60 protein-coding genes, 5 tRNA genes and 4 pseudogenes (1 of these 69 only partly in view) are annotated in these 56254 nt (G+C 44.3%); 52 read left to right on the forward strand and 17 right to left on the reverse strand.

Translation table 11 applies throughout. The features are described from left to right. The 12 genes from N4597_RS01890 to N4597_RS01945 all read left to right on the forward strand — a co-directional run. Positions 1–49, forward strand: a tRNA-Glu gene (locus tag N4597_RS01890) (it extends 23 nt beyond the left edge of the window). Positions 50–53: 4 nt separating this feature from the next. Continuing rightward, positions 54–126 (forward strand) — tRNA-Thr (locus tag N4597_RS01895). A 152-nt stretch (positions 127–278) separates the two neighbouring features. Continuing rightward, positions 279–1139, forward strand: coding sequence for an aldo/keto reductase (locus N4597_RS01900; protein WP_260904320.1), 861 nt, complete (start codon positions 279–281; stop codon positions 1137–1139). Positions 1140–1227: 88 nt separating this feature from the next. Further along, positions 1228–1440 (forward strand): MerR family transcriptional regulator, encoded by a 213-nt coding sequence (locus tag N4597_RS01905; RefSeq protein WP_260905186.1) that lies wholly within the window; start codon positions 1228–1230, stop codon positions 1438–1440. Positions 1441–1473: 33 nt separating this feature from the next. Next, positions 1474–1599, forward strand: a complete 126-nt coding sequence (locus N4597_RS01910; RefSeq protein WP_260904322.1) for a hypothetical protein — start codon at positions 1474–1476, stop codon at positions 1597–1599. A gap of 4 nt (positions 1600–1603) precedes the next feature. Next, the gene (locus tag N4597_RS01915) at positions 1604–2560 is read left to right on the forward strand and encodes an aldo/keto reductase (RefSeq protein WP_260904324.1); all 957 of its coding nucleotides are present in this window, start codon (positions 1604–1606) and stop codon (positions 2558–2560) included. Between the two features lie 472 nt (positions 2561–3032). Then, on the forward strand, positions 3033–4502 hold the full coding sequence (locus N4597_RS01920; protein WP_050611796.1) for a peptide MFS transporter: 1470 nt from the start codon (positions 3033–3035) through the stop codon (positions 4500–4502). A 145-nt stretch (positions 4503–4647) separates the two neighbouring features. Beyond that, positions 4648–4733 (forward strand) — tRNA-Tyr (locus N4597_RS01925). A 1-nt stretch (position 4734) separates the two neighbouring features. After that, positions 4735–4806: transfer RNA gene (locus tag N4597_RS01930), tRNA-Gln, on the forward strand. Between the two features lie 77 nt (positions 4807–4883). Continuing rightward, positions 4884–5678 carry a pyrroline-5-carboxylate reductase gene (gene proC, locus N4597_RS01935; RefSeq protein ID WP_260904327.1) on the forward strand — a complete coding sequence of 265 codons (795 nt, stop codon included), beginning with the start codon at positions 4884–4886 and terminating at the stop codon, positions 5676–5678. A 64-nt stretch (positions 5679–5742) separates the two neighbouring features. Beyond that, positions 5743–6876: an N-acetylglucosamine-6-phosphate deacetylase gene (nagA, locus tag N4597_RS01940; protein ID WP_167589289.1), complete on the forward strand. Its 1134-nt coding sequence runs from the start codon at positions 5743–5745 to the stop codon at positions 6874–6876. A 20-nt stretch (positions 6877–6896) separates the two neighbouring features. After that, entirely contained in the window at positions 6897–7598 is a 702-nt protein-coding gene (locus N4597_RS01945; RefSeq protein WP_056976354.1) for a GntR family transcriptional regulator, read from the forward strand. 43 nt (positions 7599–7641) lie between these two features. On the opposite strand, the gene N4597_RS01950 is transcribed toward N4597_RS01945, so the two are convergent. After that, complete coding sequence (locus N4597_RS01950) at positions 7642–8373, reverse strand: WecB/TagA/CpsF family glycosyltransferase (RefSeq protein WP_260904332.1); 732 nt, start codon at positions 8371–8373, stop codon at positions 7642–7644. A 112-nt stretch (positions 8374–8485) separates the two neighbouring features. On the opposite strand from N4597_RS01950, the gene nadE reads away from it, so the two are divergent. After that, a complete protein-coding gene (gene nadE, locus N4597_RS01955; protein ID WP_167589288.1) occupies positions 8486–9313 on the forward strand; it encodes an ammonia-dependent NAD(+) synthetase in 828 nt (275 codons plus the stop codon). A gap of 56 nt (positions 9314–9369) precedes the next feature. Here nadE and recQ read toward each other — a convergent pair whose 3' ends face one another. Continuing rightward, positions 9370–11142, reverse strand: a complete 1773-nt coding sequence (gene recQ, locus N4597_RS01960; RefSeq protein ID WP_260904334.1) for a DNA helicase RecQ — start codon at positions 11140–11142, stop codon at positions 9370–9372. A gap of 97 nt (positions 11143–11239) precedes the next feature. Here recQ and N4597_RS01965 point away from each other — a divergent pair, with 97 nt between their 5' ends. The 7 genes from N4597_RS01965 to N4597_RS01995 all read left to right on the forward strand — a co-directional run bounded on the left by N4597_RS01965 (position 11240) and on the right by N4597_RS01995 (position 18079). Continuing rightward, positions 11240–13423: a Tex family protein gene (locus tag N4597_RS01965; protein ID WP_260904336.1), complete on the forward strand. Its 2184-nt coding sequence runs from the start codon at positions 11240–11242 to the stop codon at positions 13421–13423. Beyond that, positions 13416–13865 carry a SprT family protein gene (locus N4597_RS01970; protein WP_260904338.1) on the forward strand — a complete coding sequence of 150 codons (450 nt, stop codon included), beginning with the start codon at positions 13416–13418 and terminating at the stop codon, positions 13863–13865. The genes N4597_RS01965 and N4597_RS01970 overlap by 8 nt, the downstream gene beginning before the upstream one ends. Before the next feature lie 50 nt (positions 13866–13915). Then, a tRNA-Leu gene (locus tag N4597_RS01975) sits at positions 13916–14000 on the forward strand. A gap of 71 nt (positions 14001–14071) precedes the next feature. After that, positions 14072–15040 carry a beta-ketoacyl-ACP synthase III gene (locus N4597_RS01980; protein WP_260904339.1) on the forward strand — a complete coding sequence of 323 codons (969 nt, stop codon included), beginning with the start codon at positions 14072–14074 and terminating at the stop codon, positions 15038–15040. 148 nt (positions 15041–15188) lie between these two features. Further along, positions 15189–15794, forward strand: a complete 606-nt coding sequence (locus N4597_RS01985) for a DUF3841 domain-containing protein (protein WP_260904341.1) — start codon at positions 15189–15191, stop codon at positions 15792–15794. A gap of 37 nt (positions 15795–15831) precedes the next feature. Then, positions 15832–16734, forward strand: coding sequence for an abortive infection family protein (locus N4597_RS01990; RefSeq protein ID WP_260904342.1), 903 nt, complete (start codon positions 15832–15834; stop codon positions 16732–16734). 55 nt (positions 16735–16789) lie between these two features. Next, positions 16790–18079 carry a bacteriophage abortive infection AbiH family protein gene (locus N4597_RS01995; protein ID WP_260904343.1) on the forward strand — a complete coding sequence of 430 codons (1290 nt, stop codon included), beginning with the start codon at positions 16790–16792 and terminating at the stop codon, positions 18077–18079. A gap of 249 nt (positions 18080–18328) precedes the next feature. Here the strand turns inward: N4597_RS01995 and N4597_RS02000 are convergent, their stop codons facing one another. The 4 genes from N4597_RS02000 to N4597_RS02015 all read right to left on the reverse strand — a co-directional run bounded on the left by N4597_RS02000 (position 18329) and on the right by N4597_RS02015 (position 22026). Beyond that, a complete protein-coding gene (locus N4597_RS02000; protein WP_260904344.1) occupies positions 18329–18529 on the reverse strand; it encodes a hypothetical protein in 201 nt (66 codons plus the stop codon). 246 nt (positions 18530–18775) lie between these two features. Continuing rightward, a complete protein-coding gene (locus N4597_RS02005; protein ID WP_225439506.1) occupies positions 18776–19366 on the reverse strand; it encodes a hypothetical protein in 591 nt (196 codons plus the stop codon). Between the two features lie 167 nt (positions 19367–19533). Beyond that, the gene (locus N4597_RS02010) at positions 19534–19881 is read right to left on the reverse strand and encodes a hypothetical protein (RefSeq protein WP_101811437.1); all 348 of its coding nucleotides are present in this window, start codon (positions 19879–19881) and stop codon (positions 19534–19536) included. Between the two features lie 165 nt (positions 19882–20046). Continuing rightward, positions 20047–22026 (reverse strand): AAA family ATPase, encoded by a 1980-nt coding sequence (locus tag N4597_RS02015; RefSeq protein ID WP_260904349.1) that lies wholly within the window; start codon positions 22024–22026, stop codon positions 20047–20049. 851 nt (positions 22027–22877) lie between these two features. Between N4597_RS02015 and N4597_RS02020 the strand changes: the two genes are divergently transcribed. Then, positions 22878–23402 carry a YgjV family protein gene (locus tag N4597_RS02020; protein WP_211097636.1) on the forward strand — a complete coding sequence of 175 codons (525 nt, stop codon included), beginning with the start codon at positions 22878–22880 and terminating at the stop codon, positions 23400–23402. A gap of 72 nt (positions 23403–23474) precedes the next feature. On the opposite strand, the gene pnuC is transcribed toward N4597_RS02020, so the two are convergent. After that, a complete protein-coding gene (gene pnuC / locus N4597_RS02025) occupies positions 23475–24191 on the reverse strand; it encodes a nicotinamide riboside transporter PnuC (RefSeq protein ID WP_089144301.1) in 717 nt (238 codons plus the stop codon). A 317-nt stretch (positions 24192–24508) separates the two neighbouring features. Here pnuC and N4597_RS02030 point away from each other — a divergent pair, with 317 nt between their 5' ends. Both N4597_RS02030 and N4597_RS02035 read left to right on the forward strand, forming a co-directional pair. Then, entirely contained in the window at positions 24509–25660 is a 1152-nt protein-coding gene (locus N4597_RS02030; RefSeq protein ID WP_260904352.1) for an RNA-guided endonuclease InsQ/TnpB family protein, read from the forward strand. A 231-nt stretch (positions 25661–25891) separates the two neighbouring features. Next, a complete protein-coding gene (locus tag N4597_RS02035) occupies positions 25892–26419 on the forward strand; it encodes a hypothetical protein (protein WP_260904355.1) in 528 nt (175 codons plus the stop codon). Between the two features lie 39 nt (positions 26420–26458). Here N4597_RS02035 and N4597_RS02040 read toward each other — a convergent pair whose 3' ends face one another. Together N4597_RS02040 and N4597_RS02045 are read right to left on the reverse strand one after the other, a co-directional pair. Beyond that, a complete protein-coding gene (locus tag N4597_RS02040) occupies positions 26459–27184 on the reverse strand; it encodes an alpha/beta hydrolase (protein ID WP_260904358.1) in 726 nt (241 codons plus the stop codon). A 73-nt stretch (positions 27185–27257) separates the two neighbouring features. Further along, positions 27258–28082, reverse strand: a pseudogene (locus tag N4597_RS02045) (DASS family sodium-coupled anion symporter); the annotation flags it as partial. Positions 28083–28091: 9 nt separating this feature from the next. Between N4597_RS02045 and N4597_RS02050 the strand changes: the two are divergent. The 7 genes and pseudogenes from N4597_RS02050 (at position 28092) to N4597_RS02080 (ending at position 32913) form a co-directional block, all read left to right on the forward strand. Then, positions 28092–28424, forward strand: coding sequence for a DegV family protein (locus N4597_RS02050; protein ID WP_260904360.1), 333 nt, complete (start codon positions 28092–28094; stop codon positions 28422–28424). Between the two features lie 277 nt (positions 28425–28701). Beyond that, positions 28702–28995: a hypothetical protein gene (locus N4597_RS02055; protein WP_167589276.1), complete on the forward strand. Its 294-nt coding sequence runs from the start codon at positions 28702–28704 to the stop codon at positions 28993–28995. Positions 28996–29124: 129 nt separating this feature from the next. Next, positions 29125–29355, forward strand: coding sequence for a helix-turn-helix domain-containing protein (locus N4597_RS02060; RefSeq protein WP_167589275.1), 231 nt, complete (start codon positions 29125–29127; stop codon positions 29353–29355). A 7-nt stretch (positions 29356–29362) separates the two neighbouring features. Beyond that, positions 29363–29628 (forward strand): annotated as a pseudogene (locus tag N4597_RS02065) (nitroreductase family protein); the annotation flags it as partial. 129 nt (positions 29629–29757) lie between these two features. Continuing rightward, a complete protein-coding gene (locus N4597_RS02070) occupies positions 29758–30675 on the forward strand; it encodes an ABC transporter ATP-binding protein (RefSeq protein WP_003570727.1) in 918 nt (305 codons plus the stop codon). Then, entirely contained in the window at positions 30662–32278 is a 1617-nt protein-coding gene (locus N4597_RS02075; RefSeq protein ID WP_013085964.1) for an ABC transporter permease, read from the forward strand. The genes N4597_RS02070 and N4597_RS02075 overlap by 14 nt, the downstream gene beginning before the upstream one ends. After that, positions 32275–32913, forward strand: coding sequence for a TetR/AcrR family transcriptional regulator (locus N4597_RS02080; protein ID WP_003708736.1), 639 nt, complete (start codon positions 32275–32277; stop codon positions 32911–32913). The genes N4597_RS02075 and N4597_RS02080 overlap by 4 nt, the downstream gene beginning before the upstream one ends. A 75-nt stretch (positions 32914–32988) precedes the next feature. Here the strand turns inward: N4597_RS02080 and N4597_RS02085 are convergent, their stop codons facing one another. Together N4597_RS02085 and N4597_RS02090 are read right to left on the reverse strand one after the other, a co-directional pair. Next, positions 32989–33825 (reverse strand): nucleotidyltransferase domain-containing protein, encoded by an 837-nt coding sequence (locus N4597_RS02085; RefSeq protein ID WP_089144293.1) that lies wholly within the window; start codon positions 33823–33825, stop codon positions 32989–32991. A gap of 205 nt (positions 33826–34030) precedes the next feature. Beyond that, positions 34031–34381: pseudogene (locus tag N4597_RS02090) on the reverse strand (replication initiator protein A); the annotation flags it as partial. Between the two features lie 436 nt (positions 34382–34817). Here N4597_RS02090 and N4597_RS02095 point away from each other — a divergent pair. Beyond that, entirely contained in the window at positions 34818–35006 is a 189-nt protein-coding gene (locus tag N4597_RS02095) for a hypothetical protein (RefSeq protein ID WP_089144292.1), read from the forward strand. Between the two features lie 90 nt (positions 35007–35096). On the opposite strand, the gene N4597_RS02100 is transcribed toward N4597_RS02095, so the two are convergent. Next, positions 35097–35615 (reverse strand): DUF1836 domain-containing protein, encoded by a 519-nt coding sequence (locus N4597_RS02100; RefSeq protein WP_260904383.1) that lies wholly within the window; start codon positions 35613–35615, stop codon positions 35097–35099. A 149-nt stretch (positions 35616–35764) separates the two neighbouring features. Here N4597_RS02100 and N4597_RS02105 point away from each other — a divergent pair, with 149 nt between their 5' ends. The 9 genes and pseudogenes from N4597_RS02105 (at position 35765) to N4597_RS02145 (ending at position 42692) form a co-directional block, all read left to right on the forward strand. Continuing rightward, the gene (locus N4597_RS02105; protein ID WP_260904385.1) at positions 35765–36604 is read left to right on the forward strand and encodes a DegV family protein; all 840 of its coding nucleotides are present in this window, start codon (positions 35765–35767) and stop codon (positions 36602–36604) included. A gap of 195 nt (positions 36605–36799) precedes the next feature. Then, positions 36800–37105 (forward strand): hypothetical protein, encoded by a 306-nt coding sequence (locus tag N4597_RS02110; RefSeq protein WP_172586397.1) that lies wholly within the window; start codon positions 36800–36802, stop codon positions 37103–37105. A 122-nt stretch (positions 37106–37227) separates the two neighbouring features. Further along, positions 37228–37650 carry an 8-oxo-dGTP diphosphatase gene (locus N4597_RS02115; RefSeq protein ID WP_050611820.1) on the forward strand — a complete coding sequence of 141 codons (423 nt, stop codon included), beginning with the start codon at positions 37228–37230 and terminating at the stop codon, positions 37648–37650. Positions 37651–38398: 748 nt separating this feature from the next. Then, a pseudogene (locus N4597_RS02120) lies at positions 38399–38770 on the forward strand (tetratricopeptide repeat protein); the annotation flags it as partial. A 243-nt stretch (positions 38771–39013) separates the two neighbouring features. Further along, positions 39014–39553 carry an O-acetyl-ADP-ribose deacetylase gene (locus tag N4597_RS02125; RefSeq protein ID WP_225427512.1) on the forward strand — a complete coding sequence of 180 codons (540 nt, stop codon included), beginning with the start codon at positions 39014–39016 and terminating at the stop codon, positions 39551–39553. Positions 39554–39671: 118 nt separating this feature from the next. After that, on the forward strand, positions 39672–40403 hold the full coding sequence (locus tag N4597_RS02130) for an ABC transporter ATP-binding protein (protein WP_167589271.1): 732 nt from the start codon (positions 39672–39674) through the stop codon (positions 40401–40403). Then, positions 40400–41482 (forward strand): ABC transporter permease, encoded by a 1083-nt coding sequence (locus N4597_RS02135; protein ID WP_260904390.1) that lies wholly within the window; start codon positions 40400–40402, stop codon positions 41480–41482. The genes N4597_RS02130 and N4597_RS02135 overlap by 4 nt, the downstream gene beginning before the upstream one ends. A 14-nt stretch (positions 41483–41496) precedes the next feature. Then, complete coding sequence (locus N4597_RS02140) at positions 41497–42144, forward strand: TetR/AcrR family transcriptional regulator (RefSeq protein ID WP_056976796.1); 648 nt, start codon at positions 41497–41499, stop codon at positions 42142–42144. Between the two features lie 20 nt (positions 42145–42164). Beyond that, positions 42165–42692: a YkgJ family cysteine cluster protein gene (locus N4597_RS02145; RefSeq protein ID WP_172579634.1), complete on the forward strand. Its 528-nt coding sequence runs from the start codon at positions 42165–42167 to the stop codon at positions 42690–42692. Positions 42693–42725: 33 nt separating this feature from the next. Here the strand turns inward: N4597_RS02145 and N4597_RS02150 are convergent, their stop codons facing one another. After that, on the reverse strand, positions 42726–43424 hold the full coding sequence (locus tag N4597_RS02150; RefSeq protein ID WP_260904395.1) for an N-acetylmannosamine-6-phosphate 2-epimerase: 699 nt from the start codon (positions 43422–43424) through the stop codon (positions 42726–42728). A 182-nt stretch (positions 43425–43606) separates the two neighbouring features. Between N4597_RS02150 and N4597_RS02155 the strand changes: the two genes are divergently transcribed. The 8 genes from N4597_RS02155 (at position 43607) to N4597_RS02190 (ending at position 49882) form a co-directional block, all read left to right on the forward strand. Continuing rightward, positions 43607–44104, forward strand: a complete 498-nt coding sequence (locus N4597_RS02155) for a GNAT family N-acetyltransferase (RefSeq protein ID WP_260904397.1) — start codon at positions 43607–43609, stop codon at positions 44102–44104. A gap of 365 nt (positions 44105–44469) precedes the next feature. After that, positions 44470–45588, forward strand: coding sequence for a 5-methyltetrahydropteroyltriglutamate--homocysteine S-methyltransferase (locus tag N4597_RS02160; RefSeq protein ID WP_260904399.1), 1119 nt, complete (start codon positions 44470–44472; stop codon positions 45586–45588). Between the two features lies 1 nt (position 45589). Beyond that, positions 45590–46702, forward strand: coding sequence for a 5-methyltetrahydropteroyltriglutamate--homocysteine S-methyltransferase (locus N4597_RS02165; protein ID WP_260904401.1), 1113 nt, complete (start codon positions 45590–45592; stop codon positions 46700–46702). Positions 46703–46728: 26 nt separating this feature from the next. Beyond that, a complete protein-coding gene (locus tag N4597_RS02170; RefSeq protein WP_260904403.1) occupies positions 46729–47577 on the forward strand; it encodes a homoserine O-succinyltransferase in 849 nt (282 codons plus the stop codon). Positions 47578–47592: 15 nt separating this feature from the next. After that, on the forward strand, positions 47593–48891 hold the full coding sequence (locus N4597_RS02175; protein ID WP_260904404.1) for an O-acetylhomoserine aminocarboxypropyltransferase/cysteine synthase family protein: 1299 nt from the start codon (positions 47593–47595) through the stop codon (positions 48889–48891). A gap of 118 nt (positions 48892–49009) precedes the next feature. Next, complete coding sequence (locus N4597_RS02180; RefSeq protein WP_167589263.1) at positions 49010–49363, forward strand: MmcQ/YjbR family DNA-binding protein; 354 nt, start codon at positions 49010–49012, stop codon at positions 49361–49363. Between the two features lie 45 nt (positions 49364–49408). Then, positions 49409–49600: an AbrB/MazE/SpoVT family DNA-binding domain-containing protein gene (locus N4597_RS02185; RefSeq protein WP_172579625.1), complete on the forward strand. Its 192-nt coding sequence runs from the start codon at positions 49409–49411 to the stop codon at positions 49598–49600. A 114-nt stretch (positions 49601–49714) separates the two neighbouring features. Continuing rightward, positions 49715–49882 carry a hypothetical protein gene (locus tag N4597_RS02190; protein ID WP_167589260.1) on the forward strand — a complete coding sequence of 56 codons (168 nt, stop codon included), beginning with the start codon at positions 49715–49717 and terminating at the stop codon, positions 49880–49882. An 86-nt stretch (positions 49883–49968) separates the two neighbouring features. Here the strand turns inward: N4597_RS02190 and N4597_RS02195 are convergent, their stop codons facing one another. Beyond that, complete coding sequence (locus tag N4597_RS02195) at positions 49969–50472, reverse strand: hypothetical protein (RefSeq protein ID WP_260904408.1); 504 nt, start codon at positions 50470–50472, stop codon at positions 49969–49971. 393 nt (positions 50473–50865) lie between these two features. Between N4597_RS02195 and trpB the strand changes: the two genes are divergently transcribed. Then, positions 50866–52053: a tryptophan synthase subunit beta gene (gene trpB / locus N4597_RS02200; protein ID WP_172584699.1), complete on the forward strand. Its 1188-nt coding sequence runs from the start codon at positions 50866–50868 to the stop codon at positions 52051–52053. Between the two features lie 70 nt (positions 52054–52123). Here the strand turns inward: trpB and N4597_RS02205 are convergent, their stop codons facing one another. From N4597_RS02205 to N4597_RS02215, 3 genes are all read right to left on the reverse strand, one after another. Beyond that, the gene (locus N4597_RS02205) at positions 52124–52810 is read right to left on the reverse strand and encodes a DUF554 domain-containing protein (protein WP_260904409.1); all 687 of its coding nucleotides are present in this window, start codon (positions 52808–52810) and stop codon (positions 52124–52126) included. A 74-nt stretch (positions 52811–52884) separates the two neighbouring features. Continuing rightward, on the reverse strand, positions 52885–53322 hold the full coding sequence (locus tag N4597_RS02210) for a MerR family transcriptional regulator (protein ID WP_101811987.1): 438 nt from the start codon (positions 53320–53322) through the stop codon (positions 52885–52887). 23 nt (positions 53323–53345) lie between these two features. Beyond that, the gene (locus tag N4597_RS02215) at positions 53346–53666 is read right to left on the reverse strand and encodes a DMT family transporter (RefSeq protein ID WP_089144275.1); all 321 of its coding nucleotides are present in this window, start codon (positions 53664–53666) and stop codon (positions 53346–53348) included. 147 nt (positions 53667–53813) lie between these two features. On the opposite strand from N4597_RS02215, the gene N4597_RS02220 reads away from it, so the two are divergent. The 3 genes from N4597_RS02220 (at position 53814) to abc-f (ending at position 56068) form a co-directional block, all read left to right on the forward strand. After that, a complete protein-coding gene (locus N4597_RS02220; protein WP_101811985.1) occupies positions 53814–54308 on the forward strand; it encodes a hypothetical protein in 495 nt (164 codons plus the stop codon). Then, positions 54308–54505, forward strand: a complete 198-nt coding sequence (locus N4597_RS02225) for a helix-turn-helix transcriptional regulator (protein ID WP_172578996.1) — start codon at positions 54308–54310, stop codon at positions 54503–54505. Before N4597_RS02220 ends, N4597_RS02225 begins: the two co-directional genes overlap by 1 nt. 84 nt (positions 54506–54589) lie before the next feature. Beyond that, positions 54590–56068 carry a ribosomal protection-like ABC-F family protein gene (gene abc-f / locus N4597_RS02230; protein WP_260904411.1) on the forward strand — a complete coding sequence of 493 codons (1479 nt, stop codon included), beginning with the start codon at positions 54590–54592 and terminating at the stop codon, positions 56066–56068. Positions 56069–56254 lie beyond the last annotated feature (186 nt).

The raw sequence follows: 56254 nt of genomic DNA on the forward strand, positions 1-56254 counted from the left end.
ACACCGCCCTTTCACGGCGGTAACATGGGTTCAAATCCCGTACGGGTCATTAGGCCGGCTTAGCTCAGCTGGTAGAGCATCGGTATCGTAAACCGAGGGTCACAGGTTCGAATCCTGCAGCCGGCATCCTTATATGTTGGCTATGCCTTGGTTAAAAGTGGAGTTACATTACGTAACTCCACTTTTTTTGTTTTTGACTAGTGCTTTTTACTTGACTTCAAGTTAACTTTAAGTTTTATCATTAAGTAGTAAATTAATGATGAAAGGAAGCGCTAATGATGCAAAAATTGACAAGTTTAACTTCAGACTTAAAACTAAGTAACGGAGTTACCATTCCTGGTTTAGGCTATGGGACCTACCAAACTCCCCCTGAAGATGCCTACCGTGCGGTTACTGATGCGTTAGCAGTTGGTTATCGGCACATCGATACAGCGGCTCGTTACGGAAATGAAAGTGGTGTTGGTCAAGCTGTTAAAGATAGTGGGTTAAAGCGTGAAGAAGTCTTTATCACCAGCAAATTGTGGAACACAGAACGTGGTTATGATAAGACTATGGCTGCCTTTGAGAAGACTTTAGCAGAATTAGGGACCGATTACCTTGATCTTTACCTAATTCACTGGCCAGCTAATGAAAAGCAATTTGGCCAAGAGGCTGCTGCTTTGAATTTAGATACTTGGCGGGCATTTGAAGACCTCTATAAAGCAGGTAAGATTAAGGCTATCGGGGTATCTAACTTTATGCCTAACCACTTGGAAGCTTTATTAGCACAGGCAAAAATTAAGCCAATGGTAAACCAAATTGAAGTTCACCCAGGTTGGCCTCAAACAGAGGCAATTCGTTATTGCCAACGTAATGATATCTTAGTGGAAGCCTGGGCGCCATTGGGAGAAGCGGCCGCTTTAAGTAACCCGGTTTTGGCTAAAATTGCTGCCAAATACGACCATACTCCAGCTCAAGTTTGCTTACGTTGGGAAATTCAACAAGGAATCTTACCATTGCCTAAGTCAGTTCATAAGGAAAGGATGGCAGAAAACACCAAGTTATTTGACTTTGAACTAACGGAAGATGAAATGGATATTATCGGTGCCTTACGTAACTTAGGGGGGCAATGCAAGGTGCCAGATCAGGTAGATTTTTAAGATGATTGCCGAGGAAAAATACTATCGGATTGGTGAGGTGGCCGAGTTATACAACCTAACTACCCCTACAATTTGATTTTACGAAGAAATTGGCCTCTTTCCCAACTTAAAGCGTTCAGCCGGTGGCTTACGGATGTTTTCTGCAGAAGAGTTGGCCTGTATCGAAGACGTGGAGTGTTTGAAGAAAACGGGCATGCCCCTAAAAGATATTGCTGATTATATTAAGTGGAAGCAAGCAGGCGACAGTAGTCTGTTGCAGCGATTAGAATTGATTAAGAGGCAAAAGCAAAGTCTAGAGTAAAATATTTTCGATTTGCAAAGAGAGTTAGAGAAATTGAAATATAAAGAATGGTACTATCAAGCGGCGGTTGCGGCCGGGACGGAAGCTATCTTTAGTGCCGATTGTGATAGCGAGTATTACCACCGGGCCCACCCCGATGAAGTAGTAAGTGAGGGATGATATTATGCGTGAAATTTCTTTAGGAAATGGTGAAATTAAAGCATCGCAGGTTGCATTAGGAATTATGCGGATGGGTGCTAAATCAGTTACAGAAGCTCAAAATATTTTAGAAACAGTGGCTGACCAGGGATTAAACTTCATTGATTCAGCTGATATTTATCATGACGGGCACTCTGAAGAAGTCTTTGGGCAGGCTTTAAAGCAATCAAGCCTTAAGCGCGAAGACTTAATTATCCAGTCAAAGGCGGGCATTGTCTTAGAACACTCTAGAACCACCGCTGATGGCCTGGTTTTTGGCAAGCGCTATGACTTTTCCAAGGAGCACTTGCTAACGGCGGTCGACGGTATTTTGAGCCGCATGGGGCTCGATTACTTGGATAGTTTCTTGCTTCACCGGCCGGATCCTTTGATGGAAGTTGATGAGGTAGCGGAGGCCTTTAACCAACTACAAGCTAGTGGCAAGGTCCGGGCCTTTGGGGTTTCTAATTTTAACTCCCGGCAAATTGACTTACTGCAAAGTGCGGTGGATCAGAAATTGATTATCAACCAAGTGCAGTTGGGTTTGAAGCACACCCCGTTGATTGATCAAGGAATTTTTGTTAACCGCTTTGAAGACGAAGCAAGCGACCGGACCGGGGGTATGCTTGAGTATGCTCAGCAAAATAAGATTACCCTGCAGGCTTGGTCACCTTACCAATATGGGATGTTTAAGGGGGTCTTCATCGACAACCCTAAGTTCCCAGAGTTAAATCAGGTCTTACAAACGGTAGCTGCTAAGTACGGAGTAACTAAAAATGCGATTGCTACGGCTTGGATTACCCGCTTGCCCCAAGATATTCAAGTTATCTTGGGTTCGATGAATCCAGTGCACTTAAAAGAAAGTCTGGCCGGAGCTGACATTAGGCTAACAAGACAAGAGTGGTATGACCTCTACTTGGCGGCTGGACACCAACTTCCTTAATTAAGAACTAGATTAAGGGTCCTTAAAAATTAGCTCCAAGAGCAAGTAAATAAATAAGGATTTATTTTTAAATTTAAGGAACTAGGGCGTAAAAAACGTTTTTTAGCGACGTTTTCGCGCTTTAGTTCCTTTTTATTATGGGTTAACGATGAGTTTAAACTAAAAAAATGAAAGAGTTTTCTAATTGATTGTTTGCAATTCTATCTGTGATAACTTAGATAAGATGGGGCTCGGATGAAAAATTTTAATTTTTACTGAGAAAGTCACAGTTAATTAAATTGTTTTAGCGAGATTTACATGAGTTACTAATTAGGAAAAAGCCCTGTTTATTGACGCTATCCTTATAAAAAACTATAATTATTAATGTTGCTTATAATTTTAATATGATTGACCCATCATTTTAATATTTAAGTTAGATATAACGGATTTAGTAATTAAACATGACTAAATCAAGATTTGGAGGAATTTTTCCATGAATGATAACACTAAGGAAGCAACCTTTTTAGGTCATCCGCGTGGTTTATCAACCCTCTTTTTCACAGAAATGTGGGAAAGGTTTTCATACTATGGAATGCGGGCCATCTTACTTTACTACATGTATTATGAAGTATCGAAGGGTGGACTTGGTATTCCACAGGCAACAGCTGCTTCAATTATGTCGATTTACGGTTCATTAGTTTACCTATCAAGTACGATTGGTGGTTTTATTAGTGACCGCATCTTAGGGAGTCGCCGGACCGTCTTTATCGGGGGCGTACTTATTATGTTTGGGCACATTGCCTTGGCAACACCATTTGGTAAGACGGCCTTATTCATCTCAATTGCTTTAATCGTGATTGGGACCGGGTTATTAAAGCCAAACGTTTCTGAAATGGTCGGGGGGCTTTACTCCGAAGAAGATCCTAAGCGGGATGCTGGCTTTAGTATTTTTGTGTTTGGGATTAACTTAGGGGCCTTTATCTCCCCAATCATCGTTGGTTATTTAGGTCAAAATGTCAACTTCCACCTCGGTTTTTCTTTAGCCGCAATTGGGATGTTCTTTGGCTTAATCCAATACACATTGGATGGAAAGAAGTACCTTTCCAAGGATAGCCTTTATCCAACCGACCCATTGGAACCCCATGAATTTAAGAGCTTAGCTAAGAAAGTAACTATCGGGGTAGTAGCCATTGCTTTGATTTTATTCATCATGTCACTCTTTGGTATGTTGACTATCTTAAATGTAATCAACCTCATTACCATTCTAGCGGTCTTAATTCCAATCTACTACTTTGTAGCGATGTTAAGTAGCCGCAAGATTACTAAGAAGGAACGCTCTCGGGTGCTAGCCTACATTCCGCTCTTCATCGCCTCAATTCTCTTTTGGTCGATTGAAGAACAAGGTTCAGTCGTATTAGCCTTGTTTGCGGAACAACAAACGAGACTGCACATCTTGTCTTGGTCATTTCCAGCAAGTATTTTCCAAAGCATGAACCCACTCTTTATCATGCTGTACGTTCCATTCTTCGCCTTTCTATGGACTAAGTTAGGTAGTAAGCAACCATCATCTGCGGCTAAGTTTGCTTACGGGCTCTTCTTTGCCGGCATCTCATTTTTGTGGATGATGTTACCAGGAATGTTATTTGGAACCGGTGCTAAGGTAAGTCCATTCTGGTTGATTATCAGCTGGGCCTTAGTAATCGTTGGGGAAATGTTAATCTCACCAATTGGTTTATCAGTAACGACCAAATTAGCCCCTAAGGCCTTCCAATCACAGATGATGAGTATGTGGTTCATCAGTGACGCGGTTGCGCAAGCTTTCAACGCCCAATTAGTAAGGTACTACTCTACTAAAACTGAGGTAGCTTACTTTGGGTCCGTGGGGGTAGCAACCATCGTCTTTGGTTTAATTCTCTTAGCCTTTGTGCCTAAGATCAAAAAATTAATGGAAGGTGTCAACTAGCCTTGCATAAGTCGTCCTCCTAGTGAGGGCGACTTTTTTGGGCTAAATAACTTTTTTTGAATTTTTTTAGAAAAAAGCTTGCAACTTTTGGTTAAAGCGTGTATGATAATTGAGTCGGGTAATTAAGCCGATAACTTAACAAGATGGAAGGGTAGCGAAGTCTGGCTAAACGCGGCGGACTGTAAATCCGCTCCTTCGGGTTCGGTGGTTCGAATCCACTCCCTTCCACCATTGGGGTATAGCCAAGCGGTAAGGCAACGGTTTTTGGTACCGTCATGCGCTGGTTCGAATCCAGCTACCCCAGTCACTAAGGTCGTAGTTTTAACTGTTTAGTTGGAACTGCGGCTTTTTTTAATATCAATAAGTTAGGTGGTATGGCTAATGGAATTAGGTTTTATCGGCTTAGGAAATATGGCCAAGGCAATTATTGCTGGTTGGCTGGCTTCGGATGCAGGGCTAGCAACTAAGATTAAGGTGCACAGTGCACATAAGAGTAACTATGAAACTTACGCTAAAAAATGGGGGCTAACAGCTTGTGCTAGCAATAAAGAGGTGGTCACTAACAGTGACTTCATCTTCTTAGCGGTCAAACCCTTCTTGTTAGCGGAGGTCTTAAAGGAAATCAAACCGGCTTTAACTGAAAATAAGGTGCTGGTGTCGATGGCAGCCGGGGTCTCACTTGCAGACATCGCTGCTGTGGTTGGACCTAGCGTCAAGTTGATTCGAATTATGCCCAACGTTAACGCGGAAATTTCCATGGGCATGACCGCGCTAGTGGCTAATGAAAAGGTTAGTCAAGCTGAGTACCAAAAGGTGGAAGCATTAATGGCAAGTGAAGGGGAAGCCTTGGCGGTAGCGGAAAAAGACTTTAGCATCTTCTCAGCTTTGGCCGGGTGCGCGCCAGCTTACGTTTACTACTTCATTGACGCCTTATCACGGGCGGGGGTAAAGCACGGCCTAAAGAAGAGCGAGGCAACCAAGATTGCGGCCCAAACGGTCCTGGGGAGTGCCCAAAAGGTCCTAAGTGGTAGCTTAAGCCCAATGGATATGGTCGACCAGGTTTGCTCACCAGGTGGAACCACGGTTGCGGGGCTACTGGCAATGGAAGAGGCTGGCTTTATGACGGCGGTTGTTAAGGGGATTGATGCCGCTGTGGCCAAGGATCAAGGAAAGTAACTTGCAATTTTGGTCTAGACCTTTTAAGATAGAAGAGTAAACTTACTATAAGGTGGCGGTTAAAATGGCAACGGTTTTAAAGCATGCTAAGATTTATACAGGTACGGAGGTAATCGCGGATGGTTACATTCGCTTTGACAAGGAGATTCAAGCCCTTGGTCCGGTTAGCGACTACCAGGTAGCTAGCGGTGACCAGGTGGTTGATTTGGCGGGCAAGGTGATTGTTCCTGGCTTTATCGACGTTCACTGCCATGGGGGCTATAGCTTTGATACCATGGATGGGGATGCAGCTGGTTTGGATGAAATGGTAAACGATATGGTCAAAGATGGGGTGACCACCATTTTTCCAACGACGATGACCCAATCTCCGCAAAATATTAAGCAGGCCTTAGAGGCGGTAGCTAAGGTGGCTAAGCAAAATCCGGTTATTCAAGGGATTCACCTTGAAGGTCCGTATATTTCACCGGTATTTAAGGGGGCACAACCAGAAGAGTATATCAAGGCCCCTGACGTTAAGCAGATGGCAGAATGGAACCAGGCAGCTAACCATTTGATTCGCTTGGTAACGTATGCGCCAGAGCACGAAACGGCCCGTGAATTTGAAGAGTACTGCCTGGCTAATAAGATTGTCCCCTCAGTCGGACACAGTAACGCGACTAGGGAGCAAATGCACGCCTCCAAGGCTAGCCACGTGACCCACTTGTATAATGCCCAACGGGAATTTAAGCACAGGGAACCGGGGGTAACGGGCCATGCCATGTTAGAAAATGACATGTACTGCGAATTAATTGCCGATGGCTTCCACGTTTGTCCGGATATGATTAAGTTGGCCTATGAATTAAAGGGAGCCGATAAGTTGGAACTGATTACGGACTCGATGCGGGCTAAGGGGATGCCTGAAGGAATTTCTGAATTAGGCGGTCAAAAGGTAATCGTCAAGGATAAACAAGCCCGCCTGGAAAGTGGAAACTTAGCCGGTTCCGTTTTGACCTACGATGACGCCTTCGTTAACATCATGAAGTTCACGGGTTGTAGCGTCCAAGAGGCAATTAAGATGTCATCACTTAACCAGGCCAAGGAATTTGGGCTTAGCCAAAAGGGTAGCCTAGAAGTTGGCAAGGATGCGGACTTAAACGTCTTTGACTTCGATTGGAACTTAAAGGCGACCTACTCATACGGGCGTTTGTTTCAGAAATAAGCTTTAAGAAAGGACGAGCAATGGGATCACCACGGTATATTAAGATTCATAATGAGATAAAACAGATGATTGAAGCAGGTAAGTGGCGGGTAGGTGATCGCATCCCGTCCGAACGGGTTTTGGCCCTAGAGTTTGACGTCAGCCGGATGACCTTACGCCAAGCGGTTCAAACCTTGGTTGACGAAGGGATTTTGGAACGGCACGTGGGCTCTGGCACTTACGTCAGCCGCCAACGGGTGCAAGAAAAAATGTCTTCGGGGGTTACAAGCTTTACGGAGTTAACCGAGGCCCAGGGCAAGGTGCCGTCTAGCAAGACGGTGACTTATAAGGTGGCGACGCCTTCTTTGAGCGAGCTTGAAAAACTCCACCTAAAGGAAGGAGCAAAGGTCTTGCGGATGGAGCGGATTCGCTATGCCGATGGGCGGCCAATCTGCTTTGAGGTGGCTACCGTTCCTTACGATTTGGTTGCAAACTATGGGCGCGAAGAAATCACCGCCTCGCTTTACCGGACCTTAGAGGCTAACGACTTACAGATTGGTAAAGCTCAGCAGACGATTTCGGCCATGCTTGCCTCGGAGCGAATTGCAGAGTACTTAGAGTTAAAGCGGGGGGCAGCCATCTTAAGGTTGCGGCAGGTAACCTTTTTAACCGACGGGCGTCCGTTTGAATACGTTCGGACCCAGTATGCCGCTAACCGCTTCGAATTTTACTTAGAAAAATAAGCTAACTAAGCGCCTTAACCAGAACTTGGCTAAGGCGCTTAGTTTATTTTTTAATTAGGGCGTAACGATAAACCAACAGTAGGTACTTGGGCAAGGCGAGCATCCTAACAAAGCGGCTAGGTTCCTTTAGGAGGCGGTAGAGCCACTCGATATGGTGGTTAACCCAAAAGGCTGGGGCCCGCTTGACGTGGCCGGCTACGACGTCAAATGAGCCGCCCACCCCCATCCAAATGGCATCCGCAACCTGCCGGTGGTTAGCAATAAAAAGTTCTTGCTTGGGAAAGCCTAAAGCCACAAAGACAAAGTCGGGCTTAGCTTGCTTGATGTCGTTAACGATTGGGCCTTCGTCTTGAAAGTAACCATCGTGGCTTCCGGCAATGACTAGGTCGGGGTAATTTTGGGCCAGCTTCTTTTTAAGGTCGGCTAAGACGCTAGGTTTAGCCCCTAAAAAGTAGACCCGCTTTTGGTTGGCGTTAGCCCAGTCAAGTAAGGCACACATGGTGTCGTAGCCGGTGATTCTTTCTGGTAGGGGGGTTTTTAAAATCTTAGCCCCCTTGATAATGCCAATTCCGTCCGCGGTGGTGTAGTCGCTACTCTTAATTGCGGCCGCTAACTGTGGATTTTGCTTAGCCGCCAGTACGATTTCAGGGTTGGCGGTAACAACGAAGCGATTCTTGTTTGCTTGACTGTCAGTTTTGAGCTGGGTTAAAAAGTCATGATTGGTGGTATTAATAAAGTCAACGCCTAAAACATTGACCGTTTGAAATTTAGCCATGGTAAACCTGCCTTTTAAAAATTTTCTCTGCATCCATTATACACTATCTTTTTTCAAGAAAAGAGCGTAAAATTGGGGATGATATAAAAGATGACATTAAGGGGTTTTTAGAATGCGACCTTTACAAGCAGAAATTATCAAGACCTTGCGTGTGCAAGCAGAAATTGACCCGCAAGCGGAAATTAGAAGATCAGTTGACTTTATGAAGGCCTACTTGAAGAAACATTCCTTTTTAAAGGCCTTAGTGCTAGGGATTTCTGGTGGCCAAGACTCTACCTTGGCGGGCAAGTTGAGCCAAATGGCCATCAGCGAGTTGCGCCAAGAAACCGGGGATTCGGATTATAAATTTATCGCCGTCCGCCTACCTTACGGGCAACAGGCAGACGAACAAGATGCCTTAGACGCCATCGAATTTATGCAAGCTGACCTGACGGTTAGGGTTAACATTAAGGAAGCGGCTGACCAAATGGTGGCGGCCCTAGAAGCAAACGGCTTAACCATCAGTGATTTTAACAAAGGTAATATCAAGGCCCGGCAACGAATGATTGCCCAATATGGGATTGCCGGCGCTTACCAAGGAGCCGTGGTTGGGACTGACCACGCTGCTGAAGCCATCACGGGCTTTTACACTAAGTTTGGGGATGGTGGCGCTGATATTACCCCGCTGTGGCGCTTAGATAAACGGCAGGGCCGGGCGATGTTAGAACTACTAGGCGCCCCAACTCACCTCTACCAAAAGGTTCCAACCGCCGATTTAGAAGAAGACCGGCCAGCCTTACCTGATGAAGTGGCCTTAGGGGTAACTTACGCTGACATTGACGACTACCTTGAAGGTAAGGACGTGGCTGTAGATGCGGCTGAAAAGATTGAAGCTTGGTATCAAAAGACAGAACACAAGCGCCACTTACCAATTACGGTTTACGATGAATTTTGGAAATAATTATGGATAAGTGCTAAAAACGGCTCAAGCTCCTGTTTAGGGGCTTGAGCCGTTTTTTAGGCTTGGTTTTGATAGGCGCGGATTTCAGCTAAGAAAAGTTGCCCGTACTTTGCCAGCTTAGCCTGGCCAATTCCTGAGATTGCCAGGAGGTCGTTGAGTCGCTTAGGTTTTAGCAAGCAAAGCTCCTCCAAGGTTTTGTCGGGGAAGATAACGTAAGGGGGAACTTCTTGTTTGAGGGCCAAGTCCAACCGGAGGTTGCGGAGCCGTTCGAATAAGGTCCGGTCAACGGCCTGGTTAGACTTAATGACCTTAGCCTTGGTAACCTTACGCTTGACGCCTTGTTTGCCCTTTAAAACTTGCACCCCTAAGGCGGTGATGGTAACGGTCGGATACTTACCGGCCGCAGTTTTTAGGTAGCCACTGGCCAGGAGGTAGTCGATTAAAGCTTCAATTTCTTTGAGACGTAAATCGTGCATGATGCCAAAGGTTGACAGGGCTTGGAGGTTAAACTGGGTAATCTTGCTAGCCGTGGAGCCAAAGAGGACCTGGGCGACGATTTTCTTACCGAAATTGCCACGCATGCGAACGACGCAGGAAAGAATCTTTTGGCTAGCCAGGGTGATGTCTTCTGATGCACGTTCGTCCGTACAGTTGCCACACTTCTGACAGGGCTCAGTTTCCTCGCCAAAATAGCGGACGATGAAGCGTTGGAGACACTCCTCGGTGTTAGCATAGTGGCTGACCGCTTGGAGCTTGTGGTACTGGATAGTTTGATAGTCGGCTTGGGCGTCGGAGTTATCAATAAAGAAGCGCTGGGTCATCATGTCTTGTTCGTGAAAGAGTAAGATGGCCTCACTAAGCAGGCCATCGCGTCCGGCCCGGCCCGCTTCTTGGTAGTAGGCTTCCAGACTGCCCGGGGCTTGGGCGTGGATGACAAAGCGGACGTTACTCTTGTTTATGCCCATTCCAAAGGCGTTGGTGGCGATGATAACGTTAACACGGTCGAAGATGAAGTCCTCCTGGGCTTGGTGGCGGGTTTCTTCAGACAAACCAGCGTGGTAGATAGCGACTTTTTGTCCGTGCTTACTTAAAAAGCTACCTAGTTGTTCAACCTTCTTTCTAGTGGCCGCGTAAATGATTCCAGCCTGGTGGGGGTTTTTACGCAGGTAGTTAAGGCAAAAGGTGTTAGCGTCTTGTCCCTTAGCGACCTTAAAGATTAGGTTAGGCCGGCTAAACCCGGTCTTGATAATCTGCTGTGGGTCAATTTGCATTTGCTGGCAGATGTCTTGGGCGACCTGGTCAGTTGCGGTGGCAGTCAGAGCCAAGGTGGGAAAGTCCTGTCCTAAAGTAGCTAGGCTAGCTTGTAAGTTTAAATAGCTGGGCCGAAAGTCATGGCCCCACTGGGAGATACAGTGGGCCTCGTCGATTGCGACTAGCGAGATGTTAAGGCTAGCCAACTCGTTTAGAAAGTGGGGGTTTTCCAAGCGCTCAGGGGCAATGTACAACAGCTTTAACTGGCCGGTCAGCGCTAGCGAGAGGTTATTTTGGATGCTGGCGTAATCGAGGCTACTGTTGATGAAGGCAGCCGGGATGCCGTTATCGTTTAAGGCGTCGACCTGGTCTTTCATGAGGGCAATTAAGGGGGAGATGACCAGGGTGATGCCAGGTAAGATTAGGGCCGGAATCTGATAACAAAGTGACTTGCCGCCACCGGTAGGCATGATGGCCAGAGTGTTTTTTTTAGCGAGAACCTGGTTAATAATTTCTGCTTGCCCGGGCCGGAAGTGGTCGTAACCAAAGTAATGTTTTAATGTTTCATTAGGTGTCATAAGCGTCCTTCTTTTATTTTTTTTACAGTTCCATTGTACCGTATTTTGAGCAAAAAATAGTATAATGATTACTGTGAATAACAAGGGGGGAATTTTTTTGGAAACAGCAGTCCTAAATGAAACGATTAAAGCTTTAAACTATCGCCCGCGGCAAGTGAAGGCTAGTTTAGAGCTACTAGCCGCTGGCAAGACGGTGCCATTTATCGCCCGCTACCGTAAGGAAATGACGGGCAGTTTGGACGAAGTGGCCTTAAGAGAAATCCAGGCGACCTACCACCAGCTAGAAAAGTTAAGCCAACGCAAGCAAGAGGTGTTAACAAAGATTGCCGCCCAGGAGAAGTTAACGCCCAAGCTAGCTGCAAAAATCAAGCAAGCCACCAGCCTGCAAGCAATCGAAGACCTATACTTACCCTATAAGCAAAAACGGCGGACCAAGGCGCAGATTGCAAAAGAACAGGGGTTAGCCCCCTTAGCTGCTGCCATTACCCGCTTTGAAAGCGACCAGGCTTTAGCTAAACTAAGCCACGACTTGCTAACAGAAGCAGTTACAGATGAGGCGGCTGCCTTTTTAGGGGCGCACGAAATTTTAGCGGAAGCCTTTGGAGAGGATGCCCGCCTGCGGGCTTGGGTCCGGCAAAAATTAAGCCGGCAGGGCCAAGTGGTGGCGAGCCTAAAAGACGAAAGCCAAGATGAAAAGGGCATTTACCAGGACTACTATGACTACGAACAGCCCCTAAAGAAGCTAGCCAGCCACCAGGTCTTGGCACTAGACCGAGGGGAACGCCAGGGGGTCTTAAAAGTTAAGCTGGTCTTAGACGAAGCCTACGTCTTAAATTACTTTCACTCCCAGTTTGTGGCTGGAAAACCTAGCGGAAAAGCCGCAAGCGAGATTCAAGCCGCCTATACTGATGCTTATAAGCGCTTCATCAAGCCGGCCATCGAGCGGGAAGTTCGCAAGCAGTTGACGGAGCAGGCGGCTAGCGAGGCAATCGAAGTTTTCGGGGCCAACCTCTATCATTTGCTGATGCAAGCTCCGCTTAAGGGCAAGGTTATCTTGGGGCTTGATCCGGGTTTTCGGACGGGCTGTAAGCTAGCCGTAGTTGATGCGACCGGGAAATTTTTGGCTAAGGCCGTGATTTACCCCCACGAAAAGGCCAAGGGTGCCCAGGCTAACCCTAAGCTAAGAGCAGAGGCTAAGCGAATTGTCACGGACTTAATCACCCGCTACCAGGTGGAAATGGTGGCGATTGGTAACGGGACGGCCAGCCGGGAATCGGAACAATTCATCGCCGAAGTTTTAGGGAAACTTACACAAACCGTTTACTATGTAATCGTTAATGAAGCCGGCGCCTCGGTTTACTCAGCCTCAGCCAACGCCCGGGCGGAATTTCCCGATTTAAACGTGGAGGAACGCTCGGCCATTAGTATTGCCCGGCGCCTGCAAGACCCGTTAGCAGAGTTAATCAAGATTGACCCGAAATCAATCGGGGTCGGTCAATACCAGCACGACTTGCCAGAAAAGCAGTTAGACGAAAAACTAGCGGCGGTAATTGAAACCGGGGTTAACCAAGTTGGGGTCAACCTTAACACGGCTAGTCCCGACCTGTTGACCCATATTTCCGGCCTCAATAAGACGATTGCCCAAAACATTGTCGCCTACAGAAACGAAGTGGGGGCCTTTAAGAGCCGGGCCGAATTAAAAAAGGTGGCCCGCCTAGGTCCACGGGCCTTTGAACAGGCGGCCGGATTCTTGCGGGTAATTTCGGGGACTAACCCCTTTGATAACACCGACATTCACCCGGAAAGCTATCCGCTTGCTAAGCAGTTGTTAGCCAAGGTCGGTTGTAGTACGGCCGACCTTGGTAGCGAGCTTTTGAAGGCCAAGCTAGCTCAGCTGGACTTAAAGGAAGTAGCCAGTCAGTTTAATGCCGGTTATGAGACCCTAAAAGATGTTGCCTTAAGTTTAGAAAAACCCGGCCGGGATTTGCGTGACACCATGCCGGCGCCCTTATTACGCCAAGACGTTTTAAAGATTGAGGACTTAAAGAGCGGGATGAAGTTAGAGGGGACCGTCAGAAACGTGGTTGACTTTGGTGCCTTCGTAGACATCGGGGTTAAGCAAGACGGGTTAGTGCACATTTCCAGGATGAGTAAGCGTTACGTCAGCAAGGCCGCCGAAGTGGTAGCCGTTGGTGATATCGTCACCGTCTGGATTGAAAGCGTGGACTTAAAACGGCAACGAATCCAGTTATCCATGCTACCGGTGGCTAGCGATGACTGATGAAGAATTGCAAGCGTGGGTGCAGGCTCTTTCCCAGACGGCCTTTTCAATGGACTTTAGCCACCGTGCCTACTTTAACGCCCGCTTACGTACCACCGGTGGTCGCTACCGCCTAGCGGACCACAATATTGAGATCAACCCCAAGATGTTAGGCTATGGTAAAGAGGTGGTGGCCGGCATCATTAAGCACGAGTTGTGTCACTACCACCTCCATTTGGCTGGGCTAGGTTACCGCCATAAGGACCGGGACTTTAAGCGCCTGTTAGCCAAGGTTGGGGGTAGTCGCTATGCCCCGGCTGCGCCTAAGCAACGAAAGTATCACTACCAGTGCACCAACTGTCAACAAGACTATTTCCGCCAGCGGCTAGTGAATACAGACAAATATGTCTGCTCCAAATGTCATGGGCGCTTAGCCTTAGTTGGGTTCGCACAAAAAAATTAAAAAAAGACTTGCCCAAAGTTTAACGCTCTGCTATAATTAATTCTGTTGTCGCGGGTATGGCGGAATTGGCAGACGCGTCAGACTAAGGATCTGGTGAGCATTGCGCTCGTGATGGTTCGAATCCATTTACCCGCATTATTGATTTTGTAAGAGGCCGGCTTGTTCGGTCTCTTTTTTTAGCTAATATCAAAAGAGGTGACCCATCAGTGTCAAAGAAAATTAAGCTGCTAGCAACCGCTGGTTATTTACCGGCAACGGTAGTAACCAATGATGATTTAAGTCAGATTATGGAAACATCCGATGAGTGGATTGTCGCCCACACCGGCATCAAGACCCGGCGCTATGCCTTAGGCGAAAACACTTCTGACCTGGCTACTAAGGTAGGAAAAGAATTGTTAGCCAAGGCTAACCTAGCCGCCACGGATATTGATTTGATCATTGTGGCGACGATTACGCCGGATGCCCTCACGCCTTCCACGGCCGCCATCGTCCAAGCCAACCTCAAGGCCCAAAACGCCTTTGCCTACGACCTGTCGGCCGCCTGTGCCGGCTTCATCTTTGCTTTGGCCACGGCCGAAAAGTTCTTGCAGGCCGGCACCTACCGCCGGGCGCTTGTGATTGCAGCCGAGACCAATTCCAAGATGATGGACTTTACCGACCGGACCTCGGCCGTCTTCTTCGGCGACGGGGCCGGTGGCGCCTTGCTTGAAGCAAGCGACGCGGGCTCTTCCGTCTACTTAGCCGAAAAATTGGTAACCCAGGGTAACAAGGAGGTCATCCACAGTGGCCGCATTGCCCCTCTATCCGCCGTGGCCGCCACCAACTATCCCAAGACCGATGCCTTCTACCAAGACGGCCGGGCCGTTTACCAATTCGTCACCACTACGGTCATCGCCCACATCAAGGACTTCTTGGCCCAAAATAACCTCAAGCCAAGTGAGTTAGCAATGGTCATCACCCACCAAGCCAACCTCCGCTTAATCGAAGCAATCGCTACGGACCTAGACCTACCTTTGAGCAAGTTTGCCCAAGACGTCGTTGAGGCCGGCAACACTTCGTCGGCCGGCATCCCGCTAGCCTTAGCCAAGGCCCACGCCGCCGGTCTTCACGGCAAGGTCCTCCTATGTGGCTTTGGCGCCGGCCTCGCCTACGGCTCCATCCTGCTTGACTTATAGGAAACAGCAAGGACATTCCCAGTTAAACACCAGTCGCAGTTAGTTAGCTGCGGCTTTTTTTGTGGGCAAAAAGGGTCAAACGCATAATATTGAACAAATGTTCATTGTATTTTATAATAACAAAGAACTTAAGTTTGTGGAGGCTAATATGATTATTTGGACAATCCAACCCTACAGTGTTTACCAGGAGCTAGTAGCTAAGGGCCAGTTTTATTGTGACCCCAACAAGTCTTGCAACTTAAAGGAGTCTGACTTTCAAGCCGCCTATGCCTGGATGATTGCACAGCTGAAGGCTAAAGTCGGGCGACCACCTAATGACCAAATCCAAACCTCCATCTGGGCTTGGTATCGTGCCCGGGCCTTCTCCCATACCCGCCCCGACTTTCGTGAGCACCGCGACTATGCCGACCAAGTCTGCCTGGAACTCGAACTTGACGACAGCCAAGTTCTCCTAAGCGATTTTGACAGTTGGCACTTCGTCTTAGGCGATAGCTACTTTGCTCCCGCCAGTAACGAACAAGAATGGGAGAAACTAAACGCTTGGTTCGATGGCCTCACAAAAAAGGACCAACAAGCAGTCAAGGAAGCCTCCTTGCAACAAATCTTCGATATCACCCCTAGCCACGATCCCTGGACCCTAAACGGCGCCTACGTCCAAGCCTGCTTTTGGCAGCTAGAGTTGTCCCAAGTCCGCAGAGTCTGGCGCATGAAGAAGGGGGAGAAGGTAAGGGAGCTGGATGTAGGAAGTGTGTAATGGAAGTATATTTAAAGTAGTTAGAAAGGAAGTCAATATGAATTTAGATGATTATAAGTCGCTAAAAACTAAAGAAATAGTTGCTGTATTAGATGGTGATGAAGAATTTGGTGATTTCAATTCTAGGCAAAAAATGTCAATGCCGTATTTAAGTGGTCCTGCTATTTGTGATGTAGGTAAACGTTTTGGTTTAGCACTGGAGTATGAAGGTATGAAGTCTAGATGGTCATATATGTATGATTTGATAGACCTTGGTATTGGGTCAAGTAATATAAGTGATGTACTTTCTTACTTGTTCGACGAATCAAATTTTAGTAAATACATTCCAAGTTCTTTGACTAATGAGGAGTTTAAGAAATATTATAAAAGGTCTGTTGAATCAGCAATAGGTCGAATTAATAGTTTACTTCATTATAGCGGTAAGGAGCTAGTAATTAAGAACGATAAGGCAGTTCTTGTTTCAAGAAACAAAGAAGAAATAGAATTGTCGTTAAAAAATATACCTACAATAAATCGTGACTATATAAAAAGAGTAGCTGAAAATGCTATTGATAATATTGAACGTAGCAATTATGATAGTGCATTAACCCAAGCGAGAACCATTTTAGAAGAAACCTTTTGTTTTGTTCTTGAACAGAGAAATATTCAGGCAAACAATAAAGGAAATATCAAGAATCTTTATAAAGAAGTAAAAAATGAGTATAGAATGCATATTGATGAAAAAGCAGATAGACGAGTAAAGATGTTATTATCTGGGTTAGAGAATATTGTTTCAGCAGTTGCTGAAATGCGTAATAAAAGTAGCGATGCACATGGTGTTGGTGAGAATAGATTAACAATCGATAAGCACCACGCTCGCTTAGCTGTAAATTCTGCGACGACTATGGCAGATTTTATTTTATCAGTAGAGAAAAAAGCAAATGGTAAGCTTGACTATTAAACTAACTATATTATTGAAATTTAGTAACTAATATTGAGAAAGAAGATATGTAAATTTGAAACAATTAATTGTCTTAGGGAATGGTTTTGATTTGTCGTGTGGATTGAAGAGTTCATATTCAGACTTCTTCCTACAACGTTTCAGTGAACTATTTTGTGATGGTAAGGCTGAGAGTTTTAAAGAAATGAAAGAGAAATTAGAATTAAAGAGAAATAAAATTTTAAGGGATATCAACGAAATGACAAGAGATCCTTATTATACAATCTCCAATAGTTGTGATTATTTCAAACTTTGTTCTAAGAAATGGTGTAGTAATGATACATTAAATAGATGGGATGTAATTTTTTTATTTGCTCAAGTATGTATAGGAAAAGACATTAATTTGTATGAATGGCAAGATGTAGAATCTATAATTTATGAAGTAGTTTCTATTGTACTTACGACTTCTTTACAATTTAAGTCTAAAGTTTCGTATAAAGAGAGTGCAATAGTAGGTAAAGACAATGGTAAACAATTTTTTAATAAAATAGTTTCTCATATTTCGCGAATTGGAAAGAAAGGTGACGTTGCTGGAATGGCAACTGAACTTTTAAGTGAATTAAAAAAATTTGAAACGATTTTTGCTAAGTTTATAGAAGAGCAATTTGAGTTGAATAGAAATGATGAGTACATAAGTAATGCTGTAGATTTATTGAAAGGTATTTCTAGATACCTTCCTTACATGCAAATGGATACTAATGCTATAGAACAAATAGATGTGTTAAGTTTCAATTATTCGTTAGATGAAAATTTTAGAAGTGTTATAGAAGATAGTAGAATAAATTCTTGGTCTAATATTCATGGAGTAGTGAGCTTTAAAACACCAAATGCTATTAAAGATAAAACAGATTATAATAGAGATCTAGGATTACCAGCTCCCATTTTTGGAGTTGATAACCATGACATTGTAAATGAAACCAATGAAACGGATTTAAGAATTTCCTTTACTAAACCATATAGGGTAATTGAGAATAATGTAAACGGAATTAGAGAATCGACTGGATATGAAGGTGTAGATTTAATTTCAATATATGGGCATTCCTTAGGAAGAGCGGACTACTCTTATTTTGAGGCATTATTTGATGAGAATAACCTGTATCATTCAAATTGTAAAATAGAATACTATTATTATCAGGGAAAAGATGAAGAAACTAAAGTTATCAAACGACAAGAAGCTATTACTAAAATGTATAGTTTGTTGACTGATTACGGTACAACATTGAGTGACACACACGGTGGAAGTATTGTTAATAAATTAAATTTAGAGAATAGGCTCAGTGTAGTGCCAACAGAAGTGTTTTCGTAAAATTAGTGAGAGCATTTTTTGGCTTTGTTCAAAACTTAGGGTGCATTATTTTCAAAGGATTCTAAGAAATCAGTGTGTTTTTCTTAGAGTCCTTTTTTCTAAACTTCGATTCAGAAGTCTTTTACTTTGATTTATTTTTTAGAAGATTGTTCATAAAAAATGAAAAAACTCTAGATGCGAAATCGTTCACACTCAGAGTTTTGTGGAGATCCCATTTTTAAAGTATAGTTTTTATAGGGGTAACTTTTATTAGAAAAATGGTAATAAAACATTTATATCATTTAAATCACTATATAGAATAGCATTAGCAGAGCTTTTACCCCAATTTCTAGAACCGGCTTGTACAAGATCATCACGAAAAGCCCAACCTTCAATTTCTGCTGTGGTCCAAATATTTTTATTAGCGACACCGGCCTGAGTAGGAGTAGAAAATTTGCTATCCGGGAACAACTTGATACCAACATATATGTTCTTTAGTGGTGCCTAAATCAGAACTATTGACGGCTAAAGAGTTAGCAAAGTTAGAAAAAGTTATTAAGGATATGGGGGGAGCTACGTTTCGTTAAAGTGAATAGCTCCGATGATTTTTTGCTTGTTCGGTTTGAAAAATAACCCAAAGGAGTTGTTTTCCTTTGGGTTATTGTGGTGTAGTCACAAGCTAAAGTTTAATTTCAACTGTACGCTACTTTATTTATATTATGAAAAATAATCTGGATAATTATCATATTTAGCTAACTTTAATAGTCTTCGATCGTCGACTTCCTTTCCGCGTAAATAGAATCTTTTAAATGTATCAAAATCATCATGCTCAGCGTTTAAACCTGCTGCTGTGTAAGAAATGTGATTTGGACGTACTAGTCTGAACCTTGGATAAAATTTGTATTCCATATATGTTTCTCTGCTAGGCACATCACTTAAATATCCTTTTAACTTAACTTCAAAAGGATTTTGGCGTAAGTTGTTGATTAGTGAGAATAAAAAGATTGTATATGGTTTTAAGATGACTTCTTCTCTGCGAATGTCTTGATGTTTATACTCGAAACTAAAGTCATTTTTGAACATGTTTTCTGTAAAAATAGCAATAATTGCCAATTCGTAATCATTATCCCATAATAAGTTGGTTTTAAAGGTCAGCTTTAAGCCCATTCCGTCATCGCTTTTTACTTTGAATCCTGGATTTTCTTCCAACATTTTGCAGATGGTATACTCGTTGTCATGGTAAAAGGTGGGGTCGATTGTTAATTCGCCTTCATAATTAATAGTTGTATTTGTGAGTTTTACTTTCATTTGTTTAATCTCCTTTGTAAATCTAGCTCTGTCCCAAACTTTGGGGACATCTTTTTCCAATATTTTGATGCGAAAGTCTTTTGATATAATTTATTTTTTAGAAAACGAAAAAACTCCAGGTGCGAATCGGTCACACCCAGAGTTTTTTTGAGACTTGTAATGCTAAGCTATTTATGTTGATTATTGTATTCATCATCGGCTTTCCATTCAGCTAATGTTCTTCGATATGGATTACAAATATCTAGTATTTTATCAGCAATCCGTAAAAAGATATAAACAATTGCATAAAATGTTATTGTCACCCACAAAGGGTATAACCCAGTAACATCAAACTTACACTTCAAACCAACCCATAAGAATAATTGTACTATCCCTAATAGGATAAAGAACTTAGTACAATAATAAAAAAGAACAGTAAAAAATCTAAACTGTGCTTCATCACGCGAAATTAGTTGGGGTTCATAGTCTGCTAGTAATTTATCTTTTTTGTCAGTTTTTTTCTTCTTGTTAAACATATTAAATTCCTTCTTTCACAGATTTGAATATTTAGAATAGCAAGTTTATTTTCTTTTAGATTCCTTTTTAAAGATGTATATACATGATGGCGATTGAAGAAAATTACAACATTAATTTTAACACTATCGAACTTGCTATTTAAGTAATAAGTCTAGTTATGTTTTTTAATCAATCTGGTTGCAGTCTAAAGTGAAATCGACTTGCTTAAAAATGAGGTTTTCAAGATACTCATTGATGACCCGTTTAGCTGGCCGACCATTTTTTAGTGGATCATAGGTTTTATCAGCTAATTTTTGAATAGTGTTAGTTGCCTGAGTTGGAATTGCCCCAACAATGGTGACATTATCGTTTTTGGTACGTAAATGTTTCAATTGCTTAACTAGTTCTAATTGCAGAATCTGTTGATACTCTGCTTTAGTTAGGGGGTTGAAGTTGACAACGTGCTCCATTCGGTTAAGTAGTTCTGGTGAGAAATATTTACTTAGAATCCGGCTTAAATCTTGGTCTGCTAGTTTGCTTTCAACAAAGCCAATGTGTTTTTGTTCGTCCTTAAATTCTTCACTACCGGCATTAGAGGTGTGGATAACGATTGCCTGGCTGAAGTCCAATTGGCTCCCGTCGTTCATTCTAATATGACCTTCATCTAAGGCTTGCATGAAGATTTTTTGGACGGTTGGGTGGGCCTTTTCAAACTCATCTAGCAAGATGACTTGGTAAGGATTGCTTTTAAGGCTATCCAACGGCAAGACTTGTGCGGTTTTATCGTATTGATTAGGAATATTTCCAATCAGTTTATAAATGGAGTCGTCGGTAGAATATTCGGTCATATTGATGTTGATCAAACAGTCTTCTCGGTTAAGCAAGAATTTGGTCAAGATTTTAGCTGCCTGAGTCTTCCCGGTTCCACTAGGCCCAGCAAATAGCAGTGATTGTGGTCTACCACTGTGTCTAATGTTTAAAATCAATGATTTAACCACACTGAGCAACTCTTGCTTGGCTTTAACTTGGCCGATTAACTCTTTATTCAGTAGGCTCCTAAAGTTATTGAGATTTAGCTTTTGTTTAGCTGGCTTTTTCAATAACTTAGTCTCAATTTCCTTAATTTCTACTGAGTCTTTAGTTAACTGGATTGGACGTTCGTCTTGGTTAGCAAGTTTTTTGAAGTGGCTTAAAGCTAGAATTCTATCCAGGAGACTAATTGCCAAATCGGGTTGATTGCTAGCCAGGAAGATTTTATGCTTTTCCGATAAGTTAATAACCTGTTCTAAGAAAGCATCACTGAGGCTGGTATCATAACCGTAATAATCTTGGTATTGGGGAATTAACTTCTGTAAGACATTGAAGGTTTGTTCATGAGTTAATTCGGGTACATTGACTTCCGAGAATCTACGGTTAAAGGCGGGATTCTTTTGTAAGAAACGGTATTCCTGGGTAGTGGTTGAACCAATGATTTGAACCTTGCCATCGGTTAACAGTGGTTTGATTTGTTCAGCCACTTCGCTTAAATTACGGTTAGTGATTAATTGATGGATTTCATCAATATATAAAATTACTTGGTTAGCGCTATTTTGGAGGTAGGTAATAATTCTTTGCATCCTTTCTTCAAGATCCCCCCGGTATCTCGTACCAGCAAGTAAGCCACCTAGTTGTAATTCCGCAATGAATGTGTCATCGCCTAGAATTTTTTGTGGCATACTTTTATATAATTTAAGTTGTCTAGCAATTTCTTTGATAATTGCTGTTTTGCCTACACCCGTTGGACCGACTAGCATAATGTTGGAGTGATTTTTGGTTGAAAGGCCTTGTAAGATTTCTGAAATCACTTCATCGCGGAAAAAGACTACTGGTTTTTCTTCATTGAGGTTTTTGCCTAAGTCTGATAAACATTCTGGCAAGCCTTTTTCAATACTAAATGAGCCCATATCTCTGCGACGCTTGTTCTCTTTAATGTTTAATTCTTCCAATTGTTTAGGTGTTAGGACCTTTTTCAAATCCTCGTCGGTGAAGAGAGCGATGCTATCGTCGTTATTGTCAGTGCTGTTATCGTCATCGTCACTATCATCTTCTAAGGGTTCAATCCCTAAAAAGTTGAACATGTCGTCATCATTATTGTTATTATTATCGTTGGTAAAATTATCTGCCATTTTACTCACTCCTTGAAATTTATTTGCGGTAAAGTCTTTGAATTAAGTAACTTACCAAATACTATAAAACCGCCGGAACGGCGGTCTTAAGCATGGTTAGAAGACTTAAACAAAGTTTAATGAAAAACCTATATCAAGAACTTACTAGATACTATAAAACCACCCAAAGGGTGGTCTTAAGCAGGGCTAAAAGGTTTAAGCAAAGTTCAATGAAAAACGGTTATATCAAGTAACTTACTAAATACTATAAAACCGCCGGAACGGCGGTCTTAAGCACGGTTAGAAGATTTAAATCAAGTTCAATGAAAAACAGTTATATCAAGAACTTACCAGATACTATAAAACCACCCAAAGGGTGGTCTTAAATAGGGCTGAAAGATTTAAACAAAGTTCAATGAAAAACGGTTATATCAAGTGACTTACCAAATACTATAAAACCGCCGAAACGGCGGTCTTAAGCACGGTTAGAAGACTTAAACAAAGTTTAATGAAAAACCGTTATATCCATGGAAAACAGCTGTACTAAGGAATTACAAAACTCTAAAAAACCGCCCGGAAGGGCGGTAAAAACTAACGTAACAAAAAAACCACATAAAAGGTAGTTAGTAGCTACGTGTATTTCCCCCGCATAAATTAATCGGTCGAAAAAATATTTTGTTTAATAGCTAAAAAGAAATTTTTATCAAAAATTTAGATTTTTATATTCTTTATCTAATCTTAGCTTGAAGAAAATAGCTTGCGCACTTAGACCTGTGGTAAAATGGGACAGGACTTTACGAAATGGCAAATTGTATTGATTATTTCGTATTTTCAAGTTACAGCTTGATATTTTTATTAGAGGAAGGGTTACAGTGACGAAGTTTGTCTTGATTCAGGCGGTGGGGTTCTTGGGGACGATTGTCTTTTTCCTGTCCTACCAGTGCCGGGATAACAAGAAGTTATTTCAGATGCAGTTCGCATCCTATTTGTTTTATACGACCCACTTGTTGCTCTTGGGGGCAATAACCGGGGGCGTGAGTTATGTCCTAAATACCGTGCGGTCCTTTTGTTTAGGGAGTCGGGTGGCCTTTTTGCGTAGTCAGTGGATGTGTGGTCTCATTTGCTGCTTGCAGTTGCTGACACTGTATGCGACCTGGGCTAACTGGTGGTCGACTTTGCCGGTGGTGGCTAACATTGCGGCCACGATTGGGGGCTACACCCATAATCCGCGCAAGATTCGGATGGTGGGGCTGACCGTAAACTCGCCACTGTGGATAATTTATGATGTGGCGGTTGGGTCCTGGGCCGGGATCTTTGATGAGCTGGCGACCTCAATTTCGGTCTTGATTTCGATTTGGCGTTATGGCTGGAAGAATTTAGACCGGGTGGAAAATTAAAGCTTACAAGCAAAAGCACTTGCTAACTGTTGGTTTAACTTACCACAGTTGACAAGTGCTTTTTATTGAAACTTAGTTTTGCTTGCTAGTGCCACCCTCGTAGTCGGCTTCCCCACTAGCCCAGACTTTGGTAGCGTAGAGTGAATTGAAGAGCAGGGCTGCTTGGAGGGCAACCTGAGAGAGGGCTGCGCCGAAGGTCCCGATGTTAGTTGCACCAACCAGTAGTTGGTAAGCTAGGATGCCCCAGTAAATAATATTGGCTAGGTTAACGACAATCCACAGGGACCAGTTTTCTTGGAACTTGCAGATGTATAGGATCTGGGCGATGAAACTAACAACGAAGTTGATGGAATCAAAGTAAGGCAGTTGGCCGTGGAGGAGGCTTAGTAGCCACCAACCAATCCCCCAGGCTAGTAGGGCAAAGCCAAATAACAATTGGCGTTGCTTTTTAGGTAAGCTCTTGGTAAGGCTGGATTTTTCCCATAAGAACCAGCCGATTGGTTGGGAGATGACGTAAAAAATGTCCATGGCAAATGAACCATAGGCGTGGCTAATCCAGGCAACGTAGGTCATAGCTAAACATTGAAAGAAGCCAAAGATAAAGGAAACCTTGCGTCCCTTCATTCCGTAGATTAAACAGAGGGTTCCAAAAATCCCAGAAAACATTCCAATCCAGCTATCGGGGGCGAGCAAGTAGACGCCGACCTGTAATGCGAGTAAGAGGCTAATGTAGCCAATTTCAAATTTTTTCCAGTTACTAAAAAGTTGGTCATGCCACCATGAAATCATAACGATTCCTCCTTGTGATTAAAGTAAAAAATACTTTTAAACAAGTGTAGCACTATTTTTATATAAATAAAAGTATTTTTTACATAAAAATAAAGAAATTATTTTTGGTAAAGTTGCTGGTGATAAAATGGGACTAAGAAATAAGCAATGATTGGGGGAGTGATTTAACTGTTAACGAAAATATATTAAAACCTAATCAATTACCATCTAAGATAATCAATCAGAAAGTAAAAATGTGAGATTGATAACTTTTAGAACTTATGTTTTGAATTTTGCTTAAGAAAGTGTTATCATCTCTGTAACAGGAGGTGAGTTTAATGCTACGTGTACAAAAAGTTAGACTGTATCCTAACGAAACCATGAAACAAGTCCTTGATGATTTATGCGATTATCGCAGATATTGTTGGAATCAAGGCTTAGCTTTATGGAATGATATGTATGATGTTTCCTTAATTTTAGGCGACAAGAAGTTACGTCCAAGCGCACGTAAGGTTCGCGATGAGTTAGTCGCCAACAAGGAAGATTGGCAGTACCAACTGTCGGCTCGTTGTTTACAGCTAGCCATTTCTGACTTAGGTAAAGCTTGGCAAAACTTCTTTAAGAAGTCATTACCGGATTGGGGTAAACCAAAATTTAAGTCTAAAAAGACGGCTCGTCAGGGTTTTAAAACTGACCGAGCTCAAATTGTTGACGGTAAGTTACGGTTGGATAAGCCGCATGGGGTTAAAAGCTGGGCTGATATTAGCTTTAAGGGTGCTGATGATTTAAAAGGTGAATTAAAAGTCGTCTCGATTTACCGTGAAAACGGTAAGTACTGGGCGAGTTTACCCTTTGAAGTTAAGGTGACGAAGCAAGCTAAGACTGGGCAAAAGACAGCCGTTGACGTTAACGTTGGTCACTTTGACTATACCGAAGGTCAAGTCAAGACTTTGCCTAACAACTTAAAGGCTTTGTACAAACGCATTAAGCATTACCAACGCCTCTTAGCTAGGAAACGAGTGGCAAATGGAAAGAAAGCGACCCAAGCAAATAATTACGTTAAGACGAGAGCCAAGTTACAACGTGATTATCGTCGGGTTGCCAATATCCAACACGATATTGTTCAAAAGTTTACCACTATGTTAGTTAACGACTATGACCGGATTGCCATCGAAGACTTGGCTGTCAAGCAAATGCAGATGAGTCATGTCGCATCCAAAGGCTTACACCGGTCAATGTTTGGCTATTTCAAGCAAGTTTTAAAATATAAGTGTGAATGGTATGGCAAGGAGTTAATCTTAGCGGACCGTTACTATCCAAGTACCCAGCGCTGTTCTGCTTGTGGTCATGTTAAGACTGGTGAAGATAAAGTCGGACTTGACGGCAACAAGAAACACAAAACAAAACATAACGAGTATATTTGTTATGAGTGCGGGGCAGTTATGGAGCGAGACGAAAATGCCGTGAGAAACTTACTTGCTTTACTGTAAAAATTAACGGGGTGGGCTACACCCTTAAGCTACAAGAGTCAGTCACTGTCATTACCCCCAAGTTGGGATATGGGAATACTGGTGTTGACGGTAGTAAATAAAATTAGGAAAGGAAAACTATATTCTTTCTGATAATGTAGAAGAAGCTACACGCTCTTCTATGTTATTCTACATTTTGTATAGCAGGCAGACGAATTCTTTAAGACCCAAACGGCGCCTTTAAAAAAGGAGTTGGCCGAATTAATAGCTACTTACCAGCAGCAAACCAAGCGCGACCCGTTAGAGCTACTAGCGCGTCAAGATGAAAAACGGCGGCGGACCTTTTTAGCTAACTGGTCTCAGCTTAAGGAACTGCGCTTCAGCGTGGGCGGATATCCGGGTGATTATGCGACGGGGTTGGCGGTGATTTTGCCTAAAAAAGTGGTTTTGCTACAACAACATCATTCGTTAATAGAAGGGACCCCTTGCCTGGTTAACGAGCTAGAGCGAAAGCAGTTTTTAACCGCGGTGCAAGCCTGTCACTTAGAAGACTGGCAACGTGAGTATTTTAATCCGCAAATCTTAGATGGGACCCAGTGGTCGCTGACCTGTTACTACCAGGGCCGTAAGCAAACATTTACCGCGGAAGGAAGTAATGACTACCCTGCCAGTTATGAGCGGGTTAAGAACTTGTTGTTAGCTAAGGACGAAGCTGCTAAGGAAGTTGCTTTAAACTTAATGGACCAAGAGGCGGTCACTGATTTTTTGACTACATTTTAAAACCAGCTAGCGGTTGAGCTGACAACTGCTAGCTGGTTTTTAGTTAATACGCTTGAGCCACTTAATAAGCAGGTGGGCGACTTGTTTTTGCTGGGTGGTATTAGAGATGTGGGCGACCTTATCACCTTGTTGGTGACCGTAGGAGCCAAAACCACCATGGTTGCCCCCGCTAATGGTCGTAAAAGTTGTATCCCTTGGTAGGTACTTTTTATTAGCCTCATAGTGGGACCAATTCAAGACGCCGTCACGGCTAGCGGTGACTAAGAGGACCGGCAGCTTGCTGTGGTCGAGGCGGCCCTTTTGGTCGGCGTAAGCGGCTAGTAAAAAGACGCCCTTTAAGTTCTTTTTATCTGCCTGGGCGGCGTAGCGGGTGGCCATGGCTCCCCCAAGCGAGTGCCCCCCGATAACGTACTGCTCGTGGGGACCGACTACTTTTTTAGCTTGATTAGGGGCAAGCACCGCTAGATTTAAAGGAAAGTGGACAATCTTGACGGTATAGCCCGCCTGGGCAAGTTGGCTAGCCCAGTTGGAATAACTAGCGGGCTCAACCAAGCCACCGGGATAAAAAACGACCGTCAGCTTGCTGTTTTTCGCCTTAAAGGTGGTCACATTTTTGCTAACCGTTGCGGCTTGACTGGCTTGGTTAGCGCTGGCAGTGGGTTGGTAGGTCTTTACGTGGAGGGTTATTCCAGCTAGCCCAATCAGGACTGCCAGTGTCAGCAAACATCCCCACAGGTAACGTTTGCGTTTTGGAGTTGGTGTCACTTAATTCACCCTTTCTAGTGAGGTAAATTAATTATAACAGCCATAAAAAGCAAGACGTAAGTATAAATTGGTGTTACCACATCCCCAAGACTTTCAACCAAACAGAACCTAGCCCAATCCAAACGACCAGGTAAAAAATTCCCAGGATAAAGTTGAGTGACCACCACTTGTTTTGGGGAACATAACCGGACCCAAATAAGACTGGGGCCGGACCTGAGGCATAGTGGGTGGTTGAACTCATCAGGTTTCCAAAGTAAGCCAGTAAGAGGGCAGCGAGCATGGGTGGCACCTTAAGGGACAAGGCTACTGCTAGAAAGGCCCCGTACATGGCGGTGATGTGGGCGGTGGAACTGGCAAAGAGGTAGTGGGAATAAAAGAGGGCGCCAATTAAAAGCACCAGTGCTAAAAACCAATTCAAGCCACTTAGGGAGTTACCAATTACCTTGCTGAGCCAGGGAATAAAGCCCAAACTACTTAGGGAACCGGCCATCATCACCAGGACAGAAAACCAGGTAAGGGTGTTCCAGGCCCCGCTTTCTGCCAAGACATCTTGCCAGGATAAGACCCCGGTGATTAGCAGCAAGGCGAGGGCTAAAAAGGCAGCGAGGGTAGCGTCGATGCCTAGAAAAGAGCCAGTAATCCATAAAATTAAGGCGCAGACAAAAATGACGGCCATAATTTTTTCGGGTAGGCTGATAGGCCCCATTTGAGCCAGTTGGTCTTTGGCCCAGGCCTTAGCGTTCGGGGTGGCCTTAATTTCTGGCGGATACAACTTGTAAATCAACCAGGGGACTATGATTAGGGACAATAATCCAGGCAAAAGCGCACCTAAGAACCAATTCATCCAGTTAATGGTAATCCCGTTACTTTTAGCCAAAGTTTGTGCTAAGGGGTTGCCTTTGAAGAAGTGGTAACAAGAACGCAAAAATTTATTAACCGTGCCAAAATTTTCTTTGGCTTACAGTCGATAACGAACTTAGCTAATAATGGGCGAGTTAATAAAACAGTGGCTAAGTTAGCCCAAGTTTTAAAGATTAATGTCTTAGGTTGGGCGAACGAAGCAGGGGAAATTGAACAATTAGGTAAGGCTAGGGGAGTTAAAAAGGCACGTCAAAACCTCTTAGCCTTATTAGAAAAGCATAATTTTGATGGTCAAAAACTAGTCATTGACCACGTCGATAATCAAGTAGGGGCAGAGGCTTTAAAAGAGTTAGTCTTAAAAAAATACCCAGCTTGTTAGATTGAAATTGGAAAATGTAATGCTCTTTGTAGCTTTTATGCCGAAAACGGTGGCTTAATGATAGGGTGTTTGGTAAGAGGATAACTTATTTTTTAGCTAAAACTTTAGGAACTATTAATTATTTTTAAGGTATGGTACTATATTAATAATAATTAACTATGTGAACGTTCTAACGTCCCTGCTTTATGCTAGAGTGTGTATTTGGTTAACGGTGAGCGTCTTATTGGTTAATAGCCTTTGTTATTACTGAGGAATTACTAAAATTGGAGCAACCGTTATGAGCAATAAAAAAATTAAATACCTTCAGCATAAATTAACTAGGCAGACGAGTGAGTTAGATTCAATTCATGAAAAATTAGCACAACGCTCTTACAAGCTTAGTGAGTCCGCCTTACAAGACTTGTATTATCAAGAAGCATATCTGCAAGAACAAGTGGATAATACACAAGCGCAGTTATCTAGATTGAAGTTATGTGACAAATCAACCAAAAAAATTTGTTTAAAATTGGTGATGATAATAGCTGTTAGTGTCGCTATCTTGTTGGATTTATTACTCCGTTTCTTTTTATAGCCTATAAGGAGGCTGGGGAAAAAGCCTCAAAACTTACAAAACGCTAGAAATCATGGTTTGGTATGCTCCCTTTAGAGTAGACACAGAAATATGTAAATTCTGTATCTTGCTCTGAAGGGAGCTTTTGTATTGTCAGGAAGAATAAATTTTACGTGGGAACAACGTATCGAAGCCGTTGAGATGTATTTATCTGGAAATTATTCCTACACCGAAGTAGCTGGAAAATTTGGGACTATAATTTCTACATTGAAAAATTGGATTAGTTCTTACAAAAGTAATGGTATAGATGGATTAAAAGAGTCACATACATGGAGAAATTATTCGCTAGAACTTAAATATGCGGCTGTTAACAAGGAGTGACCCCCACTTGGATCTCAATGACCCCCTTCGTCACCAACTGCACCATCGTTCCATCCGCCAGTTCAAGCCGCAGCATTTAAGCAACGCCACCATTCGAACATTGCTGGATGTGGCACAACATACAGCGAGTTCAATGTACTTGCAGTTGTTTTCGGTTATTCACATTATCAATCCTGAAATTCGTGCATAAATTGCTAAAATCAGCACGCAGACCTATCTGAATGGAATGGTGAACTGTTCATTTTTATCGCAGATCTCAATCGCGTCACAAAAAAATTGACTGACGAGTCAATAATTCGTTGACTCGTCAGTCAATCGCGACTATAATGTAAGCGAAAAGGTTGATCAGATACCGACATATTAAAACGTGTTTCAAGTTTGACCTTAAGGAGGATGACAAAAATGACAACAGCTATTATCGAACTTGACCATCTTCAAAAAAACTTTGGCAAGTTTGCCGCATTAAAAGATGTCAGTTTCACGTTGGCACCCGGTCAGGTTCTGGGTTTTCTAGGACCTAATGGGGCCGGCAAATCCACGACCATTCGAGTTATTTTAGGCTTATTAAAAAAGAGTGGCGGCTCAGTGACCGTCTTCGGCAAAGATGCCTGGCGGGATGATGCGGCGATTCATCCACGCATCGCCTATATTCCTGGGGACGTTTATTTATGGCCAAATCTTTCTGGCGGCGAAATTATCGACCTATTGCTACGTTTAAATGGCCGCCAGCATAATCAAAAGACCGATGAACTAATCAAGGCCTTTGAATTTGATCCGAAGAAAAAAGCTCGTACCTATTCAAAAGGCAATCGTCAAAAAGTAGCGTTAATTGCTGCGTTGTCGCAAGATGCCGATTTGTATATTTTTGATGAACCCACTTCTGGGCTTGATCCATTAAATGAACAGACTTTCCAGCAAGAAGTTTTAAAACTGAAAAGAGCCGGTAAAAGTGTGCTGCTATCAAGCCACATTTTGTCCGAAGTCGAGCGAATGTGTGATTCAATTGTTATCATCCGTGATGGTAGTGTGATTGAGAGCGGCAATCTTGATCAATTACGGCATCTATCGCGGATCAAAATTGAAGTCACCACCGCTACCCCAATGACTGCTTTGGCAAAGCAAGCTGGCGTTCACGACCTCACTTATCGCGATTCCGAGCACACCAAGGCGGTTTTCACCGCTGATCGAGACGCGCTTGGCACCATCATGACCACACTGGCCGCCAACACCGTGGTCGACATGCAATCAACGCCGCCAACGCTGGAAGATTTATTCCTGCGTTATTATGGAAAGCAAGGTGAGACTCATGCGGCACAGTAATCGGAACGCAGGTTATCTGCTTCGGGCAAACCTCAAACAAAATCTAAAATTTTCACTCATCTGGCTTGTCATTTTGATCATGATGATTGCCAGTGGTGCTGGCAAATTGGAAGCAGCCTTTGCAGGCGGGGCCTCGGGCTCTAAAGAGATTGTCAAAATGCTGCAAGCGCCGGGCATGGCGGCAATGTTTGGCGCGATGCCAAAGGTGGACACGTATAACACAGCGATTGTGTTTGCTGGTGTGATGGTCGTCTTCATGATTATTTTGCAGGCCTTATGGGTTATGCCGCTGATGATTCGCAACACCCGCGGTCAAGAAGAAAGTGGCTTGCTCGAAATGGTTCGCGCTCGCAATGTTGGGCGAACGGCTGCCATCACCGCCGCTTCGCTTGAGCTTCTCATCGACAGTGCCATAATGGGTATCCTCTATTTTGTCTCGTTGGCCGCTGTCAACATGGGTGGTACTGACTTGTACGGTGACTTCCTGTTTTCACTGGGGATGGTGATCGCCAACTTGCTATTCGGAGCCATTGCGTTGCTATTCGCGCAACTAACCAATAACACACGTACAGCCAATATGTTGAGCTACATGGTGCTGACTGCCGCTTATTTGGTTCGGCTGGTCACCGATATCCAGCATCAAAATCTGACGTGGTTATCACCAATTGGTTGGTTCGAAAAAGCAAACTTCTATACTGATAACAACGTCTGGGCTTTAGGTTTGGCCTTACTGGTCAGCATTCTGCTTGCGGCCAGCGCCACCATGATTGCCCGCAACCGCGATCTGGGCGCCGGGATTATTGCTGAACGCACCGGCCGAGCCAAAGCTGCCGGCTGGCTTCGCTCGATCCCTGCCTTACTGTGGCGAACTGAGCGCGGATTATTTGCTGGGTGGTTAATCGGCGCCGTGGTGTTTGGCGGCGTCATGGGTAGTGTGCTCGGCGGCGTTGGCGACATTCTTAAAACGAATCCGCTTTATCGTAAAATACTAGATGTTGGCCAAATCAACGCTGCCAATCAGACCATGGTCCTGTCATTCTTAGGCATGTATCTCGGCATTTTCGTCGCATTAGCCGTGACTGCTGGCGTCCAAGTGGCATTCCGACTCAAACGCGATGACAACCTTGGTTACTTGAGCGTCATTCATGCCGAAAAGCCAACGCGAACCACGATCAGTGTCAGCTACTATTGCTTTGGTCTGCTGGCAGGCGTGTTCGTCCTTTCTGCTGGGCTGCTGGCCTTGTTCTTCACTGGGAACACTGTTCTCAGTCACCCGTTGCCGCTCAAGTACCTCGGTCGCCTATTCGTGGCTAGCGTTCCGGCTGTGATATCGTTTATCGCCCTTGGCATCGCACTAGTCGGTCTGTGGCCACGCTTAAGCAGTCTATTCTGGCTGTATATGGGAGCCGGTCTGATCGTTCAAATTTTCCGGGGATTGTTTGATTTGCCAAAACACGCAGGCAACTTCACACCTTTTGGCTGGATTGCCAATGTACCGGTTGAAAACGTTGATCAAACATGGCTAATCGTGATGGTTGTTAGCGCTATAGTATTATTTATTCTTGGCATTGCTGGTTATCGCCGTCAGGATTTGAGCCTATGAAAAATGTTGTGACAGATCCTGAAAAGGTCACCCGAATCCTCAAAACAGCGACGGAAATTTTCGGCCAGCAAGGCTTCATCAAGAGCAAAACCGATCAGATTGCCAACCAAGCACAAGTATCTAAGGGCTTGCTCTTCCATTATTTTGGCAATAAACAAGCGCTGTATCTTGACGCTTTCAAATATGCCTATCATCGAATTTATGATCACATGGACCCTAAAAAGTGGCAGAATGCCCCTGGCTTGGCTGCCATGATGACCACTGCAGTTAAGTATGAGTTGAAACTACAATTCAAATTCCCAGCTGAATACCGCTTGATGATGCAAGCCTATGCTGATTTACCGCATTTTCCCGAACCGTTGCGACAACAAGTGCAGCAAGAAACAACTGCCATATCCGCTGAAACCGATCGCATTTTTCGCGAGAAAATTGAACAGCTGCCTCGTCGTGAGGGCCTGTCAGTCGATGACGTTTTCGGTGTCGTTTCTGCCTTAATCGCCCAACAAACGGCGGTCACCACCAGACTCATTGCCAGTGGCCATTATCGCAAGTTTGAAGATCTGCAGTCCGTGGTTGAGACGATGGCACGCCAGTTATTGATTGTCGAACACGGCTTTTTACCAGATGAAAGTTGACGTCAGCTGATAGATTAAAAAAATCGCCTGCACTGATCTAATTCAGTACAGGCGGTTTTTTACAATCTACCTAACCTATTTATTTAATAGAACCTCTGTTTCAGAAATAAGTTCTTGAAGTATTTCAAGCCCTCGTCTTGTGCTATCTATGTTTGAAGAAAGCAATGTGATAATTTTATCTATTCTTTTCTTGTAGCCTTGTGGCTTTGTATCAAACCCGTCAATTATTCGAACTGCTTTTTTCTCATTGATACAATATTCTTCATTCAGAGCAAATAAGACTTGATTTAGACATGAGATGGTTCGATAACAATGACCTGTAACATACGAAATATCATCTTTATCAACATTATTTTTGGCAAACATTAAAGAAAAGGATGCTTCGAACATAAAGTAGCCAATTATTGCATCTTTTAAAGGTTTTGGATATGGCATGGTTTTGGATTTTAGTTTGGCAATTCGATTCGTTTTGTCATCCAGTATTTTGCAGATGGAAACTTCACCCATATACATAACATTTAGATAAGCATGTGGATGTCCAGTCTGGTAATGAGATGAAACGTTACCTAACAAGCATTCACCAATGATTTGTTCCACTCTATTGATATCACGAAATATTAAATCAACGTGATGACCTTGAACAATAATCCATGCACCACCATTTACCCAAGCACCCCATTCGCCTAAAGATGTCACTAAATTCTCTCTATGTTCATCATCCAGTTTAGTAGCAACCCTACTAACATCGTTGACATTAAAACCTGCCGATTCATCATAGTATATTCCAATGTCAATATCAGAAGTGGTGTGATTAGTGCCTCTTGCTCTTGAGCCTCCTAAAACTACCCCTACAATGCCAGGTATCCCGTTCAGTTCCTTAATTATTTCATTTAAAATATTTTGTACAATCATAAAATTTCTAACCCCATAAATTAAATTTAATATTATCTAAACGTTACTTATCCATTTCTTGGGCCTCCATTAAAAAGCTCCTTTCACATTCCCTTAGTTCAGTCATCGCCAATTCAGCCACTCAAGGTGCCTATTTTTGCTTCTAAGCGATTTTAATATAATTACATGTAACACTTGAAACGGCTTAAACGAGCTAATATGGCGTTTAATTCCAAGAACGCCCATTGTCAGTGTTCTGTTCTTCGGGGTGTTTGGCCGCATATTCTCTAGCCGCTTGTTCATTCCACCAAACGCCAAATAGGTTTGGCATGGTGCCGTATAAGTAGTTCTCAACATTCTTGATGTGCTTCTCATTGCTTCTCAGGGCGTTAAAGTAGCGTCTCAAGGCTTTAGTCATTAAAGGTTTCAGTTCCTCATCATCAAGTGGGATTATGACACCAATATCTTTGTGATTTTTCTCAACTCGGTACTTAGCATTTAAGATAATGCCAATGAAGCGCCGCATTTGTTGCGGAGTGCGGCACCAGAAACTTAGTAATTGCACGGCTTCGGATTCTTTAATCAGCGCCGACGTTAACAGCGCCTTACAAATCATCAAAAAAGTAGTCCCGAATGCCTTTGCGGACGGGATAGAGGGCATCGGATTATGCCCAGTTAAATGGCCCTTGTAATTCTAGGTTGACCATTAACAAAAGTTTCCGAATAGAAAGCTCAACTGCCGAACCGGCTGTAAAGTTGTCCCGGAGAAAGTCGTCACTTAACGATGGACGTTCGCTTTTTAACGTGGATGGGTTGGCCGAAGTAAGTTGCGAGCAGGGGTGCTAGACCCAAGATTTGATATGCCGTCATATGACACTATTATATATCAAGTTCGTAGGAATCTATTATCTGAGTTTAGAAATAAGCCTTGACTTGGAGTTAGGCTAAGGGTAAGTCAAATTGGGAGGAATTTTAATGAAAATAACTGCCCCTTTGAGAAGGGGGAAACCTATATGACTATCGAAGAATACGCTGCCCGCCAAAGTGCCTATGTTCGTGAGGAAAAGGAAAATCAGACTATCAAGGGCTTAGTCAAGCTTAATTTAAGTCAAGAGCAAATTATTGAGTTTTTGGTTCAAAATTTCAAGTTAGATAAACAAGCGGCCGTCAAAGCCTACGAACGGGCAATGGCTACAGTCTAAGCAAACATTAACTACGCCCCTCTAACAAATTAGGGTTAGCCCGCGAAATAAGAGCGCATCTTCAAGGAAATTATTCCTGAAGATGCGCTCTTATTTTTGGGCAAGCTCAGCTTGTAAATCGCCATAGTATTTGTCGATGTAAGCCTTATAGCAAACCGCCATGATGATGTTACGCAACATGCGTTGGTACTCACTGTTATCGTGGCCAACGTCGGCTAACTGCTCCTTGAGGCCGAAGACGTAGGGCAAGATGTTCTCTAATTCGGCGGCAAAGTAGTTATAGGCGACGGCGGTTGAATAACTTTGGCGCTGTAATTCGATGGCCGCCTTTAAGTCGTTAAGTTGCATGACATTTTTGGCGACGGCGATAAAGAAGAGTTCGGCGATTTGGTCGGCGGCGTACTTCTTTTTGACCGGCCGCCGGATGAGCTTGTGCTTGACGTAGTTACTAATCATAGAGTTAGTTAACTTAACGTCGCCTAAAAGCGCTAAGCGTTCGCTGATATAGGCGGTTGTTTGGTCTAGGTAAAGCTCGACTTCTGGTAACTGCTCGTAGCGCGGTAGCCGAAAGGAGCTGACGCTTTGACTAATTTTAGTTTCTCTGTCCATAAAATTCCCCCACTATGCGCAATTATAAGGGAAAAGGTCGTCTTTTGGCAAGAGATAACTTTTTATAAGTTTTTCAAAAACCGTTGACAAAGTTTCTAGTATATTTTAAGCTTAATGTGAATTCTAGAAATAAACGGAGAAAAATTAAAATGCAAAAAATAATCACGGATTCGGCGGCGAATTTGTTTGCCCCCGTATTAACTGGAATTAAGCACCAAAGTGTAGCCTTGTCGTTACTGGGACAGCACGCGACTTTCTTAGACGAAGCGGGCTTTAGCCAGGCTGCCTTTGCAGAGTTTATTGCTGGTCAAACCGGGCCGATAAAAACTTCCTGTCCCAACGTTGATAGTTATTTGGCGGCAATGCAAGGCGCCGATGAGGTTTACGTCTTTACGATTTCTAGCGCCTTATCGGGTTCTTATAACGCAGCCCAAACGGCTAAGCAGATGTTACTAGAAGAAGATGGTGATAAGAAGATTGCGGTCTTTGATACCAAGGCAGCCGGACCAACCGAGCGGATGGCAGCTATCAAGGCCAGTCAGCTGATTGCAGCGGGCCTAGCCTTTGAAGAAGTGGTGGAAACAGTGCAAGCGTATATTGACCGGGCCAAGATTTTCTTTGGCCTACAGTCGGTGACCAACCTCGCCAACAATGGCCGGATTAATAAAACGGTGGCTAAGTTAGCCCAGGTCTTAAAGATTAACGTCTTGGGCTGGGCTAATGAAGCAGGTGAAATTGAACAGCTAGGTAAGGCCCGCGGTGCGAAGAAGGCCCGCCACAACCTCCTGGCCTTGTTGGAGCAACATCACTTTGACGGTCAGCACCTAGTTATTGACCACGCGGACAATCTAGAAGGGGCAAAGGCTTTTAAAGACTTAGTCTTAGCCAAATATCCGACTTGCCAGATTGAAATTGGCAACTGTAATGCCCTGTGCAGCTTCTATGCAGAAAAGGGTGGCTTGATGATTGGCTGTTTAGTTAAAGAATAGAGGATTTTTTAGCTAAAACTTTAGGAACTATTAATTATTTTTAAGATATGATATCATAACCCTAATAATTAACTACGTAAACGTTCTAACGTCCCTGCTTCATGCTAGAGTGTGTATTTGGTTAACGGTGAGCGTCTTATTTAGGTTAATGACCTTGCTTGTTATGGAAATTTAGTTTGAACAGGAGCTACCGTTATGAGTAACAAAAGGCGGATAAAGCAGCTGCAGCAGGAGTTGAGTTCACAGACGACTGAGCTAAATTTAGTTCACGAAAAATTAGCGCAGCGTTCATATAAGCTGAGCAAAGCGACTTTACAGGAGTTACACTACCAAGAAGAATACTTGCAAGAACAAGTAGATGATACACAAGCACAGATTCTTGAGATAGAGTCAGGTGATAAAGCCGCTAAGTCCAAGTGGCGTTTGCAATTAAAATTAGTGATGGTAACGGCTATTTGCGTTGCCCTTGGATTACATTTATTGTTGCACCTCTTTTCGTAGATTTAAAGCACGAGCATTTTTAGCTGGTGCTTTTTTTGTTGGTTTAGGTGTTATAATTGAGAAAAATGAGAGAGTGGGAATTGTAAGTGAAGCATAAAAAAATACCAACAACCTTAACTAACATGGTGATGATTTACGACCAGGACGGTAATGTCTTAGTCGAAGACCGCCTAAATCCAACTTGGCCGGGGATTACCTTTCCGGGTGGGCATGTTGAAGCAGACGAACCCTTAGTCGACGCGGCCGTCCGCGAAGTTTGGGAAGAAACCGGGCTAAAAGTTAGCCAACTGGAACTGTGTGGTATCAAAGATTGGCTGGAAGCAGATGGCAGCCGCTACCTGGTTTTACTCTATAAGACCCAGACCTTTAGTGGTCAAGTCAAGTCTTCACGGGAAGGCAACATCTTTTGGACTAAGTTGGCGGATTTAAAGCAGCTTAAGCTTGCTTCCGGGATGGAAACCATGTTGGAGGTGTTCTTGTCGCCTAAATACAGTGAGCACTACCTAGATACGACTAATGGGCGACACGACAATCTTCTAAAGTAAGTAGGTGATAGTAGTGGAAAAATTAGCCTTACCAGTAGGAACTTTTTACCTAGAAGCAGATGGTCAGCGCCATGATTTTACGGTCAAGGAGTTGACAGAGGAAACTAATGAGTATTTAGCGAAAAGTGAGCGCCCGCCAATTGAAAAATGTTATCTGCTCCGGCCCAACTTGCCAGCTGAATTTTCTTACCGGCAGTTGCTTTTGCGAGCAGAGTGGGCTGATTTAGACGTGAGCTTCGACGATAATTTATCAGATGAGTTCTTTTGCGGTGCGAGTTGGTTTGTGGCTAGTAAGGTGGTTGGCCTAGTTAGTCGGGTCGATAACGGTGAATTAGACGACCATGTAGCTAGTGGCCAGGGTAGTTTGATTCCACTGGCCTATGTCGACGTCGACGAGCGCTTTAGGGCGGATTTAAATTTCTTGATTGTCTATCAAAGTCAAAGTGCCTATCAGGCAGATGAGCTGTCCTTATTTTTTGCCGCGGATCAAGTCTGTTATGACGTAGCCGCCCCAGTAAGTAATGCTAGCGAGGTGTTAGGCCCAACTAGTTACTATTCTTATTGCCAGGTTTGCTTTCACCCGGGTCAAAAAGCCTACCACTACCTCAGTGCCGATGAAAGTCTGAAGGAAGGCGACTTGGTAATTGTGCCGGTGGGGGCCAATAATAACTTGCAGGTGGGTCAAGTGGTTGCTTGTGCAAATTACCCGGCCACCAAGGTGCCTTACCCGCTTTTGCAAACTAAGCAGGTGTTACGGCGGGCCAATGAGGCGGAGCAACTTGATTGGTGGGAACGCCAAGAAGTAACTCCGGAGGGCAAGCAACCAGAAAATGAAGCTGAGTTTTACCTCAAATTAGGTGCGCAAGCCTATAATAGGGCGGAGTATGAATTGGCTAGGGAATACTACCAACAAGCAGTCGCTCTAGGTAGCAGTCAGGCTGCTTGTAACCTGGGCTACATTTACGCTTACGGCCGGCTAGGGCAGCCTGACTATGAGCAAGCCTTTTATTGCTTTACCCAGGCGGCCTTGGCTACGAACCCTAACGGTAGCTACAAGTTAGGCGACGCCTATTTTCACGGGCAGTTTGTGGCTGCTAACATGGAGATTGCCTTTAAGTACTACCGGCAAGCCGAAATTTTTCTAGCCCGCGATGGTAGTGATGACGACTTAAAGGCCGACATTTACTACCGCTTAGCCCGGGCCTACCACCAGGGCCTCGGGGTAGAGGCTAACGAGCTAGCGGCTTTAGATTACATTAACCAGGCCCAACTTTATTCCTATGTCGACGAGCAGGCGGGGCGTTTTAAGGGGGCAAAACTTCGCCAAGAAATTGCCCAGCTACAAGTGGAGGTGTTGGCTAAATTGAATCAAGTCCAAACTAAAATTGCCCTAACTTTGGGCGACATTACTAAGCAAGGTGACGTGGAAGTCATTGTCAACGCGGCTAACAAGAGCCTCTTAGGCGGTGGCGGGGTTGACGGAGCGATTCACAAGGCGGCCGGCCCCCAACTGTTAGCCGAGTGTCGGCAACTTAATGGTTGTCAGACCGGCCAGGCCAAGATTACCGGGGCCTATAACCTGCCGAATAAATACGTTATTCATACGGTGGGTCCAATTTGGAATGGGGGCGCGCATGGTGAAGCGGACCTGTTAGCTGCTTGCTATGAAAATAGCCTGCGGTTAGCTCAAAAAACGGGCCTCAAGACGATTGCCTTTCCAGCGATTTCGACGGGGATTTACCGCTACCCCCTAGAGGAAGCTAGTCAAATTGCCCTCGCGACGGTGCAGGCCTTCGTTAAGGCTAACCCCGGTGCCTTTGAGCTAATCAAGTTTGTTTTATTCGATCAAGCTGCCCTTGATTGCTATTACCGCAAGTTGGGTGGCTTACAAGTTGAATTATAGGCCGGTGCTAGCACTTTTTGGTGCTAGTATTTTTTTACTTGACAGGTGAGTGAATCCTCACTAAAATACAAATTAACAGGTGAGTGTTTACTCGCTAAAAATAAATGGGGTGATTGTGATGGGAGAATTTACCCAACGAATCCAACTTAGCGGGGTTAAGAAAAGCTTTGGTCCTAAAGAAGTACTAAGTGAAGTTGATTTGACGGTTAATACCGGTGAGATTGTCGGCTTGATTGGACCTTCCGGGGCCGGCAAGTCAACGGCAATTAAGGTGATGTTAGGCATGGAAAAGGCAGATGCAGGCCAGGCCCTGGTTTTAGGTCAAGTGATGCCCAAGCGAAAGTTATTAGGCCAAATTGGTTACATGGCCCAAACCGATGCCCTCTACGAAAACCTCACCGCTTTAGAAAACCTCCGCTTTTTTGGCAAGTTGAAGGGGTTAGGTAACCAGCAACTTGCAAAGGAAATTGAACACTTGGCGACGGTAGTTGAACTAAGCGGGGCGCTAAAACAACGGGTGGCTAGCTTTTCGGGCGGGATGAAGCGCCGCTTGTCGTTAGCCCTCGCACTGTTAGGTCAGCCGGACTTATTGATTTTAGATGAGCCCACGGTTGGGATTGATCCAGCCTTGCGCCAAAAAATTTGGGCTGAGTTGGCTAAGTTAAAGGCGGCTGGAACTAGTATTTTAATAACCACTCACGTAATGTCCGAAGCAGAATTAACGGACCGGGTGGCGCTTTTGTTTGAGGGAAAAATCATCGCCACTGATACCCCCGACCAGCTAGAAGCAAAGTATCAGGTGGCAACGATTGAGGAAGTCTTTTTGAAAGCAGAAGGTGAGGACAAATGAGAAGTATTGTAGTTGCTAAGCGGGTCTTACTAGAATTGTTGCGGGATAAACGGACGCTTGCCTTATTATTTTTTGCCCCCGTCTTGATTTTATTTTTGCTCAACCTAATGTTTGCGGCCAGTACCGACGTTAAGGTTAAACTAGGAACAAGTGGGCTTGAGCCAGCTCTCAGTGAGAAGTTAGCTAAGGTAAAGGGGGTTAGCGTCAAGAACTACCAAACGACCACCTTAGCCCGGGCGGACTTAAAAAAATACCGCTTAGACGGAGTTATTAGCTACCAAGCTGATAAGTATACGGTCACTTATGCCAACTTGGATGCTAGCAAAACCCAGTTAACCAAGCAGGCACTAAAGCAAGCCTTATTAAGTCAGCAGCTGGCTGGCCTACAAGCTAATTTAGCTTTAGGCCGGGGTGAAAAAAGCTTGCAAGCTAAAATGCCAGTAGTGGTCAACCACTACCAGTATGGTGATAGCCAGACTAACTTTTTTACCAAGTTAATCCCCGTTTTGATGGGCTTTTTTACCTTCTTTTTTGTCTTCCTAATTTCAGGCCTGGCCTTGCTAAAGGAACGAACAAGTGGCACGCTAGCCCGCCTGTTGGCGACGCCGATTAAGCGCAGTGAGCTAGTCTATGGTTACACATTGGGATATGGGTTAGTCGCTTGCCTGCAAGCCAGCCTAATTGCCTTAGTGAGTGTTTACCTCCTCAAGATAGAGGTGGTCGGGAGCTTGGTAGCAGTAGTGGTGGTCTCTGTTTGTTTAGGCTTTGTGGCCTTAGCATTTGGCATTTTACTGTCGACTTTTGCTAGCTCGGAGTTTCAGATGATGCAGTTTATTCCCCTAGTGGTTGTTCCCCAAATCTTCTTTTCCGGCATTATCCCCCTAGCTTCGCTTGCGCCCTGGGCACAGGTTATCGGGCGGATTTTACCTTTGACTTACGCAGGGGATGCCCTAAGTAAAATTATCATGCAGGGGGCGACGTTACGCCAGGTCAGTGGGGATTTGTTAGTTTTAGTAGGCTTTTTAGTCTGCCTGTTAGGGCTTAATATTTTAGGTTTGAAACGCTATCGCAAAGTTTAAGGAAGGTGCAGTGTGTGACAGTTAAAACAATATTAGCCACCTACCAAGAAGTGGTGGCCAGAAAAAAACTAACTCCAGGGCAACAAAAGGCCCTCTTGGCGGCGATTGAGCTCTTTGCTAAGCAAGGTTATGATGCCACTTCGACCGCCCAGATTGCGAGCTGGGCCCACATTAGCGAGGGGACAATTTTTAAATATTACCCTAGTAAAGAGCAGCTCCTATTAGCCGTAGTTGAATTACTTACCAATGATTTACTCCCACAACTTCAGGCTGAATTTTTAGCCAAAGTGGTTGCTAGCGACAAGGTGGCCTTACCCGCTTTGGTTCGCGTGATTGTTACCGACCGCCTAGCCTTTATGAAGGCCAACCAGCAATTATTGCGGATTTTACTGCAGGAAGGCTTAACGAAACCTAAGGTCAGAACGCTCGTCAGTCAAGGATTTAGCCAATCTTTAAAGGCAAATGGTGAAGTATTTACTCGCTTTTTGACCTTAGTAAACCACCGCCACCCTGACTATGAGCCGGCAGTGATTATCCGGCTAATCCTCGGGCCGCTTGTGACTTATTTTAGCCAACGCTTTATTTTAGCCCCCGACTTAGCCTATAATGAGAAGCGTGATATCGACTTGATGGTAACCCAAATTGTGGCCGGGTTAAGTTAAGGATTAAGGAAAGTGATAAGATGGCAAAAAGTTTAGAAACGGTTTATTTAAAGAATGGCCAAGTGGATGTGGCCCACTACCACGATTTGGCCTTACAAAAACAAAAGGAACATGCCAAGTTTTTGGCGACCTTAAAGAAGAAAAAGCCCAAGCACTTAGATCAACTGGTCCAAAAGGTGCATAACGAAGTCTTTGAACAAATTGACTGTACCAAGTGCGCTAACTGTTGTAAGAGTTTGGGCCCCTTATTTACGGAGGCGGATATTGAGCGGATTGCCAAGGCGATGCGGATGAAACTGGGAAAGTTTGAGGAAACCTACCTCAGGGTAGATGAGGATGGCGACAAGGTCTTTAACTGCATGCCCTGTCCCTTTTTAGGGGCGGATAACCTTTGTTCGATTTACGCCCTGCGCCCTAAGGCCTGCCGGGAATTTCCCCACACCGACCGCAAAAAGATTTACCAAATTAACCATCTGACCATTAAAAATACCCTCTATTGTCCAGCGGCTTACCTCTTTGTGGAAAAGTTGCGCCAAGAACTCGGCTAGAAAAAAGCTCCCTTTTTGCAAAAGGGGGCTTTTTTAGTGTGAGGCCTTGATGCGGTCGACAAATCTTTGGGCAATTTCTTGAGGGCGGGTGATGGCGCCACCGACTACCACTGCGTGCGCTCCTAACTCCAAGACCCGTTTGGCCTTAGCGGGCGTATCGATTTTACCTTCGGCAATCACTGGCAGCTCGGTAGTAGCGAGGACCTCTTTGAGATAGGCAAAGTCATTGTCAGCAATGTTGGCATTTTGGGTAGTTGGAGTGTAGCCGTGCATGGTGGTCCCGATAATATCAAAGCCCAGCTTACTTGCAAGTTTAACATCGGCCAAATCCCCCGTATCGGCCATCAGTAAGGTGTCAGGGAATTCTTGGCGAAAGGCCCGCAGGCTAGCCTGTAAGTCTTCGTTATGGGGCCGGGGTTGGTTGGTAACTTGGCAAGCCACCACCTCTACGTTAGTGTGGGCGACCTGGCGCATCTCAGCTAAAGTCGGGGTGATATAAACCTTTGAGTCTGGGTAGTCTTTTTTAATAATGCCGATTAAAGGCAGGGAGACTGCTTGTTTGATAGCACAAATATCACTGACAGAGTTAGCCCGAATCCCGACGGCCCCGGCCTGCTTAGCTGCTAGCGCCATTTTAGCCATAATGTGAGAGCCGTGTAAGGGCTCATTTTCCAAAGCCTGGCAAGAAACAATTAGCCCGCCGGCTACGGCTTTTAAAAAGTTATTTGTCATAAAAATTCCTCCCAAACTTGAATTACCTTCAGTATAAGAAAAGAGGACTTGCATGTAAAGGCTTACCGATGATAAGCTTGCTGCAAGATGAGAAAGTGGTGAGGATATGTTAATTAAAAATGAGTGGCCGATTTTGGAATATGACACTAGTCAGCAGGCGGTTTTAGAATTGGAGGATGAAAATGAAAGTTAGACAGGTGCAAAAAAGTGATTTAGAGGCAGTGGTAGCGATTGAACAAGCAGGCTTTAGTCCAGCTGAAGCGGCTAGCGCATCGACCTTTGCTGCCCGAATTGAAAATATGGCGGAAACTTTTTTGGTTGCAGTAGCCGATCAGGGGCAAGTTTGTGGTTTTGTTTGTGGCCTGGTCACAACTACCCGCTACGTTGAAGATTGGATGTACGAAGCGCAAGCTAAACCCATTTCAGACGGGAAGTACCTCAATATCTTATCGATTGCAGTTGCGCCTAAAAAACGTGGGCAAAAGCTAGGCTCAGCCTTGTTGACAGCTTTGGAAGAGGTGGCTAAAGCTAAGGAAATTAGCAGTTTATCACTGACCTGTCTAGCCGACCGGATTGGCTTTTATGAACGAAATGGATATCACAACCAAGGCCAATCTGCCTCGACTCACGCTAACGAGGTCTGGTATGACATGGAAAAAATAATTTCAAAAAAGTTTTAAAAGGGTGTTGACAAGTTGAGGTCAGCACGATATTATAATGGCATATTAATTAGAAATAGCTGAGAAAAGATGAGTAACTAATGTGAATAGCACTAAAGAGAGCCGCGGCAGGTGAGAGGCGGTGTGACGAAAGCTTAGTGAAGATGGTCTTGGAGCTAATTTGATCGTGAGCTGTTTGCGAGCGGTCAACAGGGGTCGCCTGTTATAGCGAACGAGTATAGCTTACATTAGTGTACTTAGTGAGGGTATTATTGTGAAATAATACTAAATGACGGGTGGTAACACGTGGATTTGAAATTGACACGTCCCTAGTAAACTTTCGTTTACTAGGGGCGTTTTTTTATAGCCAGACAGGAGGAATTAACATGACAAACTTAGCACATTACGACATTGTTGGATCATTTTTAAGACCGCAGGAACTAAAGCAAGCCCGGGCCGACTTTGAGGCAGGCCGGATTGACGCAGCTGCTTTAAAGGCAGTTGAAGACCAAGCGATTAAGGACTTAGTCGCTAAGGAAGAAGCTAGTGGACTGTTAGTTGTGACTGACGGTGAGTTTCGCAGAAGTTACTGGCACTTAGATACTTTTTGGGGCTTTGCCGGAATTGAACATATCGTGCGTAAGCATGGCTACTTCTTCCATGATGAAGAAACTAGACCGGATTCAGCTCGGGTGGTGGGTAAGATTGCTTTTGCTGGGACCCACCCAGATTTAGAAGCCTTTAAGTTTTTAAAGCAGTTAACAGCTGGAACAAATTTAACTGCCCGCCAATCAATTCCTGCTCCCGCTCAGTTATATGCGGAGTTGGTGCGGGGGCCTGAAAACGTGGCAGCCTTACGCAAAGTGTACGAAAGCGACGACGAGTTATTTACAGATATCTCTAATGCCTACCGCGATTTAATCTTAGCTTTGTATGAAGCGGGGTGTCGCGATGTCAAACTTGATGACTGTACTTGGGGGATGGTTGTTGATGACCGCTATTGGGAACAGCGGGATGAAACTGAATTTGATAGGGATGCACTTCAAGAAATTTACCTGCGTTTGAATAACGAAGCACTCCGGGACCTCCCAGCCGATCTGCGGGTTTCCACTCACATTTGCCGGGGGAATTACCACTCCACCTGGGCATCTAAGGGGGGCTACCAAGTAGTAGCGGACCACGTTTTTGCCAAGGAAAACGTAAGTGATTTTTACCTTGAATTTGATGATGAGCGGTCAGGTGATTTTAAACCACTAGCAGCACTTTCAGCCGGCAAGCGTGTGGTCTTGGGCCTAGTAACCAGCAAGCGGCCCGAGCTAGAGGATAAGGCGACGTTGAAAAAGCGGATTGAGGAAGCAAGCCAATACGTTTCCTTAGAAAATTTAGCGTTAAGCACTCAATGTGGTTTTGCTTCCACCGAGGAAGGCAATATTTTAACTGAAGAAGAACAGTGGCAAAAAATCAAGCTAGTAATTGAAACAGCCAAGGAAGTATGGGGGAATTAGGATGACAAACTTAGCACATTACGATATCGTTGGATCATTTTTAAGACCGGCGGAATTAAAGCAGGCCCGGGCAGAGTTTAAGGAAGGCAAACTAAGTAAAAATGATTTGCGGGCCCTAGAAGATAAGTTAATTACTGACCTAGTGGCTAAGCAAAAAGAAGTTGGCTTACAGGCGGTAACCGACGGAGAATTTCGGCGCGGCTTTTGGCACTTAGATTTCTTAGAGAACCTAAATGGGGTTGAAGGCTATCACCCTCAAGCTTATAACCAACAGTTCCATGGAACCAACGCCCCAGCCTACAACGTCCGCGTGGTTGATAAACTCTCCTTTAACTTCGACCACCCCTTCCTTAAGGACTTTAGCTTCTTAAAGGAAGTAGCCGGGCCGGAGGTGTTAGCCAAAGCAACGATTCCTGCCCCAACCATGCTTTACCGCCAAGAGGTCTTAGCTAACGACGGGACTTCAAAGCTAAGTGAAGTCTACCCTGATCTTAATGACTTTTACCATGACTTGGCCAAGACCTACTCGGATGCCATCCAAGCTTTTTACGCACTAGGTTGTCGTTACCTACAATTTGATGATACCAACTGGGCCTTTTTAGTTGACGAACATAAGCGGGCCGACTTAAAGGCTAAGGGAATTGACCCGGTTGAAGCAACCAAGATTTCCCGGCAAATTATTAACGAAGCCTTAGCTAATAAACCAAGCGACCTGACGGTAACCACCCACATTTGTCGGGGCAACCACGCTTCTAGCTGGCTTTTCAGCGGTGGCTATGATCAAATTGCGCCTGACTTATTTGCCACTGATTATGATGGATATTTCCTTGAATTTGATGATGAACGGGCCGGTGGTTTTGCACCATTAAAATACGTTCCAGCTGGAAAACGGGTGGTTTTAGGCCTAGTTACTAGCAAAAGACCACAGTTAGAAGCGCCGGCTGAGTTAAAGGCCCGGATTAAAGAGGCTAGCCAGTATGTTGACCTAGCTGACCTGGCCCTTAGTACCCAGTGTGGGTTTGCCTCAACCGAAACAGGTAATAAGTTAACGGAAGCTGACCAGTGGGCTAAGTTAAAGCTGGTAGTGTCAACTGCTAAGGAAGTCTGGGGTTAAAGCTTTAGATTACGAAGGGATGTGAGATGATGACGGTGACCAGCAAAAATGGGCTTGCAAAAACCAAGCAACTTTGGCAGGAAAGTGGTGAGGCGGGCTTAGAACTGCTAATTGTTAACCTAATGCCGACCAAACTAGAAACGGAGCTACAGTTTTTAAAGCTGCTAGCCAAAACCAAAATTAATTGCCAGGTGACCTTTGCTTACCCAGACAGTCATCATTTCCGCCATGGTGATGGGCCGGTGGTTAAGCAAACCTACCTGCCCTTAAGCCAAGCTCTCAAGCAAAATTTTGCCGGCGTAATTGTTACCGGCGCGCCGGTTGAACACCTGGCGTTTGAACAAGTAGATTATTGGCATGACTTTTGTCAGCTAGTCGCTTGGGCGCAAGCAACCAATACCTACGCCTTGTTTGAATGTTGGGCTAGCCAGGCCGCTTTAAAGGTCCAGTATGGGATTGAAAAGACTGCCCGAAAGGCAAAACTTTTTGGAATTTATCAAGCAAAGATTCAAGCAGAAACTAACCATTTTTTGAAGGGCTTCGGTTCGGGAGGCCTACTGCGAATGCCGCAGTCACGCCACACTAATTTGAATTTGCCCCCTAAGCTTCCTAAAGACTTACAGCTCTTGGCAAGCTCAAACGAAGTGGAGGCCTTCTTATTAGCCACGAGTGATTTGAAGAACCTCTTTATTACCGGCCACCCCGAGTATGCGACTGAAACGCTAGCAGGCGAGTACCAACGGGATGTCCGCTTGGGTAAAAAGATTAGTCTACCTTCAAATTACTACCGCCAACGTCAGATTGTAAACAGTTGGCAGCCGACCAGTGTGCGTCTGTACACTAACTGGCTACAAGTAATTCAAAAAATTGGATAGAAATGAGGATTTATTATGACTGAAAAACAAGTAACCACCACTAACGATCACTTTGAAACCCTACAAGTTCATGCTGGCCAAGGTTTAGATGAAACAGGTGCCCGGGCCGTACCGATTTACCAAACAACTTCTTACGTCTTTAAGGACGCCAAGCAAGCCGCAGAACGCTTTGCCTTAAAAGACCCAGGCAATATCTATACCCGTTTGACTAACCCCACAACCGAAGTAGTCGATAAGCGGGTGGCCGCCTTAGAAAACGGGAGTGCCGGGATTACCCTTGCTTCTGGGTCAGCAGCAATCACCTACGCCATTTTAAACGTCGCCGGTAGTGGGGATGAAATTGTGGCTGCTAGCACCTTATACGGGGGAACTTACAACCTCTTTAGTGTGACCCTAAAGCGGTTGGGAATCACTACCCACTTTGTGGACCCTGACGACCCAGCCAACTTTGAGGCAAAGATTAATGAGAAGACAAAGGCAATCTACGTGGAAAGTATCGGTAACCCCGGGATTAATCTAGTTGACTTTGAAGCCCTGGGAGAAATCGCCCACAAGCACGGCCTGCTATTCATTGTGGATAACACCTTTGGCACACCTTACCTAGTGCGGCCCCTAGACCATGGGGCCGACGTGGTGGTTCATTCTGCCACTAAGTTTATTGGCGGCCACGGGACCACGATGGGGGGAGTGGTTGTGGAAAAGGGTGACTTTGATTACCAAGCTAGTGGTCGCTACCCTGGTTTTACGGAACCAAACGAGCACTATGAAGGCTTGAAGTTTGCCGACCTCAAGGGAGCCGCCTTTACCACTAAGATTCGGGCGGAAGTTGCCCGTGATACCGGGGCGGCCATCAGTCCCTTCAACTCATTCTTACTGTTACAAGGCTTAGAAACCCTGTCGCTGCGGGTAGAACGCCACGTGGAAAATACCCGCAAATTGATTGACTTCTTGCAAAGCCGGCCAGAAGTGGCTTGGATTAACTACCCAGAGTTAGCTGATAATAAGTACAACGTCCTTGCGCAAAAGTACTTCCCTAAAGGGGTCGGTTCAATTTTTACCTTAGGGTTAACGGGGGACAAGCAAGCTGGCCAGGAATTAATCGATCACTTACGGCTCTTCTCCTTACTAGCAAATGTGGCCGACGCTAAGTCATTGATTATCCACCCAGCTTCAACCACCCACGCACAACTAAGCGAGGAGGAACTAAAGGCGGCCGGGGTTACGCCTGACTTGATTAGAATCTCGGTTGGAATCGAAAATGCTGACGATTTAATCGCCGACTTTGCTCAAGCTTTAGATAAATTATCTGACTAAATTTAAAAAGATTAAAGGCTGTCATTCCAGGGCACGGGGGTGACGGTCTATTTTTGTTTATACTCAAAAAACTATCTTTTAATAAAAATAAATGATAGAATGAGCATGAGGTGGCAGGATGGAACAAAAAGAATTATTGGCCTATATTGAGCAAAAATATCAAGTCCAAGCGGAATATTTGTGGCAAAAATTTCCCACCTATGCGGTTTTTCGTCAGCAAGCTAACCGAAAGTGGTTTGCACTTGTGATGACTGTGCCGGCTGCGAAGCTGGGCTTAAGTGGGCAGGGAAGCGAAGAGCTACTAAATGTCAAACTAGACCCTGAATTAGTGGGGCTGTTGAAGCAAATGCCGGGCTTTTTACCAGCCTACCACATGAATAAGGCAACCTGGATTTCGATTAGGCTTAAGCAAATCGCAGCTGAACAGATTAAAGACTTACTAGCTCAGAGCTACGATTTGACGCAAAAGTAAGTAGGGTTTTACGTTCGCGCAACTGTTGGGTGATTGACAGAAAGGGTGAGTAAAGTGAGAGTGAAGGCGCGGAAAGTAGGGAACTCTGTAGTGGTAACCATCCCTAAAAAGTTTAAGGTAGCGGTAGGCCAACTGTTTATCGCCAGGTTATTAGAAAATAGTGGCGGCAAGATTTTATTTACCCCGATTCCAAGTAAGTGGAAGTTATTAAGGCATGCGGGTAAGCATCCCAAATAAACTTTTATTAAATTGAGGGAAAATAGTTGAACTTTATTAACATAAATAATACAATCTTACGGAAAGGGTATGTTTAGGGGGCAAGGCATAAGAGAGAGGGGTAGGTAGGGATTTATGATTGTTAAAACACGTAAAGTGGGTAATTCCACTGTTTTAACGGTTCCGAAAGATTTCAATATTAAGGTGGCCAAGGAATATAAGCCCAAGTTATTAGCGGATGGTAGTATTTTATTTGCACCGAAAAGCAAGAAGCGCTTAGGAACTGTGCGACCAGAAAACTAAGAAGAGCGTTTAAATTAGGTATTTACATTGGGAAGAGAAGAGTAACAGCCAGGCTAGCAAATTGTTAGTCTGGCTGTTATTTTAGTCTAAGCTGGCAGGTCGCTGGTAGTAATTAAGACGGTTTTGACGTTGATGACTTGCAAGCTCTTAAGCACAAACAGGCCGTGGAAGCGGTGCAAGGCTCCATCGTCATCTAGGTAGTGATAAGGGTAGACGATGATGTTATACAGACCACTAGCCTGGCTAGCAGTGGACTTGAATTTTTGGTGAAAGGGGACAAGGGCCTTGCTAGTGGCTACGACTAAGTCTGCGATGTCATCGGGGCTAACAGGTTGGTCTAAGAGACTGATGTGAAATAAATACTGGTTTTGATCATAGACTAAAAGGTCTAACAAGTCGCTGTCTGCCCCTAAGGCTTCCTGGCGTTCAGATTCAGAAACAGGGGTTAGCTTTGTTAGTTTAGCTGACGGAAAGACCGTTTGTAAAAAGCGCAGGCATAAGTTGTCGTGTTGCATCACCTGGTTAAACATTTCCTTGTCGGTGATGTTGATGTTACCCCAGTTTGGTTCTTGGTTATCAAATTGATTCATGTAAAAAACCTCCGTAATTTTTTGAAGAAAGATACCCCTTCATATATATGATTCGCAAAAGCAGGCGGAATCAATTCAAAAAAAGAAAAATTTTAGAATTCACTCCCTAAATAATCATAAAAAAGTCTTGACATTAAAAAATGATGAGGTTTATACTTAGGATACTTTAAGAGAAAGGATGATTACGAATGATGAAAACTACTCGTTGGCAAAACTGGCATAGCTAAGTAAGTTTACATTTAGTGGTGTAGGCTTACTTCGATTTACGTGTAAATCAAGGGCCTATGCCAAGGTAATCATCTACGGTTAACTAGTCGGCATAGTGATGGCGGCTAGTTTTTTTATTTACCCGCATAGGTCCAAAAAACGATTAATAAAGCGAGGTAAATAGTTATGACAGTAACAACAAACATGTTTTATGGTGAATTTGGTGGTCAATATGTTCCTAAGCAAGTAAAGGATGCGTTAACGGAGGTGGCAGCTGCCTATGAGCGTTACCGCCAAGATCCGGACTTTTTAGCCGAATTACAGGGGCTCTTAGCGGATTATTCCGGTCGCCAAACACCACTGTATTACGCCGAATCACTAAGCAATTACTTGGGTGGAGCCAAGGTTTATTTGAAACGAGAAGATTTAAATCACTTAGGGGCACATAAGTTAAACAACGTGTTAGGGCAAATCCTGCTAGCCAAACGGATGGGCAAGAAACGGATTATTGCCGAGACCGGTGCGGGGCAACACGGGGTGGCGACGGCCGCTGCGGCAGCTAGGTTTGGGCTTGAATGTGAGATTTTCATGGGCGAGCTCGACTGCCAGCGCCAAAAGTTAAACGTCTTTAGGATGACCTTACTTGGGGCCAAGGTTCACCCGGTCAAGACGGGGACCAGGACCTTAAAAGATGCCGTCGACGCGGCTTTTGCCGACTTTGCGGCCAACCTAGCTGATACCTTTTATATTGTGGGTTCGGCGGTGGGGCCTTACCCTTACCCCCAAATGGTTAAGGACTTCCAAAGTGTAATTAGTAAGGAAGCCCGGGCCCAAATTTTGGCCAAGGAAGGACGCTTGCCAACGGCTGTTATCGCCTGTGTTGGTGGGGGCTCTAATGCGATTGGGTCCTTTGCTGAGTTTATCGACGACCAAGCCGTTCGCTTAATCGGAGCCGAAGCGGCGGGTAAGGGAGTAGATACGCCTGATAATGCTGCCACCATGACTAACGGTCGGGTTGGCATTAGCGATGGGATGAAGACTTACGTGTTAATGGATGATGACGACCAGGTGTTACCGGCCTATTCGATTTCGGCCGGCTTGGATTATCCGGGGGTTGGACCAGAACACGCCTTCTTGAAAGACGCTAAGCGGGCGGAATATTATGCCGTTACCGATGCCGAGGCGGTAGCAGCCTTCCAACTCCTTTCTAAAACGGAGGGAATTATTCCCGCCTTGGAGAGCTCCCATGCCTTAGCACAGGCAATCAAGATGGTTCCTCAGCTAGGAAAGGATGATTTGGTTATCGTAACTGTTTCAGGGCGCGGCGACAAGGACGTTAACCAAGTAGCGGCTTATCTAGGGATTGACCTCTAATTAATTGGTGTGAATAGACGTTAAAAGCGGGGCACGCTTGCAGATTGTTAGCAAGCGCGCCCCGCTTATTTTACCAGCCCAACCAGCCTTTAACTAGAAAGAAGGTGACTGGTACAAATAAAGCTGGTAGGAAGTTAAGGGTTTTGATTTCCCGCAGTTTTAAGAGGGAGATACCTGAGGCGGTAATCAAAAAGCCCCCAATAATAGTTAATTCGGTTACAAGTGGGCCACTAAAGAAGGAAGCCGAAAGAAACTTGGCGATTAGGTAAATACTACTCTGCCAGCAAAATAAGACGGGCGCTCCTAACAGCATCCCCCAACCAAAACTGGCCCCAAAGATAATCGAGGTGACAAAGTCCAAGGTGGCATTGGTAAACAACATGGTGTAGTCAGCCTTAACCGCAGCCATAACAGGCCCGACGATTGATAAGGCCCCAAAGCAGTAGAGCAAGACCCCGGTGGCTAGGCCCTGGCCGACCTGAGATTGGCTGTACTTAGTTACAAGTGCGTTGAATTTTTTGTCGATTTGCCACCAGGTTCCTAACAAAGCCCCAATAGCGAGGCTAACGATAAAGAGGACGTGATAGTGACTTTTGGGCATTGCGTTGGTCAGATTCTCTAAACCAATTCCAAAGGCGGCTAAGCCCATTGCTAAAAAGAGGACTTGGCGGTATTTTTCCTTTAAACCACTGCGGAGTAGGCAGCCGATGCTAGTTCCAACTAGGATGGCGCAGGTATTAGTAAGTGTTCCAATCATTTAATCACGTCCTTAAATAGTATTATTCTTAGCTTACACTTTTTATTAAAATTTGGAAAGTTAAATCTAAAAACTTAATCATGGACGTTTTCCGTATTGTGGGCTTTAGCTTTGACGGAGGCTTCCGTTCCGGCGGCGACCGCTTGTTGATAGTAGTCGCACTTGTATTCAATTGTGGCCAGCGTTTCTTCTAACTGAGCCAGTTGGCCTAACACGTCTTGCCGTAGCTGCTGAAACATGGCCAGTCTTTGCTTAAGGCTAGCGTCTCCTTGATTGCACCAAGCGATAAATTGTTTGATGTCCTTGATTGGCATTCCGGCTTTCTTAATGCATTCGATGATGTTAATGGTGGCGAGATTTTCTTCCGAGAAGGCCCGGTTTCCCGCGGCGTCTTTTTTTAAGTTAGGAATCAACCCTTCCTTATCGTAGTAGCGCAGGGTGTAGGTAGACAGGTTAAACATGGCTGCCACCTGACCAATGGTGTAAGTTTTAGGCTGGGTTGTAGTTGGCATTAAATCAAGTCCTTTCAGTTAAATTAATGTCCGCCGGTTAGGTTGGCAATGATGGTCCCGCAAACAATTAGTCCCAATCCCAGTAGCTGCCAGCCAGTAAGGCTTTCCTTAAAAAGAAAGTAGGAAAGCAAGCTGGCAAAGATAATTCCCACGCCCGACCAGGTGGCGTAGGCAATACTTAGCTTAATTCCCCTTAGGCTAAGCGAGAAGAAGTAAAAGCAAGCACAGTAAGCACTGACTGTAATAATAGTGGGGCCCAGCCTAGAGAAGCCGGCCGACAGTTTAAGAAAGTTAGTGGCAATTAATTCTAAGCAAATAGCGAGTAGCAAGTAGCAGTAGGCCATAGCAGCACCTCTTTTAAAGTAAGTTAAGCTTAGTTTAGCTAACCAGCACGCTGAAAAGCAAGTTTTTTCGTTGATGTAAAATAAACTTGACATTAAGTTTATTATATTTTATATTATGCTTGTAAGAATAGAAGGAAGGCGTTTGAAATGGTAAAACTTTTTTTAGGAATCCTAACGTTATTATTTTTGGTGGCGTTAGTGATAATTTTGGTTAATCGTTCTCACACAGGATACGATGAGATGCAAGTAGCCTTGCAAGCTAAGGGCTACCGCTATGCTTTTTGGTTAGTTTTATTATTTAATTTTATTAGTTTGGGTGGACAGTTAGTAGGAATGATCAGTGCCAGGTGGGCGCTAATTAGTCCGGTAATCAGCATTTGGTTAGGCTTAGTAGTTTATACTTGTTATGCAATTAGTAAGGGAGCCTATTTGCCATTTAAGACCAAGGTGAGCCTAGGTGAAATTGGCTTAGTTTGGTTTGGACCGGGCTTGATTTCATTTGGCCTAGCCTGTTTTGACTGGCTAAGCGCTAAGCAAGTGGCAGTGGTTCTTGATGTTTATTTACTGTTAGCAGGGCTGTTTATGTTGCTAGTAGCCTTTGCCTTAACGGTTAGCCTCAGGAAAAAGCGGGTTTCGGACTAATGAAAAATCTCAAGTTAAAGGCAGCTCGGGCCGGTAAAGACTTATCCCAACAAGAACTAGCCCAGTTAGTCGGGGTTTCGCGCCAAACAATTTCAGCGATTGAAAAGGGCAACTACAACCCGTCGCTTAACCTTTGTATCAAGATTTGTCAGACCTTGGATAAAGGCTTAGACGACTTATTTTGGCCTACTGACTAGAAAGAAGGTGGAATTAATGAAGATGGAAAATACACTCAAATAAATTGGCGGTGACAGATACCGCCTAAAATGCGGAGGTATTTTATGTCGATAATTCAAATTAATAATGTAACTTTTGCTTACCCTAATGGCAGTGAAAATGTTTTTACGGACTTAAATTTACAGTTAGACAGTAGCTGGAAGTTAGGCCTAGTTGGTAGAAACGGTCGGGGCAAAACGACCTTTTTAAAATTACTGTTAGGTAAGTTAGACTACCGGGGCAATATTACCAGTTCACTTAAGTTTGAATACTTTCCTTACCCGGTGGTTGATGAGGATCAGTTTGTCGGTGAGCTTTTACAAGGCATTGCCCCCACTGCCCAGGAATGGGAAGTTGTTAGGGAACTGTCCTATTTAGGGATGGAGGCCGATAGCTTGTGGCTACCATTTTCGACCCTATCTAAGGGGCAGCAAACTAAGGTCCTGCTAGCGGGCTTATTTTTAAAGCCGGCTTGCTTTTTATTGATTGACGAACCAACCAATCACCTAGACGTGGCCGGGCGTAAGTTGGTGGCCAACTATTTAAAAAAGAAAACCGGCTTTATCCTAGTTTCGCATGACCGTAACTTCTTGGATGCCTGTATTGACCACGTTTTATCCCTTAACCGGGCGGATATCAGTCTAACTAAGGGGGATTTTTCGACCTGGCTACAAAACTTTGAAAACGAACAGGCCAATAAGTTAGCCCAAAATGACCGCCTTAAAAAAGAGGTCAAGCGCCTAAAGACGGCGGCCCGTCAATCTGCTAGTTGGTCGGATAAGGTGGAACGGTCTAAAAATGGGACGACCAATTCGGGTTCCAAGCTAGACAAGGGCTATGTTGGTCATAAGTCTGCGAAGATGATGCAACGGTCTAAGAGCTTGCAAAAACGGCAGACCAAGGAATTAGCCGCTAAGGAAGGCTTGCTGAATAATCTCGAGACTATTTCAGAACTAAAGTTAAGCCCGCTAACATTTCACGAACAGCGCCTGGCCTGGGCAGAGAATTTACAGATTACTTATTCCAATGGTTGGAAAAGTAAGGCGGTTAGCTTTGAGTTAAAGCAAGGGCAACGCTTAGCCTTAACAGGGGCTAACGGGAGTGGTAAGAGTAGCTTATTGAAGCTCTTTTTAGGTCAAGCTATCCCTTACCAGGGAAATTTAACGGTTAAGCCCCAACTAAAAATTTCCTACCTGCCTCAGGATGCTAGCTTCTTAGCGGGCCCAATTAAGACTTACGCCGAGCAGCTAGGAACAGATGAGACCTTGCTCTTTACCCTCTTACGGAAGTTAGATTTTGAACGGGACCTGTTTTCAAAAGACATGGCTAACTTTTCGGAGGGCCAAAAAAAGAAGGTCTTAATCGCGGCCAGTCTGTGTCAATCAGCTCACCTCTATATTTGGGATGAGCCCTTAAATTACATTGATATTTATGCCCGGATGCAATTAGAAGCCTTGCTGGTCAAGTTTAAACCCACTATGATTTTGGTTGAACATGATGAGTACTTTTTGCAAGGCTTAGCAACTGATTACCTAACCTTATAAGAGGGAAAGATGATTTTCCTAATAGCAGCAGAGATGGTACTAGCTTTTGGTGTTTCCCTATGCCGAGTGCGTCTAAAAATATTAATAAGCAAAGTTCGTGAATATTTTTAGCCTATGTTACAAAAAGTCTTAATTAATTTTATACCTAGAAGTTGAGGAAAATGATGCAGGTAGGTGAAAATAAAG

This window comes from Ligilactobacillus agilis, assembly GCF_025311475.1.
Classification (GTDB): domain Bacteria; phylum Bacillota; class Bacilli; order Lactobacillales; family Lactobacillaceae; genus Ligilactobacillus; species Ligilactobacillus agilis.

Coding starts and splice junctions, on each gene's coding strand:
- N4597_RS01900 (WP_260904320.1), top strand. CDS start 279: ATGCAAAAATTGACAAGTTTAACTTCAGACTTAAAACTAAGTAACGGA.
- N4597_RS01915 (WP_260904324.1), top strand. CDS start 1,604: ATGCGTGAAATTTCTTTAGGAAATGGTGAAATTAAAGCATCGCAGGTT.
- N4597_RS01920 (WP_050611796.1), top strand. CDS start 3,033: ATGAATGATAACACTAAGGAAGCAACCTTTTTAGGTCATCCGCGTGGT.
- proC (WP_260904327.1), top strand. CDS start 4,884: ATGGAATTAGGTTTTATCGGCTTAGGAAATATGGCCAAGGCAATTATT.
- nagA (WP_167589289.1), top strand. CDS start 5,743: ATGGCAACGGTTTTAAAGCATGCTAAGATTTATACAGGTACGGAGGTA.
- N4597_RS01945 (WP_056976354.1), top strand. CDS start 6,897: ATGGGATCACCACGGTATATTAAGATTCATAATGAGATAAAACAGATG.
- N4597_RS01950 (WP_260904332.1), bottom strand. CDS start 8,373: ATGGCTAAATTTCAAACGGTCAATGTTTTAGGCGTTGACTTTATTAAT.
- nadE (WP_167589288.1), top strand. CDS start 8,486: ATGCGACCTTTACAAGCAGAAATTATCAAGACCTTGCGTGTGCAAGCA.
- recQ (WP_260904334.1), bottom strand. CDS start 11,142: ATGACACCTAATGAAACATTAAAACATTACTTTGGTTACGACCACTTC.
- N4597_RS01970 (WP_260904338.1), top strand. CDS start 13,416: ATGACTGATGAAGAATTGCAAGCGTGGGTGCAGGCTCTTTCCCAGACG.
- N4597_RS01985 (WP_260904341.1), top strand. CDS start 15,189: ATGATTATTTGGACAATCCAACCCTACAGTGTTTACCAGGAGCTAGTA.
- N4597_RS01990 (WP_260904342.1), top strand. CDS start 15,832: ATGAATTTAGATGATTATAAGTCGCTAAAAACTAAAGAAATAGTTGCT.
- N4597_RS02005 (WP_225439506.1), bottom strand. CDS start 19,366: ATGAAAGTAAAACTCACAAATACAACTATTAATTATGAAGGCGAATTA.
- N4597_RS02010 (WP_101811437.1), bottom strand. CDS start 19,881: ATGTTTAACAAGAAGAAAAAAACTGACAAAAAAGATAAATTACTAGCA.
- N4597_RS02015 (WP_260904349.1), bottom strand. CDS start 22,026: ATGGCAGATAATTTTACCAACGATAATAATAACAATAATGATGACGAC.
- pnuC (WP_089144301.1), bottom strand. CDS start 24,191: ATGATTTCATGGTGGCATGACCAACTTTTTAGTAACTGGAAAAAATTT.
- N4597_RS02030 (WP_260904352.1), top strand. CDS start 24,509: ATGCTACGTGTACAAAAAGTTAGACTGTATCCTAACGAAACCATGAAA.
- N4597_RS02055 (WP_167589276.1), top strand. CDS start 28,702: ATGAGCAATAAAAAAATTAAATACCTTCAGCATAAATTAACTAGGCAG.
- N4597_RS02070 (WP_003570727.1), top strand. CDS start 29,758: ATGACAACAGCTATTATCGAACTTGACCATCTTCAAAAAAACTTTGGC.
- N4597_RS02075 (WP_013085964.1), top strand. CDS start 30,662: ATGCGGCACAGTAATCGGAACGCAGGTTATCTGCTTCGGGCAAACCTC.
- N4597_RS02080 (WP_003708736.1), top strand. CDS start 32,275: ATGAAAAATGTTGTGACAGATCCTGAAAAGGTCACCCGAATCCTCAAA.
- N4597_RS02085 (WP_089144293.1), bottom strand. CDS start 33,825: ATGATTGTACAAAATATTTTAAATGAAATAATTAAGGAACTGAACGGG.
- N4597_RS02095 (WP_089144292.1), top strand. CDS start 34,818: ATGACTATCGAAGAATACGCTGCCCGCCAAAGTGCCTATGTTCGTGAG.
- N4597_RS02100 (WP_260904383.1), bottom strand. CDS start 35,615: ATGGACAGAGAAACTAAAATTAGTCAAAGCGTCAGCTCCTTTCGGCTA.
- N4597_RS02105 (WP_260904385.1), top strand. CDS start 35,765: ATGCAAAAAATAATCACGGATTCGGCGGCGAATTTGTTTGCCCCCGTA.
- N4597_RS02110 (WP_172586397.1), top strand. CDS start 36,800: ATGAGTAACAAAAGGCGGATAAAGCAGCTGCAGCAGGAGTTGAGTTCA.
- N4597_RS02115 (WP_050611820.1), top strand. CDS start 37,228: ATGGTGATGATTTACGACCAGGACGGTAATGTCTTAGTCGAAGACCGC.
- N4597_RS02130 (WP_167589271.1), top strand. CDS start 39,672: ATGGGAGAATTTACCCAACGAATCCAACTTAGCGGGGTTAAGAAAAGC.
- N4597_RS02135 (WP_260904390.1), top strand. CDS start 40,400: ATGAGAAGTATTGTAGTTGCTAAGCGGGTCTTACTAGAATTGTTGCGG.
- N4597_RS02145 (WP_172579634.1), top strand. CDS start 42,165: ATGGCAAAAAGTTTAGAAACGGTTTATTTAAAGAATGGCCAAGTGGAT.
- N4597_RS02150 (WP_260904395.1), bottom strand. CDS start 43,424: ATGACAAATAACTTTTTAAAAGCCGTAGCCGGCGGGCTAATTGTTTCT.
- N4597_RS02155 (WP_260904397.1), top strand. CDS start 43,607: ATGAAAGTTAGACAGGTGCAAAAAAGTGATTTAGAGGCAGTGGTAGCG.
- N4597_RS02160 (WP_260904399.1), top strand. CDS start 44,470: ATGACAAACTTAGCACATTACGACATTGTTGGATCATTTTTAAGACCG.
- N4597_RS02165 (WP_260904401.1), top strand. CDS start 45,590: ATGACAAACTTAGCACATTACGATATCGTTGGATCATTTTTAAGACCG.
- N4597_RS02170 (WP_260904403.1), top strand. CDS start 46,729: ATGATGACGGTGACCAGCAAAAATGGGCTTGCAAAAACCAAGCAACTT.
- N4597_RS02175 (WP_260904404.1), top strand. CDS start 47,593: ATGACTGAAAAACAAGTAACCACCACTAACGATCACTTTGAAACCCTA.
- N4597_RS02180 (WP_167589263.1), top strand. CDS start 49,010: ATGGAACAAAAAGAATTATTGGCCTATATTGAGCAAAAATATCAAGTC.
- N4597_RS02190 (WP_167589260.1), top strand. CDS start 49,715: ATGATTGTTAAAACACGTAAAGTGGGTAATTCCACTGTTTTAACGGTT.
- N4597_RS02195 (WP_260904408.1), bottom strand. CDS start 50,472: ATGAATCAATTTGATAACCAAGAACCAAACTGGGGTAACATCAACATC.
- trpB (WP_172584699.1), top strand. CDS start 50,866: ATGACAGTAACAACAAACATGTTTTATGGTGAATTTGGTGGTCAATAT.
- N4597_RS02205 (WP_260904409.1), bottom strand. CDS start 52,810: ATGATTGGAACACTTACTAATACCTGCGCCATCCTAGTTGGAACTAGC.
- N4597_RS02210 (WP_101811987.1), bottom strand. CDS start 53,322: ATGCCAACTACAACCCAGCCTAAAACTTACACCATTGGTCAGGTGGCA.
- N4597_RS02215 (WP_089144275.1), bottom strand. CDS start 53,666: ATGGCCTACTGCTACTTGCTACTCGCTATTTGCTTAGAATTAATTGCC.
- N4597_RS02220 (WP_101811985.1), top strand. CDS start 53,814: ATGGTAAAACTTTTTTTAGGAATCCTAACGTTATTATTTTTGGTGGCG.
- N4597_RS02225 (WP_172578996.1), top strand. CDS start 54,308: ATGAAAAATCTCAAGTTAAAGGCAGCTCGGGCCGGTAAAGACTTATCC.
- abc-f (WP_260904411.1), top strand. CDS start 54,590: ATGTCGATAATTCAAATTAATAATGTAACTTTTGCTTACCCTAATGGC.